The 55,956-nt window shown below is 61.2% G+C and carries 53 protein-coding genes and 5 pseudogenes (2 of these 58 cut by a window edge); 28 read left to right on the top strand and 30 right to left on the bottom strand.

What is annotated here, in order from left to right:
- The 7 genes from BLQ92_RS32790 to BLQ92_RS32760 all read left to right on the top strand — a co-directional run.
- Positions 1-1,504, top strand: the 3' portion of a protein-coding gene (locus BLQ92_RS32790) for a sugar ABC transporter ATP-binding protein (protein ID WP_244896706.1). The gene continues 5 nt to the left of window position 1, outside the view; the window shows 1,504 of its 1,509 coding nt (coding positions 6-1,509); the start codon falls outside the window, past its left edge; its stop codon occupies positions 1,502-1,504.
- Positions 1,501-2,517: an ABC transporter permease gene (locus tag BLQ92_RS32785; RefSeq protein WP_090692548.1), complete on the top strand. Its 1,017-nt coding sequence runs from the start codon at positions 1,501-1,503 to the stop codon at positions 2,515-2,517. Before BLQ92_RS32790 ends, BLQ92_RS32785 begins: the two co-directional genes overlap by 4 nt.
- Positions 2,518-2,598: 81 nt before the next feature.
- Positions 2,599-3,543, top strand: a complete 945-nt coding sequence (locus BLQ92_RS32780) for an ABC transporter substrate-binding protein (RefSeq protein ID WP_090692543.1) — start codon at positions 2,599-2,601, stop codon at positions 3,541-3,543.
- A 110-nt stretch (positions 3,544-3,653) separates the two neighbouring features.
- The gene (locus BLQ92_RS32775; protein ID WP_090692539.1) at positions 3,654-4,664 is read left to right on the top strand and encodes a zinc-binding alcohol dehydrogenase family protein; all 1,011 of its coding nucleotides are present in this window, start codon (positions 3,654-3,656) and stop codon (positions 4,662-4,664) included.
- Between the two features lie 2 nt (positions 4,665-4,666).
- Complete coding sequence (locus tag BLQ92_RS32770; protein WP_090692534.1) at positions 4,667-5,857, top strand: mannitol dehydrogenase family protein; 1,191 nt, start codon at positions 4,667-4,669, stop codon at positions 5,855-5,857.
- A 113-nt stretch (positions 5,858-5,970) separates the two neighbouring features.
- On the top strand, positions 5,971-6,210 hold the full coding sequence (locus BLQ92_RS32765; protein WP_090692531.1) for a hypothetical protein: 240 nt from the start codon (positions 5,971-5,973) through the stop codon (positions 6,208-6,210).
- A gap of 146 nt (positions 6,211-6,356) precedes the next feature.
- On the top strand, positions 6,357-6,695 hold the full coding sequence (locus tag BLQ92_RS32760; RefSeq protein WP_090692526.1) for an L-rhamnose mutarotase: 339 nt from the start codon (positions 6,357-6,359) through the stop codon (positions 6,693-6,695).
- A 112-nt stretch (positions 6,696-6,807) separates the two neighbouring features.
- Here the strand turns inward: BLQ92_RS32760 and BLQ92_RS32755 are convergent, their stop codons facing one another.
- The 10 genes from BLQ92_RS32755 to BLQ92_RS32710 all read right to left on the bottom strand — a co-directional run bounded on the left by BLQ92_RS32755 (position 6,808) and on the right by BLQ92_RS32710 (position 16,080).
- The gene (locus BLQ92_RS32755; protein WP_090692521.1) at positions 6,808-7,758 is read right to left on the bottom strand and encodes an NAD-dependent epimerase/dehydratase family protein; all 951 of its coding nucleotides are present in this window, start codon (positions 7,756-7,758) and stop codon (positions 6,808-6,810) included.
- The gene (locus BLQ92_RS32750) at positions 7,755-8,759 is read right to left on the bottom strand and encodes a fumarylacetoacetate hydrolase family protein (protein WP_090692518.1); all 1,005 of its coding nucleotides are present in this window, start codon (positions 8,757-8,759) and stop codon (positions 7,755-7,757) included. The genes BLQ92_RS32755 and BLQ92_RS32750 overlap by 4 nt, the downstream gene beginning before the upstream one ends.
- Positions 8,756-9,352, bottom strand: a complete 597-nt coding sequence (locus tag BLQ92_RS32745; protein WP_090692515.1) for a cupin domain-containing protein — start codon at positions 9,350-9,352, stop codon at positions 8,756-8,758. The genes BLQ92_RS32750 and BLQ92_RS32745 overlap by 4 nt, the downstream gene beginning before the upstream one ends.
- On the bottom strand, positions 9,349-10,152 hold the full coding sequence (locus tag BLQ92_RS32740; protein ID WP_090692510.1) for a cyclase family protein: 804 nt from the start codon (positions 10,150-10,152) through the stop codon (positions 9,349-9,351). Before BLQ92_RS32740 ends, BLQ92_RS32745 begins: the two co-directional genes overlap by 4 nt.
- Entirely contained in the window at positions 10,149-11,339 is a 1,191-nt protein-coding gene (locus BLQ92_RS32735; RefSeq protein WP_090692506.1) for an MFS transporter, read from the bottom strand. The genes BLQ92_RS32740 and BLQ92_RS32735 overlap by 4 nt, the downstream gene beginning before the upstream one ends.
- 15 nt (positions 11,340-11,354) lie before the next feature.
- Entirely contained in the window at positions 11,355-12,482 is a 1,128-nt protein-coding gene (locus tag BLQ92_RS32730) for an FAD-dependent oxidoreductase (RefSeq protein WP_090692502.1), read from the bottom strand.
- Positions 12,483-12,610: 128 nt separating this feature from the next.
- Positions 12,611-13,012 (bottom strand): Rieske (2Fe-2S) protein, encoded by a 402-nt coding sequence (locus BLQ92_RS32725; RefSeq protein ID WP_090692498.1) that lies wholly within the window; start codon positions 13,010-13,012, stop codon positions 12,611-12,613.
- A gap of 14 nt (positions 13,013-13,026) precedes the next feature.
- Positions 13,027-13,980 carry a VOC family protein gene (locus BLQ92_RS32720; RefSeq protein ID WP_090692495.1) on the bottom strand — a complete coding sequence of 318 codons (954 nt, stop codon included), beginning with the start codon at positions 13,978-13,980 and terminating at the stop codon, positions 13,027-13,029.
- Between the two features lie 28 nt (positions 13,981-14,008).
- Entirely contained in the window at positions 14,009-15,169 is a 1,161-nt protein-coding gene (locus BLQ92_RS32715) for an alpha/beta hydrolase family protein (RefSeq protein ID WP_090692492.1), read from the bottom strand.
- Between the two features lie 20 nt (positions 15,170-15,189).
- Complete coding sequence (locus tag BLQ92_RS32710) at positions 15,190-16,080, bottom strand: SphA family protein (RefSeq protein WP_090692487.1); 891 nt, start codon at positions 16,078-16,080, stop codon at positions 15,190-15,192.
- Between the two features lie 347 nt (positions 16,081-16,427).
- Here BLQ92_RS32710 and BLQ92_RS32705 point away from each other — a divergent pair, with 347 nt between their 5' ends.
- Positions 16,428-17,351 carry a LysR family transcriptional regulator gene (locus tag BLQ92_RS32705; RefSeq protein WP_090692484.1) on the top strand — a complete coding sequence of 308 codons (924 nt, stop codon included), beginning with the start codon at positions 16,428-16,430 and terminating at the stop codon, positions 17,349-17,351.
- Complete coding sequence (locus BLQ92_RS32700) at positions 17,348-18,313, top strand: LysR family transcriptional regulator (RefSeq protein ID WP_090692479.1); 966 nt, start codon at positions 17,348-17,350, stop codon at positions 18,311-18,313. Before BLQ92_RS32705 ends, BLQ92_RS32700 begins: the two co-directional genes overlap by 4 nt.
- A gap of 86 nt (positions 18,314-18,399) precedes the next feature.
- On the opposite strand, the gene BLQ92_RS32695 is transcribed toward BLQ92_RS32700, so the two are convergent.
- A complete protein-coding gene (locus BLQ92_RS32695) occupies positions 18,400-19,131 on the bottom strand; it encodes an IS6 family transposase (protein WP_090692475.1) in 732 nt (243 codons plus the stop codon).
- Positions 19,132-19,245: 114 nt separating this feature from the next.
- On the opposite strand from BLQ92_RS32695, the gene BLQ92_RS32690 reads away from it, so the two are divergent.
- Entirely contained in the window at positions 19,246-19,572 is a 327-nt protein-coding gene (locus tag BLQ92_RS32690) for a Rieske (2Fe-2S) protein (protein ID WP_090692472.1), read from the top strand.
- A 98-nt stretch (positions 19,573-19,670) separates the two neighbouring features.
- Here BLQ92_RS32690 and BLQ92_RS32685 read toward each other — a convergent pair whose 3' ends face one another.
- The 4 genes from BLQ92_RS32685 to BLQ92_RS32670 form a co-directional block, all read right to left on the bottom strand.
- Positions 19,671-20,390, bottom strand: coding sequence for an IS6 family transposase (locus BLQ92_RS32685; RefSeq protein WP_090692468.1), 720 nt, complete (start codon positions 20,388-20,390; stop codon positions 19,671-19,673).
- 117 nt (positions 20,391-20,507) lie between these two features.
- Positions 20,508-21,413 carry a tyrosine-type recombinase/integrase gene (locus tag BLQ92_RS40935; protein ID WP_244896704.1) on the bottom strand — a complete coding sequence of 302 codons (906 nt, stop codon included), beginning with the start codon at positions 21,411-21,413 and terminating at the stop codon, positions 20,508-20,510.
- A 1,381-nt stretch (positions 21,414-22,794) separates the two neighbouring features.
- Positions 22,795-23,862 carry a tyrosine-type recombinase/integrase gene (locus tag BLQ92_RS32675; RefSeq protein ID WP_090692458.1) on the bottom strand — a complete coding sequence of 356 codons (1,068 nt, stop codon included), beginning with the start codon at positions 23,860-23,862 and terminating at the stop codon, positions 22,795-22,797.
- Between the two features lie 441 nt (positions 23,863-24,303).
- A complete protein-coding gene (locus BLQ92_RS32670) occupies positions 24,304-25,338 on the bottom strand; it encodes a DNA-binding protein (protein ID WP_176860793.1) in 1,035 nt (344 codons plus the stop codon).
- A 169-nt stretch (positions 25,339-25,507) separates the two neighbouring features.
- On the opposite strand from BLQ92_RS32670, the gene BLQ92_RS32665 reads away from it, so the two are divergent.
- Together BLQ92_RS32665 and BLQ92_RS32655 are read left to right on the top strand one after the other, a co-directional pair.
- The gene (locus BLQ92_RS32665) at positions 25,508-26,683 is read left to right on the top strand and encodes a tyrosine-type recombinase/integrase (RefSeq protein ID WP_090692455.1); all 1,176 of its coding nucleotides are present in this window, start codon (positions 25,508-25,510) and stop codon (positions 26,681-26,683) included.
- Between the two features lie 423 nt (positions 26,684-27,106).
- Positions 27,107-27,826: an IS6 family transposase gene (locus tag BLQ92_RS32655; protein ID WP_090692673.1), complete on the top strand. Its 720-nt coding sequence runs from the start codon at positions 27,107-27,109 to the stop codon at positions 27,824-27,826.
- Positions 27,827-27,882: 56 nt separating this feature from the next.
- On the opposite strand, the gene BLQ92_RS32650 is transcribed toward BLQ92_RS32655, so the two are convergent.
- A complete protein-coding gene (locus BLQ92_RS32650) occupies positions 27,883-28,074 on the bottom strand; it encodes a DUF2964 family protein (RefSeq protein WP_090692670.1) in 192 nt (63 codons plus the stop codon).
- A gap of 290 nt (positions 28,075-28,364) precedes the next feature.
- Here BLQ92_RS32650 and acs point away from each other — a divergent pair, with 290 nt between their 5' ends.
- The 3 genes from acs (at position 28,365) to BLQ92_RS32635 (ending at position 31,839) form a co-directional block, all read left to right on the top strand.
- A complete protein-coding gene (gene acs, locus BLQ92_RS32645; RefSeq protein ID WP_090692446.1) occupies positions 28,365-30,341 on the top strand; it encodes an acetate--CoA ligase in 1,977 nt (658 codons plus the stop codon).
- A 99-nt stretch (positions 30,342-30,440) separates the two neighbouring features.
- Positions 30,441-31,046 carry an acetate uptake transporter gene (locus BLQ92_RS32640; RefSeq protein WP_090692442.1) on the top strand — a complete coding sequence of 202 codons (606 nt, stop codon included), beginning with the start codon at positions 30,441-30,443 and terminating at the stop codon, positions 31,044-31,046.
- A 49-nt stretch (positions 31,047-31,095) separates the two neighbouring features.
- Positions 31,096-31,839 carry a YoaK family protein gene (locus tag BLQ92_RS32635; protein WP_090692438.1) on the top strand — a complete coding sequence of 248 codons (744 nt, stop codon included), beginning with the start codon at positions 31,096-31,098 and terminating at the stop codon, positions 31,837-31,839.
- A 278-nt stretch (positions 31,840-32,117) separates the two neighbouring features.
- Here BLQ92_RS32635 and BLQ92_RS41510 read toward each other — a convergent pair.
- Positions 32,118-32,258: pseudogene (locus BLQ92_RS41510) on the bottom strand (IS6 family transposase); the annotation flags it as partial.
- 2 nt (positions 32,259-32,260) lie between these two features.
- Between BLQ92_RS41510 and BLQ92_RS40930 the strand changes: the two are divergent.
- Positions 32,261-32,386 (top strand): annotated as a pseudogene (locus BLQ92_RS40930) (YeeE/YedE family protein); the annotation flags it as partial.
- Positions 32,383-32,823, top strand: coding sequence for a YeeE/YedE family protein (locus BLQ92_RS32625; RefSeq protein WP_090692435.1), 441 nt, complete (start codon positions 32,383-32,385; stop codon positions 32,821-32,823). The pseudogene BLQ92_RS40930 and the gene BLQ92_RS32625, both read left to right, overlap by 4 nt.
- A 29-nt stretch (positions 32,824-32,852) precedes the next feature.
- Here BLQ92_RS32625 and BLQ92_RS40275 read toward each other — a convergent pair whose 3' ends face one another.
- Positions 32,853-33,158: a hypothetical protein gene (locus BLQ92_RS40275; RefSeq protein WP_090692432.1), complete on the bottom strand. Its 306-nt coding sequence runs from the start codon at positions 33,156-33,158 to the stop codon at positions 32,853-32,855.
- Between the two features lie 86 nt (positions 33,159-33,244).
- On the opposite strand from BLQ92_RS40275, the gene BLQ92_RS32615 reads away from it, so the two are divergent.
- The gene (locus BLQ92_RS32615) at positions 33,245-33,976 is read left to right on the top strand and encodes an IS6 family transposase (RefSeq protein ID WP_090692429.1); all 732 of its coding nucleotides are present in this window, start codon (positions 33,245-33,247) and stop codon (positions 33,974-33,976) included.
- A 199-nt stretch (positions 33,977-34,175) separates the two neighbouring features.
- Here the strand turns inward: BLQ92_RS32615 and BLQ92_RS32610 are convergent, their stop codons facing one another.
- The 6 genes from BLQ92_RS32610 to BLQ92_RS32585 form a co-directional block, all read right to left on the bottom strand.
- Complete coding sequence (locus BLQ92_RS32610; protein ID WP_090692426.1) at positions 34,176-34,676, bottom strand: hydrogenase maturation protease; 501 nt, start codon at positions 34,674-34,676, stop codon at positions 34,176-34,178.
- Complete coding sequence (locus tag BLQ92_RS32605) at positions 34,673-35,962, bottom strand: Ni/Fe hydrogenase subunit alpha (RefSeq protein ID WP_090692421.1); 1,290 nt, start codon at positions 35,960-35,962, stop codon at positions 34,673-34,675. The genes BLQ92_RS32610 and BLQ92_RS32605 overlap by 4 nt, the downstream gene beginning before the upstream one ends.
- Entirely contained in the window at positions 35,952-36,770 is an 819-nt protein-coding gene (locus BLQ92_RS32600; RefSeq protein WP_244106514.1) for an NADH-quinone oxidoreductase subunit B family protein, read from the bottom strand. The genes BLQ92_RS32605 and BLQ92_RS32600 overlap by 11 nt, the downstream gene beginning before the upstream one ends.
- Before the next feature lies 1 nt (position 36,771).
- Positions 36,772-37,611 carry an FAD/NAD(P)-binding protein gene (locus BLQ92_RS32595; RefSeq protein ID WP_090692417.1) on the bottom strand — a complete coding sequence of 280 codons (840 nt, stop codon included), beginning with the start codon at positions 37,609-37,611 and terminating at the stop codon, positions 36,772-36,774.
- Position 37,612: 1 nt separating this feature from the next.
- Positions 37,613-37,987 (bottom strand): cyclic nucleotide-binding domain-containing protein, encoded by a 375-nt coding sequence (locus tag BLQ92_RS32590; RefSeq protein ID WP_244896702.1) that lies wholly within the window; start codon positions 37,985-37,987, stop codon positions 37,613-37,615.
- Positions 37,988-38,057: 70 nt separating this feature from the next.
- A complete protein-coding gene (locus tag BLQ92_RS32585; RefSeq protein WP_090692410.1) occupies positions 38,058-39,221 on the bottom strand; it encodes a 4Fe-4S dicluster domain-containing protein in 1,164 nt (387 codons plus the stop codon).
- Between the two features lie 390 nt (positions 39,222-39,611).
- Here BLQ92_RS32585 and BLQ92_RS40475 point away from each other — a divergent pair, with 390 nt between their 5' ends.
- The 5 genes and pseudogenes from BLQ92_RS40475 to BLQ92_RS41505 all read left to right on the top strand — a co-directional run bounded on the left by BLQ92_RS40475 (position 39,612) and on the right by BLQ92_RS41505 (position 44,583).
- Entirely contained in the window at positions 39,612-40,514 is a 903-nt protein-coding gene (locus BLQ92_RS40475) for an efflux RND transporter periplasmic adaptor subunit (RefSeq protein WP_208449418.1), read from the top strand.
- The gene (locus BLQ92_RS40470) at positions 40,465-40,890 is read left to right on the top strand and encodes an efflux RND transporter periplasmic adaptor subunit (protein ID WP_208449420.1); all 426 of its coding nucleotides are present in this window, start codon (positions 40,465-40,467) and stop codon (positions 40,888-40,890) included. Before BLQ92_RS40475 ends, BLQ92_RS40470 begins: the two co-directional genes overlap by 50 nt.
- Positions 40,891-40,906: 16 nt before the next feature.
- Positions 40,907-41,500, top strand: a complete 594-nt coding sequence (locus BLQ92_RS40270) for an ABC transporter ATP-binding protein (protein ID WP_244106515.1) — start codon at positions 40,907-40,909, stop codon at positions 41,498-41,500.
- 218 nt (positions 41,501-41,718) lie between these two features.
- On the top strand, positions 41,719-43,011 hold the full coding sequence (locus BLQ92_RS40265; protein ID WP_175773071.1) for an ABC transporter permease: 1,293 nt from the start codon (positions 41,719-41,721) through the stop codon (positions 43,009-43,011).
- Positions 43,004-44,583, top strand: a pseudogene (locus BLQ92_RS41505) (efflux transporter outer membrane subunit). The gene BLQ92_RS40265 and the pseudogene BLQ92_RS41505 overlap by 8 nt, the downstream one beginning before the upstream one ends.
- Before the next feature lie 21 nt (positions 44,584-44,604).
- Here the strand turns inward: BLQ92_RS41505 and BLQ92_RS41495 are convergent.
- The gene (locus tag BLQ92_RS41495) at positions 44,605-45,111 is read right to left on the bottom strand and encodes a flavodoxin family protein (RefSeq protein WP_090692401.1); all 507 of its coding nucleotides are present in this window, start codon (positions 45,109-45,111) and stop codon (positions 44,605-44,607) included.
- Positions 45,112-45,461: 350 nt separating this feature from the next.
- Between BLQ92_RS41495 and BLQ92_RS32560 the strand changes: the two genes are divergently transcribed.
- Together BLQ92_RS32560 and BLQ92_RS32555 are read left to right on the top strand one after the other, a co-directional pair.
- Entirely contained in the window at positions 45,462-46,043 is a 582-nt protein-coding gene (locus BLQ92_RS32560; RefSeq protein WP_090692395.1) for a lipocalin family protein, read from the top strand.
- A 221-nt stretch (positions 46,044-46,264) separates the two neighbouring features.
- The gene (locus BLQ92_RS32555; protein ID WP_244896701.1) at positions 46,265-46,867 is read left to right on the top strand and encodes a hypothetical protein; all 603 of its coding nucleotides are present in this window, start codon (positions 46,265-46,267) and stop codon (positions 46,865-46,867) included.
- Between the two features lie 56 nt (positions 46,868-46,923).
- On the opposite strand, the gene BLQ92_RS40920 is transcribed toward BLQ92_RS32555, so the two are convergent.
- The gene (locus tag BLQ92_RS40920) at positions 46,924-47,211 is read right to left on the bottom strand and encodes a hypothetical protein (protein WP_244106518.1); all 288 of its coding nucleotides are present in this window, start codon (positions 47,209-47,211) and stop codon (positions 46,924-46,926) included.
- Positions 47,212-47,301: 90 nt separating this feature from the next.
- Between BLQ92_RS40920 and BLQ92_RS40915 the strand changes: the two are divergent.
- Positions 47,302-47,640: pseudogene (locus BLQ92_RS40915) on the top strand (polyhydroxyalkanoate depolymerase); the annotation flags it as partial.
- Positions 47,641-47,676: 36 nt separating this feature from the next.
- Here BLQ92_RS40915 and BLQ92_RS41280 read toward each other — a convergent pair.
- The 4 genes and pseudogenes from BLQ92_RS41280 to BLQ92_RS32530 form a co-directional block, all read right to left on the bottom strand.
- Positions 47,677-49,863: pseudogene (locus BLQ92_RS41280) on the bottom strand (FAD-dependent oxidoreductase); the annotation flags it as partial.
- A 36-nt stretch (positions 49,864-49,899) separates the two neighbouring features.
- Positions 49,900-50,892 carry an acetyltransferase gene (locus BLQ92_RS32540; RefSeq protein ID WP_090692387.1) on the bottom strand — a complete coding sequence of 331 codons (993 nt, stop codon included), beginning with the start codon at positions 50,890-50,892 and terminating at the stop codon, positions 49,900-49,902.
- Positions 50,893-50,939: 47 nt separating this feature from the next.
- Positions 50,940-52,682 carry a DNA polymerase/3'-5' exonuclease PolX gene (gene polX / locus BLQ92_RS32535; RefSeq protein WP_090692659.1) on the bottom strand — a complete coding sequence of 581 codons (1,743 nt, stop codon included), beginning with the start codon at positions 52,680-52,682 and terminating at the stop codon, positions 50,940-50,942.
- A gap of 64 nt (positions 52,683-52,746) precedes the next feature.
- Positions 52,747-53,229: a glycine zipper family protein gene (locus tag BLQ92_RS32530; RefSeq protein ID WP_090692383.1), complete on the bottom strand. Its 483-nt coding sequence runs from the start codon at positions 53,227-53,229 to the stop codon at positions 52,747-52,749.
- A gap of 792 nt (positions 53,230-54,021) precedes the next feature.
- On the opposite strand from BLQ92_RS32530, the gene BLQ92_RS32520 reads away from it, so the two are divergent.
- Positions 54,022-54,495 (top strand): hypothetical protein, encoded by a 474-nt coding sequence (locus BLQ92_RS32520; protein WP_090692375.1) that lies wholly within the window; start codon positions 54,022-54,024, stop codon positions 54,493-54,495.
- Between the two features lie 209 nt (positions 54,496-54,704).
- Positions 54,705-55,956, top strand: the 5' portion of a protein-coding gene (ppsA, locus tag BLQ92_RS32515; protein ID WP_090692370.1) for a phosphoenolpyruvate synthase. Its footprint extends 1,154 nt past the window's final position; the window shows 1,252 of its 2,406 coding nt (coding positions 1-1,252); it begins with the start codon at positions 54,705-54,707; its stop codon lies off the right edge, out of view.

The raw sequence follows: 55,956 nt of genomic DNA, 5'->3' as shown, positions 1-55,956 counted from the left end.
GCTCACGGGCGTGACCAAGCGCTTCCCGGGCGTCGTCGCACTGGACAGCGTCAGTTTCGACTTGCGGCGTGCCGAAGTCCATGCCGTTTGCGGAGAGAATGGCGCTGGCAAATCGACGCTGATGAAAATCATCAGCGGCCAGTACCCGCCCGACGATGGCTCCATCATTTATAAGGGCAGCGAATGCCGCTTCGCTTCGTCGCTCGACGCTCAAGCGGCAGGCATCGCCATCATTCACCAGGAGCTGAACCTGGTGCCGCACCTGTCGGTGGCTGAGAACATCTTTCTCGCCCGTGAACCGCGCCGTGGGGTATTCGTCGACCGGGCGCGCCTGCGTGCCGATGCGCAGCGCTGCCTCGACCGGCTCGGTGTCGACATCGCACCGGGAACACTCGTGCGCACGCTCCCGGTCGCGCAACGGCAAATGGTGGAAATCGCCAAGGCGCTCTCGCTGGACGCCGAGGTGCTGATCATGGATGAGCCGACGTCGTCCCTCACGGAGACGGAAACCCGCCAGCTCTTCAGGATCATTCACGAGCTGAAGCGCGCCGGCGTCGGAATCATTTATATCTCGCACCGGCTCGATGAAATGACCGAGATCGTCGACCGCGTCACCGTCATGCGCGACGGACGTTATGTGTCGACAGACGTGTTCCGCGAAACCACCATCGATAAGGTCGTCGCACGCATGGTCGGCCGTTCGCTCGAAGATAAATTTCCGCCGCGCACGTCCGTTCCGACCGGGGAGGTCTTGCTGTCGGTCGATCAATTGACGCGCGCGAATGTCTTCGGACCCGTCAGCTTTGAATTGCGGCGCGGCGAAATCCTGGGTTTCGCCGGCTTGATGGGTGCGGGCCGAACGGAAGTGGCGCGCGCGATCTTTGGCGCCGATCTACCCGACAGCGGCACGATCAGGCTAGGTCACGAGACCCTCGCGATCCGCTCGCCGATCGACGCGATCCGGCGCGGCATTGCGTACCTGTCGGAAGACCGCAAGGCCAACGGCCTGTCGCTCAACATGCCCGTCGCCAGCAATATCACGCTGGCCAACATGGATGCGGTCTCGAACCGCCTGGGTTTTATACGCTTCGCAACCGAGGCCGCCGTTGCCAAACGCTACGTGGACGCGCTGGGCATACGCACGCCGAGCGTCAGGCAGATCGCACGCAACCTGTCAGGCGGCAATCAGCAGAAGGTTGTCATCAGCAAGTGGCTGTTTCGCGACTCACGGGTGCTGTTCTTCGACGAGCCCACCCGCGGCATCGACGTCGGCGCCAAATTCGCGATCTATGAACTGCTCGACAAGCTCGCAGCGCAAGGCATCGGCGTGGTCATGATCAGCTCCGAGCTGCCCGAGATTCTCGGCATGACGGATCGCGTGGCCGTTTTTCATGAGGGCGACCTCGTGACGATCCTCGAGACCCGTCAAACGAGTCAGGAAGAAATCATGCATTACGCCTCGGGACGCGGAGGCGCTTCGGACACCTCGGGAGCTTCGCAATGAGCACGCTTACACGTCCCAGCCCTTCGCTTGCCAGCGAACGGCGCAAGGATCTGATTCAGAAATTTGCCGCCTTCGCCAGCCTGATTGTGATGATCCTGGTGTTCTCGTCCACAAGCGAGGCCTTCCATACCGTCGACAACGCGATGACCGTCGCGCTGCAGGTGACCTCGATTGCCTACCTTGGCGTCGCCGCGACCTGCGTCATCATCACGGGCGGCATCGACCTCTCGGTCGGCTCGGTCCTCGCGCTGTCCGGTGTCGTGGCGGCCCTCGCGGTGAAGGCCGGCATGCCGGTCACCGTCGGCATGCTGCTTGGCATCGCGATCGGCGCGCTGTGCGGCGCGGTGAACGGTCTGTGCGTGACGCGCATGCGCCTGCCACCGTTTATCGCCACGCTCGGCATGATGCTCGTGGCGCGTGGCCTGGCACTGCAAATCACCGGCGCACGCCCCGTGTCGGGGCTGGGTGAAGCCTTCGGCGTGCTCGGCAACGGCGCGCTGTTCAGGATCGAGACAATTGGGGCGGACGGCTTTCCGGACGTGAAGTTTCCAGGCATCCCCTACCCCGTGCTGCTGATGATTGTCATCGCGATCGCCGTGTCAATCATGCTAAGCCGCACCACGCTCGGCAGGCATATTTACGCGGTCGGCTCGAACGCCGAAGCGGCCCGGCTGTCCGGTGTCAATGTCGCGCGCGTGACGATGTTCACGTATGTGCTCTCCGGTGCGCTCGCAGGCGTCACCGGCTGCGTGCTGATGTCGCGACTGCTCACCGCGCAGCCGAATGAAGGCGTGATGTACGAACTCGACGCGATTGCCAGCGCGGTGATCGGCGGCACCTCGCTGATGGGCGGCGTCGGCACGATCTCCGGCACGGCGATCGGCGCTTTCGTGATCGGCATTCTGCGTAATGGGTTGAACATGAATGGAGTGTCCAGCTTCATTCAGCAAATCATCATCGGCCTGGTGATTCTGGGCACTGTCTGGATCGACCAGCTCCGCAATCGCCGGTGAAATCCATCGGCGGTTCGGACCGGCTGGTCTGCAGCGCCGAGAAGTCCATGTACGACAACAAATCCTCACAGGAGTAGAGACATGCGCACATTCCAACTAAGCCTGCTGGCCGCCACCCTGATGCTGGCCACCGGACTTGCTCGCGCCGCCGGCGGCGAGATCGCGGTTATCGTGAAGACATCGAGTTCCAACTACTGGCAGAACGTCCAGAAGGGCGCGAATGCGGCAATGGGTCAACTCAAGGGCTACACGATGACTTTCCAGGGCCCGGCGGCGGAAACCGCCATTGCCGACGAGGTCAACATGGTGGCGAACGCGGTGAATCGCAAGGTAGCCGGTATCGTGCTTGCTCCGTCCGATCCCGACGCGCTCGTGCCGGCCGTCAAGAAGGCGTGGGAAGCCCATATCCCGGTCGTTATCATCGATTCCGCGCTCTCCGATTCCGGCAAGCAGTACTACCAGTCATTCCTCTCGACCGACAACAGGAAGGCGGGCGAACTGTGCGCCAAAGCGCTGATCGGTCGCGTGGGCCAAACCGGCAAGGTCGCGGTCATGTCCTACGTGGCCGGTGCGGGCTCGGAAATCGGCCGGGTCGGCGGGTTCCGCGACTATCTGAAGGCACATTCGCAATTGCAGGTGGTGGGACCTTTCTATTCCAACTCGCAGATGGCGACTGCGCTCAATCAGACCACCGACACATTGACCGCCAATCCCGACCTCAAAGGCATTTTCGGCGCGAATGAGCCAACCGCGGTCGGCATGGGCCGCGCGCTAGAACAGTCCGGCAAAGCCGGCAAAGTGGTGGCGATCGGCTTCGACGGCAATCAGGATCTCCAGGGGTTCGTCAAGGACGGCACGCTTGCCGCCACCGCCGTGCAGGGGTCGTACCAGATGGGAGAGCTAGGCGTGAAGACGGTGGTCAATCTGATCGAAAAGAAGCCAGTGTCGAAGAACCTCGATACCGGCGTGGTAATGGTGACCAAATACAATATCGACAAGCCTGAAGCGAAGAACGTGCTGTATTGATCGTCCTGGCGGATCCGGGCGGCTCGATCGAAATCGCGCCCGGCTGCCGCCGCAAGACGTACTCGAACTAACGCTGCGCCGGTCGAAACGGCGACGAAATAAGGATTGCTATGCTTACGGTGATATGCGAGACGCCAGGAACGCTGAGCGCACAGGAAAGGCCTAAACCCGAAACGGGAGAAAACGACGTGCTGTTGCGCGTCAAGCGTGTTGGCGTATGCGGTACGGACTTGCATATTTTCACGGGAAATCAGCCTTATCTGGCCTATCCGCGCGTGATGGGCCATGAGTTGTCGGGCATCGTCGAACAGGCGCCGCCCCACAGCGGACTGGCGGCCGGCGACCAGGTCTTCGTGATGCCGTATCTGTCGTGCGGCCAATGCATTGCGTGCCGCCGCGGCAAGACCAATTGCTGCGTGAATATCCAGGTGTTGGGCGTGCATCGAGACGGCGCGTTCACCGAGTACCTGAGCGTTCCCGCGCAGTTCGTCCACAAAGCCGAAGGCATCACGCTCGATCAGGCGGCCATGGTCGAATTCCTTGCGATCGGCGCGCATGCAGTCAGGCGCGGCGACGTGAAGCAGGGTGAACGCGTGCTCGTAGTCGGTGCGGGGCCGATCGGCATGGCGGTCCTGACCTTCTGCAGACTGCGCGGCGCGACGGTGACCGCCCTCGACACGCGTGCGGACCGGCTCGATTTCTGCGTCAAACATCTAGGCGCCGCCGCAGCGGTGCAGATTGGCGACGGCGATCACGCGCAATTGTCGGAACTGACGGACGGTGACTTCTTCGATGTGGTGTTCGACGCAACCGGCAACCCCAAAGCAATGGAACGCGGTTTCCAGTTCATCGCCCATGGCGGCCGGTATGTACTCGTTTCCATCGTGGCTGACACAATCACTTTTTCAGACCCCGAGTTCCACAAGCGCGAAGCCACATTGATCGGCAGCCGCAATGCGACGCTCGAGGATTTCGATACGGTCATCAAGGCCATGCGGGCCGGCCAAATCCCGGACCGCGCGCTGAATACGCATCGACTGGCGTTGGCCGATGTCCCTGCTCACTTTGCGACACTGCTCGATCCCGCCGGCGGTGTCGTCAAAGCTATCGTGGAATGTTAGCGATGCGCCCTTCGCATGAGGAAGTACAGGCACAGGCCGCACCTCTCACACAACCCATTCTGCAATTCGGCACGAGCCGTTTCCTGCAGGCGCATGTCGATTTATTCGTCTCAGAGGCGCTCGAGTCCGGCCAACAAGGCGCGGCGCCAGGCGGCATTGCCGTGGTTCAGACCACAGAAAGCGCCGACAGCGCCGCGCGCATCGCCGCGCTCGCGAACGGCAGCGGGTATCCGGTGCAGATACGGGGACTGCATTCGGGCCAATTGATTGATGTAACACTGACCGGACGGGCCATCCGCCAGGCTGTGCACGTGCGCAGGGATTGGGCTCTCGTCCGCGAGGCGATGTCCGGTCCCGTGCGGATCATTGTTTCGAACACAGGGGACCAGGGTTATCAACTCGATGAACGCGATAACGCTCGCGCTTTCGCCGACCCGAGTCGCGTACCGCACAGCTTCCCCGCCAGACTGCTGTCCCTCTTGCACACACGATGGCAAAACCAGCCCGACGCACCGCTATCGCTGTTTCCTTGCGAGCTGATCGAGAAAAACGGTGAAGTTTTAAGAGGCATCGCCGTGGAATTGGCGTTGCAATGGCACATGCCCGATGAGTTTATCCGCTATCTGACTGACCATTGCGCGTGGGCCAATTCGCTGGTCGATCGAATCGTCTCAGAGCCGATCCGCCCTGTGGGCGCGATTGCGGAACCTTACGCACTGTGGGCGATAGAACAGCAGCCACGGCTGCAGGTACCGTGCGTACATCCTTCGATCGTGCTCACTGATAATCTCCACTATTTTGAGCGGCGCAAGCTGTTCCTGCTGAATCTCGGGCATTCCTTTCTCGCCGAGCGCTGGTTACGCGACGCGCGCACATCCGGCGAGACGGTCTACGGCGCGATGAACGACCCTATCCTGCGGGCAGAACTTGAGGCGGTTTGGCACGAGGAAGTTTTACCCGTATTCGAGGCCACAGGTCAGCGGGATGATGCGCTGGCCTATGTGGCACAACTCCGAGAGCGGTTGCTCAATCCCTTTCTCGCGCACCGTCTCGCCGATATCGCACAGAATCACGCGCAGAAGAAGCAACGCCGGATAGTCCCATTGCTGGCGTTGGCGGCCTCCCTGACACAAACCAACGGCACGCGGATCGAGCAACCACGTCTGACAGAAATGATTGGTACCGGAATCTGACGTGGTGTTTGCCGTGGCTGCGAGGCGCCCCAGTCACGTGACGGTAAGCGCCAGGAGGTAAGGATGAGCGTCGCACTCAAGGAGTGAATGTGAACGGTCGGGGACAATTGCCAATGGATACTGAAGCGTTCGAACTTACAGTTGTGGAGGCCGAGCAAGTTTTTCGGCTATCCGCGCTACAGAAGGACCTATTGTGGGAGGCGCTATCCCTGTTGATCATCACGCGTGCCCGGGCGCTGGAACTCGCGGTGGAAGTCTGCCGCCGGCAAGGCAACGCGGCTCCCGATGTTCTCGATTTTCACCTTCCCGCCATCATCGAGCTGCAAAGGCAGTTCAGCAGCCAGCATGATTGATTTGACAATGCCGGACGGCTCTGGAAATTCGACGGTATGACGGTGGGCAACTCGCCGGGCTCGCATCAGGGAATGTTTGGTAAATGACGCGCTTAGCCCCCAATCCGTTCGTTGTCGGTTCGAATGTATCGTAAAAGGAAACGGCCATGCGCCACTGTTTTGCCCTGGATTTGAAAGATGATCCGAATCTGATTGCGCGTTACGAGGCGCTTCACCGTCAGGTCTGGCCGGATGTCGTCAGGCACATACGCGAGCATGGAGTCTTGAGTATGAAGATCTATCGCTTGGGGACGCGACTACTCATGATCATGGAAACGGACGACGCCATATTCGATGCCGACAGAATGGCCCGTGCCGCAGAGACCGATGCGGCAGTTCGACAGTGGGAGGATCTCATGTGGAGGTTCCAGGCTCCCACGCCGTGGACCCCAACCGGACAGAAGTGGATGCCGATGCAGCGAATATTCGACCTGCGGGAGTTCTAACGGGTGGTTTAACAAAGACTGCTCTGTATGCGGAAGTTGCAGCCCTGCGATGGACAACGTCAGGTGCCTTGCGTATCACCTTGCCGTCACGGTTGTCGAGCCCACCTTCATTTCATTCATCGGCCAGCGCGTTCTCAACGAGCGCATCCACGGTACCGTCGTGCTGAAATCCAGCAGCACTCGCACGCTCATCAATCAGTGGCGGTTGACATCCAAACAGTCTTTCGATCGCCTGCACGGGCGCGTACTCGATCTGCGCTGATCCGAAACGGCGCACCAGCGCATCGACCACCGCATCAACCTTCAAATGCAGCATTGGGGGCACCCAGACACGTTCGGCATGCAGGCCCTCCGCGGCAAGGCGAGCGGCGTGCAGAAGGTTATCCACACAGCGGACGCAGGACATCCACCATGCACTGGCCGATGGCGACACCGGACAGGTGTAGGCTTGACCAAGTTGTGCCGCGCGGAAGATGGCACTCATGAAAGCCGAACCGTGCCCGGTGGACAGACCCGGGCGCGCCACAATGCCAGGCAGACGCAACGAACGCCCATCCAGCTTTCGGTGACGCGTCCAGTCCGCCAGAATCAGTTCGCCGATCAGCTTGTGCACGCCGTAGCTGATCGTCGGCCGGACCATCGTGTGCTCGTCCATTTGTGGAGGCAACTGCGTGCCATAGACAGCCACGCTGCTGGCAAAAACGACCCGCGCCAGGCGTCCATGCCGCGTTGTCTGTTGCGCGAGGTTCTCGAACAGTGCAACCGTCCCCTGCAAATTGATACGATTGCCCAAGGCAGGGTCCGCTTCCGCCTGTGCACCCGGTACACTGGCCAGATGAAACACGAGATCGACCGGCTTCGACAACAACGCCTCGAGAGTCTCGTGGCATCCAAAATCGCCGTTGATTGCCGTCACGCGCGTATCGGCAAACACCGTATCGAATTGCTTGTCGACTAACAGCAGTTCCGAAATATCGCCAGCTTGGACGACACCTTCGCGCAGCAGTCGCCGAACCAAGGCCGTACCAACAAATCCATTGGCGCCAGTCACCATTATTCTCATGGGCGAACCTCTTCGGCATCCGCCGGGCGTGCCTGTACGACACGCTGATCGATCGCGCCGAATGGCGTTTCACCTTCTGCGTTACGAGCCGTCATGCTGACCCGGTCGCCGAAATGCATGAAGCCGGTTTTTACCTGCCCTTCGTCCAGAATCTCAATGACCCGCCGCTCGGCGATACAGGCCGATCCTGCCGTGCGAGCCACATTCGACACGGTGCCAGACCCGATGATGGTTCCGGCGGCCAGCCGCCGAGTGCGCGCAGCGTGCGCAATGAGATCGCCAAAACTGAAATTCATCTCACTGCCGCATGGGTGGCCGAACCAGCGGCCGTTCCAGTCCACGTGCAGGCGTAAATGCACGCGGGCGTCGCGCCACGCGGTTCCCAATCCGTCTGGCGTGAGCGCCACAGGTGCGAAGCTGGTAGACGGTTTGGCTTGCAGAAACCCAAAGCCGCTCTTCATTTCCCGCGGTCCAAACCCGCGCAGGCTCCAGTCGTTGATCTGCACGACGAGGCGAATATGCTTGATTGCGTCGGTCGCCGATACACCCATCGGCACAGCGTCGACTATCACGCCGAACTCGCCTTCGAAGTCGATGCCGTCGCGCTCGTCCGGCAGTGGGACGTCGTCGGTCGGACCGAGGAAGTCGTCGCTCGCGCCCTGGTACATGACCGGCACGGTGTCGAATTCGGGAATAGGCGGCGTGCTGAATGCACGCTCCATCAAGCGGCCGTGACTCAGGAATGCAGAGCCATCGCACCATTGGGGACCGCGCGGCAACGGCGCGGCGCACATTCTTGAGTCGAACGCGAATGCGTCAGCCGCACGCCCGGCGTTCAGCTCTTCATAGCGTGCCTGCAATTGCCGCGCGACCTGCGGCCACCGTTCGATCGCTTCGAGCAAGGTTCCAGCAATGCCCGTTGCTTCCACGGCATGACGAAGATCACGCGAGACGACGAGCAAAGCGCCGTCGCGCTGACCACGCAAAGTGGCGAATTTCATCGTGTTTGCGCCTCCACCGGCAGGTTGAGCGCAGCGGCAATCGCGCTGTCATAAGTACCGCCGACCAGCACGAACAACATGCGGCACACGCGGTTCGAGCGGTTGGCCCACGCGTGATTGGTGCCGCGCTGGATCACGATGCTCCCCGGCGCGAGCGCCACTTCCCCATCGTCGAGAATCAACGTCATTTCGCCGTCGATCACGACGCCATAATCAATCGACTCCGTGCGATGCATCAACGGATGCGGCGAGTCCCCCTGCACTGTCGATACATTCGCATTGCCTGTCTCGCTGAACGCAGCGTGCATCCTGGAGGCGCCGTCAGTGAGAAACTCCTGGGTGTCCGGAGGAATATCGACAAAGCGCAAACGCGTCCCCTGTTTCGGCGGCGGCAGCATCAAGGGCCCGGCAGTCGGGTCCGGCCCGTTGTCCACATGAGCCGGGCTGCCTGCCGTCGACCACACCTCATGAAAGATCGTGCCGGGAATAGCCTGGATTTCGACTACGGTCTGCAACGGACCGTCCGACGTGACGAGCGCGCGTCCGCGCGAGTCGTGGCCCGTGACGACACGGCGAATTGGCGGCAAGCTCATGCGTGCACCTCATCGAAAATTGCAACAGCGCGAGTCCAGCCGGCCGACGCGCCCCGAATCTTGTGGGGAAAGCAGCTAATGGTGAAGCCGTGCGGCGGCAGCGCTTCGAGGTTGTGCAGCTTCTCGAGATGGCAATAGCCGATGTCGCGGCCCGCCTTGTGGCCTTCCCAGATCAGCGAGATGTCACCGGTCTCGGCGATCTTCTTCGCCGTGTACGAAAAAGGCGCGTCCCAGCTCCATGCGTCGGTGCCGGTCAGTCGCACACCGCGCTCAAGCAGGTACATGGTGGCCTCGTAGCCCATTCCGCAACCCGCATTGACATAGTCACCCTGTCCGTAGCGTGAGCCGGCGCGCGTGTTCACGACGACGATGTCGAGCGGTTCGAGTCGATGGCCGATCCTTGCGAGTTCGGTTTCAACATCGGCAGCGGTCGCAACGTAGCCGTCCGGGAAATGTCGAAAATCGAGTTTGACACCCGGTTGAAAACACCATTCGAGCGGTACCTCGTCAATGGTTGTCGACGCTTTCGGGTCACCGAGACTCGCATCCATCGTCGAATGGAAATGCCAGGGCGCGTCGAGGTGCGTGCCGCTGTGCGTCGTCAACGTGACCCATTCGGCCGCGGCCGCTTCACCGTCGGGGAAGTCTTCCACCTTCGTTCCCGGCAGCATCGCCATGAATTCGCGCACGGTGTCGGCGTGTTTCTGATAGGTGATCTTCGGCGCGAGCGGCGGAGGATCGGAGAGCACATCGTTCTCGAGGTAAATGGAAAGATCGATAAAACTGCGATTCGGCTTCATTCGGAAACTCCTGCGAGGCGTGCACCTGGGGCAAGCCGTGAAAAACAGACGATTGCGACCGCCGCGATTGCCACGGCTGCCGCGCCGAGGCTGCCGTAACCAAACTGCTTGACGAGCGTGCCGCCAAGAATCGGGCCGATGGCGGCGCCCGTCATGAGCATGGCGGGTGTCGCCGCGACCGCACGCCCGGTCCTGTCGAGGCGCGCGAGGATGCCGAACGCAAAAGTGTGCGTGAAGATCATCACCGCCGCAAAGACCGCGGTAGCAGCCGCATAGGGCGCGAAGGTGCCGCTCTGCGTGAGCGTCAGCGCGATGACGGCCTGCGCCAGTGCCCCGCCCTGCACCACTCGCACGCCCGGCAAGCGCGCTTCGAGCAAGCCAGCGAGCGGCGCGGGGATCAGGTTGACCAGACCAAGAGCAATGAGCACACCCGTCACAGCGGAGAAGCCAAAGCCTCGATCGAGCCCGATGCGCTGCACGAAAGCGAACACCATGGCTTGCGTGAGTCCCATGCAGGCGACGCCGAGCATGCCGAACCAGACCGCGCGATCGAGCGGCGACTCGGCTCTCGTTGCGCCTGCATCACGCGAGCCGGTCGTCGGGAAAGCTACCGCTGACATCAGCGCGGCGACGGCCATCACGCTGGCGAACACGTCGAAAAGCGCCTTGCCGCCCTTGGCCGCGATCAACACCGGCGTGGCGCCGAGGAAAGCGACTGCAAAACATCCCAACGACAAGCCGGCGATTGCGAACAGGCGATGCGGGTTCAGACTGCGCCCAATCGCTCCGTGCGTGACGCTCAGGCTGCTGCCGACGGCGAGCCCGGCGGCAAGATGCAGACCGGCCGTCAACTCATAGCGATCGATTGCCGCGGTGACGGCAAACGCAACGGCTGCGACAGCGAAGCCCGCCGGAGCGATAAGACGGGCCTGCAAACGGTTCAGGCGGGGCGACAGAAAAACGCTGCTCGCGACCGCGCCGGCCAGAAATAGCGTGGCCAGCAAACCGGCCTGCTGCGGATCGAGATGATAGTCGCCGATCAGTGTGCCGACCCAGACAGGCAGCGCGACGAGGTCCACCATGCCGGCGCAGTGCGCAACGAGCAGCGCCAGCACGCCAAATCCTCCATATCGCGTACCCGCGTGAGCGCCGGCTTGCGCGGCATCCGCTGTGATGTTCTGTGCCATTGTTCGTTCTCCGTCTCAGATCGGCTGGGCCAGACTCATCAGCGTCTCGCGCATGATCTGCGCGTGTTCTGCCTTGTCGCCGCCGCAAATCTCGATTTCACCGAGCCGGCCGGAGTTCTCTACGACGATGCGGCAGCGTTCCCAACGCCGCGCCTGGTAGGCAAGCAAGGCCGCTTCGAGTGTCGCGCCCCGGCCGAGTTCTTCGGCGAGCACGATGCCGTCCTCGACGCCAATGCCCGCTCCCGCAGCCATATGAGGTGTCGTCGCATGTACCGCATCGCCGACGAGCACCACGCGCCCCGCAAACCACGGCTGCGGCACGAGCAGCCGTTCCAGGGGCCGGTAGATGACCGTCGAATGCGAGCCGATCTGATCGCGCACTGCCTGCACCAGCGGCGCGCTGAAAGACGCCAGCAGCTCGCGCAACATCTCCGGCCAGCGCTCAGGATCGACGCGCTCGTTGGTCGGACGATCCTCGGTAACGAAGACGTACATCTCGTCGTGTGAAACCGGATTCACGCCGGCCTTGACCTTGTGTCCCATCCACATCGTCGCGCAGGTGATCTCAGCCGGGCGCGGCACGACGGCCCGCCATATCCCTTGCCCCGTATACCGCGGCTGGGGCGAGTCGGGCAGCACCGCCTGGCGTACTTTCGAGTACAGGCCATCGGCGCCGACCACGAGGTCATACGTGGCCCGCGTGCCGTCTGTCAGTGTGACCTCGACGCCATCGTCCCGCTGCACGATTTGAGAGAACGTGCAGCCCAGGCGCACGTGCACACCCGACGCTCTTGTCGCCTCGGCAAGAATGTCGGCCAGTATCGGCCGCATGATCGCGCCACCGCCCGGAACGTCCGGTCCCGCCACCCGAGGTGTCGGCAGTTGTCCCAGCGGTGTGCCAGTCGATGTGAAGAGATTCACGCCGTCGCCACAGTAGCCGCGCTCCATCACCGCATCGACCACGCCGATCGTCTGCAACGCGCGCAGCGTCGGGCCGCCGATGCTGATGCCGGCGCCATAGGCGCGCCACTCGCGGTCGATCTCCGCGAGATCGACCTTCAGCCCCTGCTTTGCGCATTGAATCGCGGTGGCCATACCGGAAAAGCCGCCTCCGACTATGAGGACATGCCGAACGGAAGTCATGCTGAAGTCTCCTGATTTCATCTGGCACCCGCGATCTTGATACGCAGGAGCGTTGTCTGTTTTTAAGCGGTGCGCGCAAGGATGCCGATCCTCATTGGCCCGCGCACTTTTTGCCCAAGCGATGTGCGCTATGTTTCGCCCGCGTTTTCGTCTTCGCCGTGCTGCGGTGCTGAACCCAACGGCATCAAGACGCATACGTCCCCGTCTTCCGTCACTGCCGTATCGAGCCGCGTCAACCGTTGACCTAAGCACGGTCCCACCAGGCACTCACCGGTCGCAATGTCGAACTGCGCCCCGTGCGCGTGGCAGACGATGCGGGTGCCGTCGCCGTTCAGGTATTCGTCCTTGCGCCACGCCATCGGCGTGCTGCCGTAATGCGGACACGCGTTCAGATATGCAAAGACCTCATCGCCACGGCGAACGATCAGCAACGTATCGCCCCCCTGCCCAGCAGGATCACAACCACGCGACCCGGGGTCGTCGAGGTCATCGAGTCGGGCGACGCGAATCGCCTGCGCGGCCATTGACATGATGGCGCTTCGCGTTAACCAGCGGTTTTCGACGGGGCAGCTGGAGGTCCGCCAGGCGCCCATTTCTCGCGATGCTGGAACAGGAACAACTGCGAAGCGTCCGCACCCATCGGCGCCGCGCGCGCGGTCCAGTCATCGTCGTGAAGGTCCATGTCCGCGTCGTACTCGACGTGGCAACCCAACGGGCTATTGAAGTACCAGAACCAGTTCGATCCGAACCGGTGGCGCCCCGGCCCCCAGAATGACTGATAACCCTTCTCCACGAAGCGCGTGCCGGCTTGCATGACCTCGGTCGGTCCGCCCATATGGAAAGTGAAGTGCTCGCAGCCTTTCATGAACGGTGGCGTCTGGATCATGAACAGCGTGTGATGATCGAGCGTGCCGGCCGGCCGTAGAAACGGTCCAACACCGGTGAAACGGTCCGAGCAGCGAAAACCCAGGCGTTCGACGTAGAACGCCTCCGCCTTGCCGGCGTCGGGTACGAAATAAACGACATGCGAAAGCGAGCGAGGCGTGAGATCCGTGTCGTCGTTCACGGCGACCATGTTCGGTGCTCGCTGCGCCGCTGCGCCCGGTGCATTAACTGTCTCAGCGGGCAGAGCGAGCGAACGTCTAACGGTGATCTGGAAGCCGAGAACAAAACCCATGTCGTCGACCGATTCGATCGAGCCGTCCGCGAGTTGCCGTACTTCACGGTCGCGTTGCAGTTCGGCCGCGATGGCCTGCAGCGCTGCGGCGTCGGCCACGCCATACGTTGTCTTGCGCAGCATGCTCCCAGTGGCGAGCGCGGGAGGCAACTCCGGGTCATCGGCGCGCCGGATTTCGATCGCGGTGCCGTCGAGCGCTTCGAAGCGGCCGCCGGTCTCATCGGCATGGACTGGCGCGAGGCCGTAGTCGAGAAGGTACTGGTTGCAGCTTGCTACGTCGTCCACGCCGAAGACGAGCGTATCGGGTCCGATGATATTCATGAGCTCGATTTCAAGTTAAATGAAGTAGTCAGAAAGCGGTATGCCCGCCGAGGATTTCGGCCACCCAGTCGGCGATGTAGTGACCTGCGTTGATCGAGTTGTCGAAGCTGGAGTGCTGGACTCCGCCTTCCCGATCGGTAAAGATCTTCAGTTCGCGCTTCGGACTGTTCACGAGCTGTTCGTAGGTGCGATGCGCCCACGCCACGGGAATCTGCGAATCCTTCTCACCGTGCGTCACCAGAAATGGCACCTGGATGCGATCGAGCACGCCGTCGAGATGAACGTTTTCCGCGATCTGCATGAACTCGTCGACGTCCTTCGCGCCCCACACCCAGCAGACGTGTTTCCAGTAGTGCGGCACCGGGAAATTGCCTTCGCGCTGCAGGCGCTTTTTCTGCACGTCGCGCCAGTCGTGATTCGCACCCCACACGACACCGCATGCGAAACGCGGCTCGAAAGCCAGTGCACGCGGGCAGTAGTAGCCGCCCAGCGAGACGCCTTCCATGCCGATGCGCTTGTGATCGACGTCGTCGCGCGTCTCGAGCCAGTCCACGATCCTGCTTGCCCACGACTCGGAGTTGTACACCGCATGCAGGCCGTCCAGACGCAGCGCTTCGCCGGTGCCCGGTTGATCCACGATCAACGACGACACCCCGCGCGCCGCCAGCCATGCTGGCAACCCGACGAGGTATTTCATTTCCTTCGTCGAATCCAGGCCATTTACCTGCACGAGCAACGGGCTACGAGCGCCTGCCCCCTTCGCCTTCACGAGCAAGCCGGAAAGGTGGCTCTCGCCGTACGGAATCTTCACGCGCTCGCAGTCCTCGCCGAGCAGCCCGACGCCCTTTGTGAACGTATCGAGTGAGCGCCGATACAGATCGATGCGCCCCGGCGCGTCATGCGCCTGCAGCCGTTCGCAGGTGATCAGATAGATGGCCGCGCGCTTGAACTTTTCACCGGCCGACAACAGCCTGCCCTTCGCCTCGTCCTCGCTCGCGAGCTCGCAAAGACGATCGGCCATGCTCGACCATGCCTGCCTGAAGGCGCGGGTTCCTTCCGCATCGGGCTGCTTCGCGGCCTCCTGCAACGGCGCGCACATGACCTCGATTTCGCCGATGCGCGCGCCCATCTCGATCGCGAGATCGACGGAGAGGTTCCAGACGTAATTCGTGGGAAAGTAACGAAACATGCAAATCCTTCGGACTGTGATTAGTTGCCGGCAGCAGGTCCGGGCGGTTTCGCCCACAACGGGATCGCGATGTTCAGCCAGATCGCGTTGCTCTTCGACGTGTTTGCCGCATAGAGGCCCTGCTGATAGTTGAGGTTGATATTGAACGCCCCGCCGTCGTACGCGATTGACGGCCCGAGTGCGAGCGTCTTCGCCCGGTTGTTGGCGATCGCCGAACCGTTCTGGCGATCGTCGGAAAACTGGTTCAGGTACGCACCGACGAGGCCGAGCTTCCACTTGCCGACATTCCACCCGGCCTCGAATTCGCTCACACTCGCCGTGCCGGACCGGTAACCCGTGTCGCCGTTTTCGCGATTGATCAGCAAGCGGTTGGCGAGGCCCACGTCGATACCGTTCGGCGCGTTGTAGCGCAGCGAAAGCACCGGTTGCAGGGACGTATAGCCCACAGCAACGCTCGCCTTCGTCGGGCTATAGGAACCTGTCTCGAATGCAATATCGAAACCGCTGGTGAACGTCAAATTCTGCGCGAGCTTCCAGCTCAGAATGACAGGCGACAGCGTGATGTTCGAAAGACCGTTCTGCGTATCCTTCTGCCCGAACACATTCGTATGCAGCGAGACGAACGGCAGCACCAGCTGCGAATACACATTGGCGCCCAGCACGGTAAACGGGTATGAGGCGAGCAGACGCGTCGTCGCCGAGAATACGGAGGTACGGAACGGAATGGGCAGCTTCTCGCCGTTGTTGCCGTACAGCCCATTGGAGAAGCTGTAATTGAACTGCTCGAGGGCGAACAGTCCGGGTATCGGCGGCATCTCCGCGATGTTCGTGCCCACGGCGCCCGCCGGATAGGGGGAAACCCCGCCTTCGAATGCACAGGCGTTCTTCGATGCCAGCGCGACCAGCATCATGCAGCCTACGGAAGCGGCGGCAGCCGCAGCAAATCCTCTACGCAATTTCGTCTCCTCATCGCCGACGCCTCGTTGGGCATTTCGGACATGTCTCTTATCGTTTAATGAATGCAGCGAAACACCGATACGGCGGCGCCGGCGCTGCAAGCGGCCCCGATGCACGTAGTTGAATTCAATCGTCTCAGGATGGGCTTTAGATTAAGATGCGCTCGTGTAACACTCAAATGGATTTCATCCATTTGATGTATGGGCGGCCTGAATACTTTTGGGGGAAACCCTAATGCCGGCTCATGCTGCTGCGCACGGGTACCCGCATTGGGATGCGAAATTGAACGGAGACGGCGCGCATGCGCTTCAACAAGCTTGATCTGAATCTGCTCGTGGCGCTCGATGCTTTACTGACTGAAGAAAGTATCAGCCGGGCAGCCGAGAAAATTCACCTGAGCCAGTCCGCCATGAGCAACGCGCTTGCGCGGCTGCGCGAATACTTCGACGACGAGTTGCTTGTGCAGGTCGGACGCAAGATGGAGCCGACCTCACGCGCCGAAGCGCTGAAAGACGCCGTGCGTGACATCCTCGTTCGGGTCGACGCGACAGTGGCGGCTCAGCCCGAGTACGTTCCCTCGCAATCGAACCGGCTTTTCCGGATGCTGGTATCCGACTACACGATGATGACGCTCATGCCCCACGTGCTGGAGCTCGCCTATCGGCAGGCGCCGGATGTGCGCTTCGATTTACGGCCTCAGGTCTCCAACCCGCAACGCGTACTCGAGCGCGGCGACGCGGACCTGCTGATCATTCCCAAGGACTTTTGCTCGACGGAACATCCGTCGGAAATGTTGCTTGAAGAATCGTTCTGTTGCGTATTGTGGGAGCAAAGCAAACTCGCACACGGCGACATGACTGCTGAACGCTACATTGCAGCCGGCCACGTGGTCGTGCATCCCGGCGACGGCATTGCGCTCGAAGACTCGTTCATGCAACGACTTGGCATCATTCGGCGCGTCGAGGCGAGCACATTCAGTTTTCTGTCTCCTGCGCAACTCGTTGTGGGGACACACCGTATCGCGACGATGCATGTCCGGCTCGCAAGACAAGCCGCGCGCGCCTTGCCGATCACCATCCGAGATATACCGGTGGCGATGCCAAAGATGGAGCAGTGCGTTCAATGGCACAAACATCGCACGTCCGACCAGGGCATCGCGTGGATGCGCACACTTCTCAAAGAGGCGGCTCTCACGATGGACCGCGCGTCGGACGCAGCGAAATGAAAACTGTCACAAGCAGAAATTGCAGCGCGAGCACGAAAGTCGACGTCCGTCATGTCACCGATACGCTGTCCATTCTAGACCCGCGATGGCTGGTGTTCGTGCGCGTGGCGGACCTGGGCAGTCTCAGCAAAGCCGCCATCGCTCTCGACATGCCGCAGTCTCTAGTCAGCCGAAACATTGCGCTGCTGGAGCAGCAATGCGGTGAGCGGCTCTTTCGCCGCACCGGCCGTGGCGTCGTACTCACCGCGTTCGGCGAATACGTGCTGCCGCGCGTCTCCCATCTCGCTGAAGAGGCAGACGCGCTTGCCGACGACATTCGCAACTCGCGCGGACAACCGACTGGCGAGGTGCTGGTGGGATTGCTGCCGTCGGCTGTCGATCAACTCGCCGGGCCATTGTTCGCGTCAGTGAAAAAGGAACTGCCCGCTGTCAGGCTTCACCTTGTCGAAGGCGCGAGCGCCCAGCTCGAGGAGCAGCTCCACGAAGGCCGCCTCGACATGGCCGTGGTCCTGCGCGAGGACGAGGCGAGCATCAGGGACGCTTATGTGCTTGCCAGGGTTCCGCTCAATCTCGTAGGCCGTCGCGAAGCGCCCCTGGTCGGCGGGACGGACGTACCACTCGCTGGACTTTCCGGCATACCGCTCGTTGTGCCGGGCCGTCCTCATCCGTTACGCGGACGTCTCGATCGGCTGGCTATCGAGCACTCGCTGACGCTGCAAGTGGCCGTCGAAGTCGATTCGGTGCGTTTGCAGTACGAGATTGTCGCAGCAGGCGGCGGTTACACGATTGCCTCGGTGCTGCCGGGCCGGCTCGATCCACGCCTGGCCTCTTCGCGAATAGTCAGCCCCATGCTGGAACGCTTCGTGGTGCTCGTGGACACGCCACGCCGTCCGCACACGCGAGCCACTCGTGCGGTTCGACGTTTGATAGAGCGCCTCGATGCATTTGCGCAGGACATCTGATCCTGTTATCGACAGAATGGATAACGGCACTGTCAAGTTGACGACAAGAAGCCGACCAGATCGAGATCGCGGAGGAGTCCTGCTGATTATGAAACGAGATTGATCAAGCCGGTCGCGCTCCAACGATACCAACTGGCAATGCGCTCATTCAGAAGGGTTCGGTGAGCCGCAGCGTGCATGCGATGGCGGGGTAACGCGAAGTGTTGCCGGATCGGACCGAAGCGGGAAAGGAAAGCCTGGGTGCGCCGCGGATCACGAAAACCCTGCATCTGGCGCTCACGTCGGCGCGTGGGCTGGTGACTGTTTTCTGCACGGTTGTTGACCCGCGCACAGGCCTTCACGAACACATGCTTCACCCCGGCCAGTTCCGGCACCTCTGCTTTCGCGGCCGGGTAGCTGCGTAGCTGGTCGGTGACGATCTTCCGTGGTACCGGGTTTGAGCGCAGGATCCGCCTGAAGAAACGCTTCGCCGCAGTCTTGTCGCGGTGCTTCTGCAGAAGCACGTCGAGCTCCATGCCGTGCTCATCCACGGCGCGCCACAACACGTACGGCTTACCTCGCAGCTTCACGAACAGTTCATCAAGATGCCACGTTGTGCCCGGCCTGCGGCGCACGGCTTTCGCGCAATGGGCAAATCGCACACCGAAGCGGTCACACCAGTGACGCACCGATTCGTATGTCACGGTCACGCCGCGCTCAAGCAGCAGCTCCTCGATGTCGCGCAGGCTCAGGTTGAAGCGGTGATACCAGCGCACTGCACAGCTGATGATTGCCGCCGGGAAGCGGTAGCCGTGGAAAGGGGATCGGGTCGTTGTCATCTCCACATTCTATCCGCCGCACCTATCAATTTGACATTGCCTTTCGGGCGCCTATCCCGCCGACGTTCTTGTGGAAGTCATGCTCGAATCGATTGGGGATTGAACGGGAACGAAATGTCACACCCTATCCCGATTGATCCTGTCGATGAACTGCCGCCCGGGAAACGCAAAATTGTCTTCGTCAATGGTCGCAGCATTGTCATCTTCAATATCGAAGGTACCGTTTACGCCATCGATAATTCGTGCCCTCACAACGGCGCGTCGCTGGCGTCCGGTCACCTTGACGGCCACCTATTGCAGTGCCCGGCACACGGTTTACGTTTCGATCTGACGACAGGTTGCACGCATGGAGCCGGTAGCTTGTGTCTGACGACTTTCCCCGTGCGAGCGGCTGATAGCGGAGTCGTTGCTGAAGTCGATTTTCAGCTTCCGAAAATTTAGGGAGTACCGCGACGACGATTTCAGGCATCGGCTTGATACATCGACGGCTCTGGTGCAAATTTCAGCGGCGAGCGAAAACCGACGTATTCGCCGCTACCTCAGCGAGCGGAAAGGACTGCCCTCCAGACGGCGGGCGCCGTGGTATCTTTGAGGCGCAGGTTCGTGAGATCGAACTGAGCTTTGCGAATGCGATGCGTCAGTTCGATGCCCGAGATCGTGACGGCCGCGTTCCGGAAATTTTTGAAACAGAGCATCGCGTTGACCCCGGACTTGATGTTGCGATGATCCTGCTCGATCAAGTTGTTCAGGTACTTTGAGGATCGCAACGTCGTCTCCTTGGGCAGTAACTCATTGGTCTTCATTTCACGCACGGCGCGATGAGACGCCGCGTAGCCGTCCAGCGTGATCGACTTTGGACTGTGGTCCTGGTTCCTGATCGCCTTCGCGAAGAAGGCTTTGGCTGCAGCCACATCACGCCTGGCGCTGAGCCGGAAATCGACCGTCTTTCCTGCCCGGTCAACTGCGCGGTAAAGATAGGCCCATTTGCCGCGGATCTTCACATAGGTCTCGTCGACTCGCCACGACTGACCGGATGTCATGGCCAGGCGATTCCAGCGTTTGACGAACTCCGGCGTGAAGCGCTTGACCCAGCGCATGATCGTCGTGTGCGCCAGCGTCAGACCGCGCTCAGCCATCATTTCAGTGAGGTCTCGAAAGCTCAGCTTGTAACGGAGGTACCAACGCACGCACAGGACGATCACTTCGCGATCAAAGTGGCAACCGTTGAACAATCCGTCAATGTCTTTTAGCTTGCGCATTGGCTCGTGCTCGTCGAAAACTCGAGCGTAACAGACCGGCGTATCCGAATTGCACCACAACCCTGAAATGAAGGGGTAGATAGCTCGGATTATGTGGAATTAAACGATTTTGGCCACTCAGCGCTTTGGCCGAATCGAACCATCTGGTGCCGGTGTCGCATCCAGGCGTCGAAGAAGGCGTTCGACAGCCTCCTGGTCACCGTCCACCGCATCGCGTTCCTCGTCGGTGAGCGGGATTTCCTGCAGCATCCGAATCATCCCGGCCTTCGATGCAAGCAGCTCGGCACGGGTCGATTCCTTCGGAACGTAGAAGTCGCACCGTGCACAGGCCATGCGGTGCGGACATTGATCAAAGAATTCATACGAACACAATCCGTGGCCCAGGTCGTAGTAGCGCCACGGCTGATCGGTGCTCCGCTCATCTATAGCCTGCCGGTCGATCAGCACCTCCATCATCCTCAGGTTCCGCTGGAAGTACTGCGCTTCCGAGTAAGCTTTTGCCAGCTTCGTGGGCGTGAATGCCACGTAGTGCTGCGTGGTGACTGGGGAGCGATGACCAAGCCAGGCCTGCAGTTCGAACAGGGTCATCGGTTCCCTGGCATTGAAGAGCTGGCTCGCAATGGTCGAGCGTGCGCGGTGGCTGCTAATTTGTCCACGTGCGTCTGCGGCTGGGATGCCTGCCTTCCGGCACAGCGTGGGAATCAGATGCCGGTTCAAGTAGTTATGCGGGATCATTTTCGCTCGATACGAGAACAGGAATTCAACCTGCTCGCCAGTCTTATTGTCGACGGCGAGCGGCTGGACCGGGCGCACTCGTTCCCAAGTCAGGACTGCTTCCCCAACGACGGCGTCGATTGGCTTGGAAAACGCTGTTCCAGTCTTGTGTACCGGAACATCGAGCATCCAGCAGTGCTCACCCAGATTTCCTGCCAACGGTTCCTTCCGCGCGCAGCCAACTCGCAGTCGTACGATTTCGTCGCTACGCAATCCGGCGAAGAGCCATACGATGCTCAATGCCCGCATCATCTCGAGTGGATAGTAACCGCCAGTGCAGCGACGACTCCCATGCAGATTGTCGCTGCCAGAAGCTGCGCTGCCGTGCAGGGGAAGATCACTCAACGTCAGATTCAGCCCCGCCCAGAGAAGCTTGGCCCATAGATCATCGGCAATAGTGCGCGGCGAAGGCCCTATGAGTGATTTCACCGAACGGGGTGTCGCGAACGCGCGAGACGAATCAAAGCGACGCGGTATCCATTCCCACTCTTGAGCATCTGCGAAAAAGCACCGCATCGAATCGAGCAGCGCTTTTTTGGAGCGCGCTGCGATCGGTTTGCCAGATTTGCCGCTCAAAACGGCAGTGTTCCACACATAGTCTCCGACACGCATCCGGTCCACGGCGGCGACATATTCTGCTGCCGTTTCCCGCGTCCACTGATCGGCGCGGGTGATCTCGGGATGCCGGTCTTTCATCCAGCGACCAGCCTTCAGAATCCTGCTTCGAAACTGCCGGCGGCTGGGTGCTGTCAGTGTGCTGGTCGCCTCCCATTGCTCCACCATCGTGACCCAATCCGAGGCAATATTTGCGATCCCCGCCGCATGTATGAATTCCCTGTCAACGGTATCGCGCACCTTGGGCTCATCTAAAACTATCCCTAGCCCCGTCAGGGCGCGTGTCAACAGGAAGAACAGGCAGCTGCGAGGAATCGAGTCGCACCAACGGACACGAGCTTCCTCGATGCGCTCGGCGGTCAGGGATTCAAGGTCCGGCTGTCTGTTCATGAGCAGGAGTTCGGCAACCATGCTCATCAGCAGTTTGTTGGAACTTCGATAACCCCACTTCGCCGCGATATCTGTCACCCGCTTCAACGTCGCAGTAACATGGTCCTTGCCGAAAACCTTTTCTGCCAGGGCAGCCCGTTTCAACCCCTTGAAACAGGAGGTGTCGTTAAGACATTGGAGTAGATAGGCGACGGCGATCAACGCCTCTCGCTCACCACCAGCGCAAGTTATTACGTGGTTGGCCAAGGCAAGCGAACGTTGGCTCGTCCCTATCACCTCGCGCCAGACGGTGTTGTCCCATGCCCAGAATGTAGTCCTTTGCCGCGCACAGTGATGAAGAAGTATCACCTTGACGCGATCGCTACATCCGCCTTCGCTGTCAACCACGGCAAGAGCGTCGTTGATCGGCGTCAGCAACCGCCCGACCCCAGCCAACTCGTCGAGTATCACGCTTGCCTTGCGTTCGGTCCGCGTCGTCCCTGAAAGCCCGTATATCAGTATTCGTTGCTCTGCAGCTGTCAAAGCGCCGCCGCGGTCATAGGCCAGGATTCGCAATGGCCAGGTCCAAGCACGGCGCCGCAGGCTGGCGTCTGAGTGCGCCCGGTAAGAGTTTTGTTCATGACGGTTACTGCCCATCAGTAATAGCCGCCAGGGCTTCCACGCGCCACGCATGGATCTGCCGCATTGTCTTTGCGAACCGATCTGCCAGATCCTGTCCAGACAGATGAATATATTGGCGCGTCGTCTCCAGACTCTGATGGCCAGCAAATCGCGCGATTTCATGCAGTTGCCAGCCCGATCGAGCAAGATCGGTCAGACACAGATGTCGAAGCGTATGAGTAGAAAACGCCGGAACGTCGGCGCGGAGGGCTATGGATCGGACAACCTTGGACCACGTCCACAACGTGATTGGCGCTCCATGATTGCGAGGTGACTCAGACAGGAACAAGGCGTGCCGATCTCGCCCTGGCGGCCGGTGCCGAAGGTAGTCACGCAGCAGTTCTGCTGCCGTCTCCGAATACGGCACGACTCGCTCGCGTCGCCCCTTGGTTGTCTCGGCGCGGACGCGCAGCAATCGGTGCGCTGGATCGAGGTCGCTGCTGCGAAGCCGACACAACTCCTCCCTGCGAAGCGCTGCATCGTAAGCAAATGCCAGCATGCACCTGTTTCGCATCGGTTCTTCGCGAACCGCAGCGAGCAGGGTCGCCCACTGCTCTTCCGTTGGAATCCACGGTAGCTTATGAAATCTCTGGACGAGGCCTCGTTCGCTGCCCGCGCCAAAGCGACTGGATGATGTGTAGCGGCCGCGGCTGACAGGATTGGTCCTGAGTAGTCCTTCATCGATCAGAAACTCGAAGAGCAAACGGACCGCAGTAATACGCTGCTGCAATGTCGCATTCGATAAGAAACCGCCTGAGCCGGTCCGAGTCTCATTGGGCCGCGATCGCCTCGGCCGGGTGCGCATCTCTCCGATATATCGTGCGATGACTTCGTGCGATGTGCCACGCAGGTCAACGCCATGCTCCTGTCCAAACCGTAGGAAGCCTTCGACCGCGTACATGTATGCCGTTATCGTATTTCTTGCCAGGCCGAGCGATGAGCAACTATCTATCCACCGGCGTGCGTAACAGTTTGAAGCGATCAGCGGGTATCGCTCCCAATCCGGTTCGACCAAAGCGCTGTCTGCACCCATGAATCGTTCTCCCGGAAAGCGGGTTGACGGTCGTCCAGTAACGGACAACGTGCAAAAAGCCAAATCGCCTACGCCCCGGGTTATCCACCGGGCTGCTCGCCTCTCGCTATAGAAAAGCGGGCGGCAGCCCCGTGGATAACCCTACGCCAATTCGCGCTTCCATGCCCTACGCCTATGCATTGACCTACCGTAGCACGACTTCAATTCCAAATAACTAAAACTATCCGGGCCTTCATTTTTATCCGCGAAAACGCTATATCCCGCGAGCAGGGCGGCGGGATGCCCGCCCAGCAAGGCGTTGCAGCCAGCGCCGGTGATCCGCCCGCGGTCCGTGATCGCCACCGCGCGGCGCACGCAGGTGTTGTGTTCATGCATTGAAGGAAAAGTAGCAGCATTTCGGAAATAGAAGTCGCATCAGTACTCTGCAGCGCCCCTCCTGCCTCATCCCTTCGCCCCTTTCGATCCGCGTTTCCCGAGAACTGGCGCACCCGGCTTCTTCACGCTTGCGGCTCGGCGCAATGGGCGACCGCGGGGCACCGCTGCGGCGGCCGACCTGGACATCACCGAAAGCTGCTGCCGCAGGCTGCCGATCTCCTCGACGGATGCTCCGCTTGTTGCCTCGGCTGCGGCGAGCCGTCCCTGCAACAACCCGACCTGATGCCTCGCGTCGGCAAGCTGGCTGCGCAGGCGTTCTGCCTCCGCCCGATGGCGCTCGTCGTGCTGCTCGGCGCGACGGACTGCGGCGCCCAGATCCTTCTGCAGGCGGGTGGCCAACGCGCGCTCGTGCTCGATCTCCATCAGGGCACGTTTTTCGGCTGCGCGCAGCCGCTCCTCGGCCCGCTGTGCTTCCTCGCGTAGCTTCGCCAGCTCTCCGGCAAAGTCCGTTCGGGCTTGCGCCAGCGCCACGTCGCGATCATGAATTTCACCCTGCAAGCGCGCGACATCACTGTCCAGCGTGCGGCGCGAGGCGTCGGTGACCGCCAGTGCCTGCTCGAGTTCCGAAATCCTCTGCTGCGCTTGCGCCAGCGTCGCACTGCGCTCATCAAGCGCCGCTTCAGCACGCGCCGTCGCCTCGTTCGCCGCGGTGACCTGAGTCCGGGCTGCCTCCTTCTCCGCGTCCAGTTCGAACCGCAGCTCGGCTAGCGCCGCGTGCGCCGCCGCCGTCGAGCGGCCCCACAGGACGGCCACAAGGTCGCCGGCGGCCGCCTGAACGTCCGGCGGCAGGTCGGGCCGGTCGATCCGCACACGGCTCTTTTCACGGAGGGTCGCCCAGAACTCGGCCAGCACCTCGGTCGGCGTGCCCATGCTGCCTTTGCGCACGAGCTGGTACAGCCGGTTCGCGGTCGGCGTTACACCGAAACGGAAGAACATCAGCGCGCAGACCTCGCGATACAGCTCGCGCGTCTTCGGGAACGCCGCCTTCAGACGCTCGATCTCGGCGGCCAGCGCCGCGTCGGGGGACAGGATGTCACTCATGATTTTTCACCGGGGAAATTTTCTTGCATATTACTACGTAAACCATCACATTTCTAACGCACTCTCTCTTTAATTTTGACATTATCCGTATAATGTTGGAATCGAATAACCGCTATGCGACAATCACCGCGTGACACTGCGCATTCCTCCCGCACCGGTCCCCACGCCCATGAAAACCGCCCTGATCGCACCTCGCCCGCTTGATGCGCTTGAACTGCCCGCCGACCTCGACGGCCGCGATGGGAGCAACCGGGCGCACGGACACTCGCAGATCGCCGCCCGCGACGACCTCAATGCGGTGCGCGCGTGGCTCGCGCGGGTCGCCGACAAGAAGACGACCTTTGAAAACTACCGCAAGGAAGCTGAACGGCTGCTGCTGTGGGCGATCGTGCAACTGGGCAAACCGCTGTCATCGCTTACCCACGAAGACCTGCTCCTGTTCCGGGAATTCCTGAAGGACCCGCAGCCGCATGCCCGATGGGTCGCCGACGGCGGGCGCAAATACCCGCGCCACGACCCACGGTGGCGACCGTTCTACGGTGCCCTGGCTGCGAGCAGCCAGCGTCAGGCGATGATCATTCTCAACGCGCTGTTTGCGTGGCTCGTCCAGGCCGGTTATCTGGCCGGCAATCCGTTGTCGCTATCCCGCCAGCGCAGTCGCCGCGCGAAGCCGCGCATCACGCGCTATCTCGACCGCGAGCTTTGGAACGAAGTGAAGCTCCACATCGACAGCCTGCCGAAGGACACGCCGCGTGAACGGGAGCGCTACCTGCGCGCGCGGTGGCTGTTCACCCTGTTCTATCTTGGCGGCCTGCGCATCTCGGAGGTCAGCGGCAATACGATGGGACGCTTCTTCTGCCTGCGCGGCAGCGACGGCAAGGAGCGCTGGTGGCTCGAGGTGCTGGGCAAGGGCGACAAGGAGGGGCTCGTGCCGGCGTCCGCGGAGATGATGGTGGAACTGGGGCGCTACCGGCGCGAGCGCGGCCTGTCCGCCCTGCCAGCAAGGCATGAGGACACTCCCCTTGTCCTGCCGCTAGGCAAATCCATGAAGCCGCTCACCCGCTCGGCGCTGCACACGATCGTCAAGGCCATCTTTGCGGGCGCGGCCGAACGGCACCGCCTGCGCGGCGACGACTTCGCGGGACAGGCGAATCTGCTCGAGCAGGCCTCCGCTCACTGGATGCGCCACACGGCCGGATCGCACATGGCCGATGTCACGGGCGATCTGCGTATCGTTCGCGACAACCTGCGCCATGCCGATCTGTCGAGCAGCAACCCCTACCTGCACACGCAGGACGAGCAGCGTCACCGCGAAACCGAGGAAAAGCATCGCATCGACTGGTAGGTCTCGCCCGATCGGTGAGTGGCGGGTCCCAGCGATCGGGAAAACCAGTTCGAGCATGAAACGGACAGAGCCGTAGGCAAACAGCAGCGCAAGGGGCAACGCGGCGATGATGAAAACCGGTTTCCACTGGCGCTGGCGTTGCCCGGAGCGCTCAGCGTGCGCGTCATGCGGACGTTGCTCAACCATCCACCGCAGATCACCGCTCGCCATGCTGCCCGTTACCGGCCGCCGCGTCCTCTTCGTTTCCAGTGATTTCATATCCTGTCTCCGGCGCGCCTTACGGTACTGCAGCCTTGGCCGACACCATGATGGGGGTGACGGTATAGTCAGCCGATTGCAGACGGTTGACGTAGAACGGGCTCTGGTGCAAATGGGCTCGAGGAATCGGTTAGAGTTGTCAGCCTGAAGAACGGGTAGCCGATGATGAGCAAGCGAAAAGGTATGGAAGGGTTGTTCGACGGGCGGCATTTTGATCGGGAAATCATTGTTCTGTGCGTGCGCTGGTACCTTCGCTACAAACTCAGCCTGCGTGATCTGGTCGAGATGATGGCCGAGCGGGGACTTTCGCTGGCGCACACGACGATCATGCGCTGGGTGAGACGTTTTACACCGGAGTTCGTCAAGCGCTGGAATCAGTTTGCCGTACCGACAGCCCGGTCATGGCGCGTTGACGAGACCTATCTGAAGATTCGAGGCAAATGGGTTTATCTCTACCGGGCGGTAGATCGGGCCGGCCAGACGGTGGACTTCGTGCTCAGAGCCAGGCGAGATGTGGCGGCGGCCAAGGCCTTTTTCAGCAAGGCCATCAAACATCAGGGCCAGCCGCCGAAGACGATCACGCTCGATGGATATACCGCCTCACACCGGGCGGTGCGTGAGATGAAGGCCGATGGCCTGTTGCCTGAGGACACGGAGGTCCGGACCTCGAAGTACCTGAACAACCTGATCGAACAGGATCATCGAAACATCAAGTCCAGAACGAAGGTGATGCTCGGTTTCAAACGATTCAGGAGTGCCGCGACCACGATTTCAGGCATCGAGTTGATGCATCGCATTCGCAAGGGTCAGTTTGACGTCTGGGCTCTCGGGCACAAGGATACCGCTGCATTGTATGTCTGGAACGCGGTCCTGTTTTCCAAATAAGGCATCCTTAATTATTCAAAAAAAATCTCTGCCCCGCGGGCTATTTGCACCAGACCTCAAGTGTCGTCACCGGTCGCTGGCACCAGCAGGACGACGAAACTGGCAACGCCGGCGACGAGTGCGAGCGCACCATAGTGGATAAAGGCTGGACTGTCGAACAGCAAACCACGGATGGCTGCACCCATACCCGCCAATGCCGTAAAAACGGCCACCGCCGCCAGGATGATTCTGGGTTCTGCCTGGACCATCATGTCCCCCTATGCTCAGAGCACGCGATTCCGTACCGGCGTGACGATCGCCAACAGTCAATGACGAACTCATCATCGCCCCGCCGGAAGTATTGCGATTGATTTGCATCAAGCACCGGCCGCTCTCCCCTCAGTCCTTCCCTTGATGTGTATCAACCGCCCGATCGGCCGTGTGGTTATAGTTGACCTACACGCACCCACTCGCACCACGGCCATCAAGAGCCTTCTTTCAGGCGACTCGCCGTTTCAGGCTTCGTCTTATCCCTGACTTTCATGTGAGGAGACACTGGATGCCCACTATCGAGCTCAATCAACTCAACACCGCGGCGCAGCGGATCCCAGCGCTCAAGCACGCCACCATCGACGGCATGGAGGCTTACCATGCGCTCGTGGCCGAGGCTGAACGCGATCACGAAGCGTTCTGGGCGCGGCTTGCCAGAGAGCATCTCGAGTGGCGTCGGCCATTCACAAAAGTGCTGAACGATACTAACGCGCCCTTCTATCAATGGTTCGAAGACGGCGAACTCAACGCGTCATACAACTGCCTGGATCGCAACCTCGCCAACGGACTCGCCGGCAAAACGGCCATCGTGTTCGAGGCCGACGACGGCAAGGTCACGCGCATCACATACCAGGCGCTCTATCACCGCGTGTGCAGACTCGCCAACGCGCTGCGCGCGCGCGGCGTGAAGAAAGGCGACCGGGTGGTGATTTACATGCCGATGTCAGTGGAGGGTGCCGCTGCCATGCTGGCGTGTGCGCGCATCGGCGCGCCGCACTCCGTCGTGTTCGGCGGCTTTTCCGCCAAATCGCTACATGAACGGATGGTCGATGTCGGCGCGGTGGCCGTGATGACGGCCGACGAACAGGTGCGCGGCGGCAAGACACTGCCGCTCAAGACGATCGTCGATGAAGCCCTTGCGATGGGCGGCGCCGAAGCCGTCAAAACGGTCGCCATCTATCGGCGTACCGGCGGCCGGATCCCCTGGGTCGCCGGACGCGACACGTGGCTGCACGAGCTCGAACGAAACCAGCCTGATACCTGCGAGCCGGAATGGGTCGGCGCCGAACATCCGCTATTCGTGCTGTACACATCAGGGTCGACTGGCGCGCCTAAAGGCGTTCAGCACAGCACCGCTGGTTATCTGCTGTGGGCCGCCGTGACGATGAAATGGACCTTCGACATCAAGCCGGCCGATGTCTTCTGGTGTACCGCCGATATCGGCTGGATCACCGGTCACACGTATATCTGCTATGGCCCGACCGCAGTGGGCGCAACCCAGGTCATCTTTGAAGGCGTGCCCACCTATCCGAATGCAGGCCGCTTCTGGGACATGATCCAGCGCCATCAGGTCAGCATCTTCTACACCGCACCGACCGCCATCCGGTCTCTCATCAAGAGCGCCGACGCTGACACCGCCGTGCATCCTCGCAGTTTCGACCTGAGCAGCTTGCGCATTCTCGGCACGGTCGGCGAGCCGATCAACCCGAGTGCATGGAACTGGTACGCCGAACATGTTGGCGGTGGCCGCTGTCCGGTGCTCGATACGTTCTGGCAAACCGAGACAGGCGGCCACATGATCTCGCCGTTGCCAGGCGCTACCCCGCTCGTCCCGGGATCGTGCACGCTGCCGATGCCTGGCATCAATGCGGCGATCGTCGACGAAACCGGCCATGAAGTGGCCAACGGACAAGGCGGCGTGCTCGTCATCCGCAAGCCGTGGCCGTCGATGATCCGCACGATCTGGGGCAATCCTGAACGCTTTCGCAACGGCTATTATCCCGACGAACTTGGCGGCAAGCTGTACCTCGCCGGCGACGGCGCGATTCGCGACCGGGACACAGGCTATTTCACGATCACCGGTCGTATCGACGACGTGCTGAACGTGTCCGGACACCGTATGGGCACGATGGAAATCGAGTCGGCGCTGGCGGCCAATCCGCTTGTCGCCGAGGCCGCGGTCGTCGGGCGTCCGGATGAAACGTTCGGCGAAGCCATCGTCGCCTTCATTGTGCTGAAAACGACGCGGCCCACCGGCGCAGAGGCTAAGCGCATAGCGGACGAGTTGCGCGCCTGGGTCGCCAAGGAAATCGGTCCGATCGCGAAACCGAAAGACATACGTTTCGGCGACGCCATGCCCAAGACGCGCTCCGGCAAAGTCGTGCGCCGCTTGTTGCGCTCAGTCGCGAAAGGCGAAGCGATTTCGCAGGATACGTCGACCGTAGAGAATCCCGCCGTGATTTCCCAGTTCGCCGATTCGATCTGAGCGCTCCGGCGTTCGATTGCGATGTGACCCTTGCGCGGCGCCAGTCTTCACGACAGTCGCGCAAGCTATGTCTACTTCTGTTTGCATGAGGAGTTCATCATGAATATCAAAGCCCCTAATCCCGCTGCACTGGGCCTCGCCAGTTTTGCCTTGACGACCTGGCTGCTCAGCATGATCAACGCCGGCTGGTTCAGCGGCGATTCGATGGGCATGGTGCTCGCCGTCGCTTTCGCTTATGGCGGCACCGCGCAGATGCTCGCCGGACTCATGGAAATACCGCGCGGCAATGGTTTCGGCGCGACGGCCTTTCTGAGCTATGGCGCCTTCTGGTGGTCGTTCGCCCTCTTCGTGCTGTTCCTGCACGGCACCGTGCCCGCGGCGTTCATCGGCTGGTATCTGTTCCTGTGGGGCGTGTTCACGCTCTACATGTGGGTCGCGACATGGCGTGCGCCGCGCGCATTGCAACTGGTGTTTCTGTCTTTGTGGATCACTTTCTTCGTGCTGGCAGCGAGCGAATGGACCGGCCTCGTGTGGTTGCACCACGCCGGCGGTTACCTCGGTCTGCTGACGGCGCTGCTGGCTTTCTACCTGTCGGCGGCTGAGATCATCAACGAAACGCATGGGCACACGGTGCTGCCGGTGGGAACCGTCGTTCAGAAGATCGACGTGACCATCACGGTCACCGAGGGACTCCGCGGCGCCTGAAAGCAGGCGGCGGCCATCGCACCGCCGCTCACTCGGATAAAATGTCGGCATGCCGATCAACTATCTTCGAGGATTCACGAAACCTGAGCGCAGCGACGCGGCGAATCTGCGCCTCGGACGATCGCTAGCTTTCGTCGCCGGTGCGGCCAACGCCGGCGGCTTCCTCGCTGTGGGGCAGTACACATCACACATGTCGGGCATTGTGTCGTCGCTCGCCGACAACCTCGCGCTCGGCGAAATCAATGCGATCGTTACGGGATTGAGTTCCTTGTTGTCGTTCCTTTTCGGGGCCGCCACGTCCGCAATCATGATCAGCTGGGGGCGGCGCCAGCAATTGCACAGTCTGTATGCAATGCCGTTGATGCTCGAGGCTACGCTGCTCCTCTGCTTTGGCCTGCTTGGCACAAATCTCGAGACCCATCGCGTCCTTTTCGTACCAGCGACCGTCTGTCTTCTGTGCTATGTGATGGGGCTGCAGAACGCCATGATCACAAAGATCTCAAAGGCGGAGATCCGCACGACGCACGTCACCGGTCTTGTGACTGATATCGGCATCGAACTCGGCAAGTTCTTCTACTGGAACGTTGGCGCAACGAGCGGGAGCGCAGTCCGTGCAGATCGCGAGAAACTGCGCATCCTCGGATCGCTCCTATTGTCGTTCCTCGCAGGTGGCCTGACAGGCGCCATAGGCTTCAAGCACTTTGGGTTCATCTCGACCATTCCCCTTGCTCTCGTACTTCTTACTCTCGCCGCTGTTCCGGTCTTCGACGATATGCTCGCGCAGCGCCGGTAGAGTATTTTTCGCAATGCCCCCTGTTTCGCGCTGCTCGACCGCTGGTCACGTCACGCCGCGGGATTGGGTGACGGGATACGTCGAACAGAAACGTTACCCCTTCCTTGATTGGAACTGAACGGCATCGAATTCATATTGCGCCTCATCGAAATGCAATTAACGTGGACTGGCTGCGTATCGAGCGCTGCGAACCGCTAGTTATTCGCTTCCGGAATGGCCTTGACGGTTCTGGTGCAAATAGGTAAGCCGGTCTAGAATTTTCCTATAGGTAGGATACCTTATCTATCGAACAGGACGGCATTCCATACAGCGGGCGCAGCGGTATCCTTGAGGCCGAGCTTCGCGAAATTGAACTGACCCTTGCGAATGCGATGCATCAACTCGATGCCTGAAATCGTGGTCGCGGCGCTCCTGAACCGGATCCGGCTGCACCTCAGGCCACGGCATTCTCGGCGTGGCACGTTTCTCGAAGCGCTCGCTGGCCGCGACCGCCACTTTTCTCACCACAGGCGTCGTCGCCGCGACCGTCATGGGCGCGGTGCGATGAACCGGCAGTCCTTCACACGTCTCCTCGTCGCCCTGCTGGCAGGCGCGATCTTCGGCTTCGGCCCGTCCTTGTCTGGCATGATCGATCCGGCACGCATCACCGGCTTCCTCGACATCGCCAGCGGCCGATGGGATCCGAGCCTGCTCTTCGTCCTTGGCGGCGCGGTCCTGGTCGCTGTGCCGGGGATCATGCTCCAGCGCCGGATGGCAAAGCCGGTCCTCGACGCGCGGTTTCATCTGCCTGAAAAAACCGCGATTGACGCGCGCCTGCTCGCCGGTTCGGCGATCTTCGGCATCGGATGGGGCCTTGCCGGCTTTTGCCCTGGGCCTGCGGTCTCGGCGCTTTCGACAGGCCTTGCCCCGGTCGCGCTATTCGTTTGCGCCATGGTGGCAGGCATGATCCTGCACGACCGGGTTCTCCCGCGTCTTTTGCCATGATCTCTGCGCCTGACCTGGCGGCCGTGGGCTCAGGCGGCCTTGTCGGCTTCGCGGTTGAGCGTTGATGCGATGACGCGCTCTGGCATCCTCTGCTCCAGAAACAGCGTGTAAATTCGATGAAATGTAGCAATTTCTTCGCCGTGTCCAGGGACAAGCACGACCCGATCGGTCTGGAGGCTTTTCTTCTCACCGCGCCGCAAAATCGCCTTGATCTGGTGGCCCTCGTCGAACAGTTGACGACGAAGACCTAGTCCAGGCGGGCCACCCTGTCGATAACCTCTCCTTCGTCGACCGTGATGCCGCCTTCTTCGACAGACACGCTGCGCTTCCCGCATTGCCGGTCCTCCCGCATCGACACGCGCAACCGAGCCCACAGCGCGGCTTTGTCACGTTACTGAGGCTGTCGCGTAGAATTCTTGAGATGAAAAATTCCAGATCGCTCTATCACGGGCATCGCTTTCCTGCGGTGGTCATCAACTGTGCCGTTCGGTGGTACTTTCGGTTTCAGTTGAGTTTGCGTGATATTGAAGAGTTGCTGTTCGAGCGCGGCATCGAGGTGAGTTATGAAACCGTGCGCCGCTGGTGCGATAAATTCGGTGCCGAGTTCGCGCATCGGGTAAAGGCTGTCCGGCGAAAACCGGGCAGCACATGGTATCTCGATGAGTTGTTCGTGACGTTACTTGGTGAACCTTATGTGCTGTGGCGAGCGGTCGACGAGCACGGCGCCGAACTCGATATCCTGCTGCAGAAGCGGCGCGACACGGCCGCAGCCGAACGATTCTTCAAACGCGTACTTCGTTCGTGCCCGGTGCCGCGCAAAATCGTCACCGATCAGCTGCGCAGCTATCCGGCCGCGAAGTCCAGGATCGCCGCGCTGGTAAATGTCAAACACGTGTTCGTCAAGGCTGCCGCCCGCGTGAACAATCGGGCCGAGAATAGCCATCAACCTACGCGCGAACGCGAGCGGCGCTTGCGCGGGTTTCGCGACCCAAAGCGTACCCGGGCGTTTCTCTCGAGCTTCGGACCGATCCGGCAGCACTTCGCGCTCAAGCGGCATTTGCTGCGCGCTTCTCTTTACCGCAAACAGCTCGCTCAGCGCTTTGACTCATGGCATCGTTTGACCGAGCTTACCCAGAATCCGTCAACCGTCTGAGCAAACACGCAACCCCCATCTGTTTGAGTCATCGACCAGTCAACGTGACAAAGCCCTTTTCACGATTTGCCTAGGCTTGAAACTAGTCACAAGATTCCCTCTTATTTTAAGGAGTGTCTCGTGTCCTGAGAATCAAGGGGCTACTCCAGGCTCATTGCACTGCTTTGCCCGGCTTGATGCATTGCGCGGGGCGTCTCGTCTATGTAACGATTTGCGTGAGTCGCGCCACCTCCACAATGACTCGCTGAGCCACCTCCTCCGCGACTGCCTCGACTTCTGCCGCCATGGAATCGCCACCGACAAAAGAGCCGCCTTCAACCCCATAGATGACAATATCCCGTGGCGCAAGCGCCAGCGTGCGGGCAAGTTCGACGGTTTCGGCGACGCCCAGAGCATGGCTCGAGGCGAAGGACATGCCGCGCCGCAGTTGCTCCGTAGCCAGATCGAGCCGGTGAATGCGCCCTCGCGCGGTCGCAGGCGCAACGGCGTCCACCAGCACGAGCGCATCGAATCCGGCCCAGTCCTCGATCAGCGACAGCACATCGCCGCTGCGCTCGACCACCGCCACATCGCCAGACAGCCGCCCCGCAAGGCGGCGTACCACGATCGTGCCGATACCATCATCGCCGCGATCGGGATTGCCCATGCCGACCACCAGCACCTTGCGCGGCGCGTTGGGTTGATCGCCGCTGTGCGTCATGTTCTGTGCAACGAAAGTTTAAGGGAGTGAGCGGCACACGAAATACAGGGGTCGTAGTTCCGGATGCTCTGTTCGCATCGATCCCGCAACACGTCTTCGGGTTGATCGAGCATGGCGGTCGCTACCACAGTCAGATCGGATTCGATGCTCGGTTGGTTCTGGGAGGTAGGTGGCACAATGCGCGCTTCGACGATTGCCCCGTCCGCATCGCAGCGATATCGATGCCAGCAGATGCCCCGCGGCGCCTCAGTACAGCCGAAGCCCACAGCCATGCGCGTTTCGACGGGTACCGAGGCAAACTCAGGAGGCTCATAAGCCGCGATCAGTCTCAGCGCCTCTTCGCAGGCGTAGACGATTTCGAGCGCTCGCACGACAATGCTCTGAAACGGATTCCGGCATTTCGGGCCGATTCCCGCTTCAAGGGCGAGCGTCTGAACCGACGCCGGCAGGCGATCGAAATTGAGTCCGTACCGTGCCAGCGGGCCCACCAGATAGGCCCCGCGCCGTTTTAGCAGCGAATGCAGCGCAGTGGAATGCGCGACGTGTCGCTCTTCAAACTCGGTTTCGTAATCGGCCACGTCGATATCCAGGCCGCGGCTCGACACGATCCGCCCTTCGTTGAACGGGTATTCGTCCGGGTGTCGCAGCGCCACGAACTCGTAGTCCCGCTCGAAATCCGGAAAATCAAAGCTCGCGACCCAGCGCACCAGTCCCACGGCAAGCCCGAGCGCCTCTTCGAGGTGTTCGGCGACTGGCGCAAGCTCGGCGCGGCCGGGCACACGGTGGAAGCCGCCCACCTTCACACTGACCGGGTGGATCTCGCGCCCCCCAAGCACCCTCATCAGCTCGTTTCCCGCCTTCTTCAGGACCAATGCCCCGCGGACGATGTCGCCGTGCTCACGGGCCATCTGGATGACATCCGGGAAGCCCAGAAAGTCCGGTGCGTGCAGCATCACCACATGCAGTGCATGACTACCGATCCACTCGCCGCAGTAGATCATCCGGCGCAGTGCGCGAAGCTGTCCGTCCACCTTGATCCCAAAGGCATTTTCAACTGCATGCACGGCACTCATCTGGTAGGCGATCGGGCAGATGCCGCAGATGCGCGCCACGATGTCGGGCAGCTCAACCACATTTCTGCCGCGCAAAAACGCCTCGAAGAAGCGCGGCGGTTCGAAGATATTGAGCTGCGCCGACGTGACGCGGCCGTCCTTGATATGCAGATCGAGCGCGCCCTCCCCCTCGACGCGGGTCAGATAGTCAACCCGGATCGTCTTAGTCGTCATGAGCCTCGCTCTCCTTCAGAAACGCGGGCGCCGCTACGTTGAACGTGCGCAAGGCATGCCGGACAATCTGTGGTGTGGCGCCAAGCACCTGCCATTCGCGCGCCAGCGCGGCCACGTTCGGCGTCTCCATCGGACCGTAGCAGCCGTAGCAGCCGCGCCGGAACGCGGGGCAGATTGCGCCGCACCCTGCATGGGTCACGGGTCCGAGGCAAGGCGTGCCCTGCACCATCACGCAGACTGTGCCGCGCTGCTTGCACTCCACACAGACGCTATGACTGGCGATGGCGGGTTTGCGGCCTGCAAGGAATGCCGAGATGACTTCGATAAGCTGCGTCTTGTCGATCGGGCAACCGCGCAGCTCGTAGTCGACCGGAACATGCGCGGAGATCGGCGTGGAGGTGGCCAGCGTCTTGATGTATTGCGGCGATGCGTACACCGCAGCCACGAACTCGCGGATATCGGCGAAGTTGCGTAGCGCCTGGACGCCGCCAGCGGTCGCACAGGCACCGATGGTCACCAGAAACTTCGATTGCTGGCGTACCGCAAGGATGCGCTCGGCATCGTGTCCGGTGGTAATCGATCCTTCGACCAGCGACAGATCGTACGGCCCCTCACCGATGGCGCTCGAGGCTTCCGGGAAATTGGCAATCTCGATGGCATCGGCAAGCGCGAGGAACTCGTCCTCGCAATCTAGCAACGAGAGCTGGCAGCCGTCGCAGGACGCGAATTTCCACACCGCGAGCCGGGGGCGCTTTCGTGCGTTTCCTGTGCTTCCCGCGTTTCCTGCATGCATGTCAGGCTGGTTCATGTCAGATCTCCCGGATCGCGAAGATGCCGGCGATCTTGTCGAAGCGCATCACGGGGCCGTCCTTGCATATGAAGGCCGGCCCGAACTGGCAGTGGCCACACAGCCCGATCGCGCACTTCATATTGCGTTCCATTGAAAGATAGATGGACTCGGGCGCGACGCCAGCGTCAAGCAGTGCATTGGCCGTAAAGCGCATCATCACCTCGGGGCCGCAGACGAGCGCCACGGTCTCTTGGGGGTCGAATTGCGCGCACGCGATCAGCGCTGGTACCACACCCACATGGCCATGCCAGCCTGGGTCCGCATGATCGACGGTGACCTCGACTTCAACATCGAAGCGCCTGCCCCACTGTGCCAGTTCCCGGCGATAGAGCAGTTCCTGCGGGCTGCGGCTGCCCACCAGAATGACGACACGGCCATAGCTGCGGCGGTTGGCCAGCACCTGATAAATCGCCGGGCGTAGCGGCGCGAGGCCAAGACCGCCCGCGACGATCACAAGATCCGCCCCTTCGGCCGCTGCGACGGGCCAGCCTGTCCCAAACGGGCCGCGCAGGCCGATGGTCGCACCGGTCTCGAGCTGGGCGAGCGCCGCGCTGACGGCGCCGACATGACGAACGGTATGAACCAATGCCCTTTGATTCGCCGGGCTGCCGCTCATACTGATCGCCGCCTCGCCGACACCGAAGACGTACAGCATGTTGAACTGCCCTGCCTCGAACGCGGGACATGAACCCGCCCGCGGGACAAGCTCCAGGGTGGTCGTGTCAGGGAGTTCGCGACACACCCGGTCGACCCGGTAGACCTGCGGGACGAACGGATTCGGCGACTCGGTGGCGGCCATCTCAACGTTTTCCGTAGACATCGAGCAGTTGGAGCCGCGTGGCATCCAGACGCTTCAGGAAGACCGGCAGGAACCGCTTCATCATCTCGTAGCCGAGATCGTGGTCCGCTTCGCATTTGCCGCGCAGACACTCGGCATCGATGCCGATCGCACGCGTCAGTTCGACGGCCCTTGCATCGAAGGTCCAGCGATACGGAGGCACCAGCCACGATGCTCCCACGATCTCGTCGCTGCCCAACGTCGTGACCACGATAGGCTGCTGACCGGGGGCCACGATTTCGAGGGCGACCTTGCCGTGGCGGATCAGGAAGAACTCGTTGGCAGGCTCCCCCTCGCGGAACAGATAATGCCCCGTCGCGAAGCGATGGTTTCTCACGCACCCGGCTATCATGCGGCTATGCCCTGCAGTGAAACCCGCAAAAAATGGCTGTTCGCCCAGAATCCGCTCAAGTCCCTCCATGTTTTTCCTCCTTGCCCGCGTGGCCGGTAGCGCGAATCGCTGCGGCCTCCTCGGTGAGGTCTATTCCGACCGGGCACCAGGTAATGCAACGACCGCATCCGACACAGCCGGATGTGCCAAACTGATCGATCCAGTTCGCGAGCTTGTGAGTCATCCATTGCCGGTAACGCGAGCGTGCCGTCATGCGTACACTGCCGCCATGGATGTACGAGAAGTCCATCGTGAAGCAGGAATCCCACTTGCGAACGCGTTCGGCCGATTGCCCGGCCAGATCGCTGTGGTCCTCGACCGTCGTACAGAAGCAGGTCGGGCATACCATTGTGCAGTTGCCGCAACTCAGGCAACGATCGGCAACCTCGTCCCAGCGCGGATGATTCGGGTTGCCTTGCAGCAATTGCCTGATGCCATCCGTGTCGAGACTGCGGCCCATCTGTGTGGCGGTATGGGCGACGACCGCCTCGGCGGCCGCACAATGGGTATGCGCTGCGGGTCGATGCGGAATCTGTCTGAGCACCTCGGCGCCAGCCGGGCTGCCGACCTCCACCAGAAACTCGTGGGTGCTTGCGTCCAGCAGCTCGGTTAGCGCCAGGTCGTAACCCGCCTGCGCCTTCGGCCCCGTCTGCATCGAAACGCAGAAGCAGGTTCCGCCAGCCTGCGCGCAATTCACGGCAACAATGAACGTTTCCCTCCGACGTGCGCCATAGACCGGATCGACGTACGGTCCGTCGCAAAACACCCTGTCTTGAATAGCAATGGCGTGAATCTCGCAGGCGCGCACGCCGATGAACGCGAATCTCGGGGGCGGCTCATTGGTGTCGGCAATCGCCAGCCCCTGCTCGGTATTTCGGACTTCCCAGAGCTTGTGGATCGGCGGATGCAAAAAGCGTTTCCACGATTGGGGACCCACGGCGAAGCCAAAGAGTGCCGCATCGTCGCGACGCTCGAGCCGATAGCGGCCCGCTTCCTGATGGTCGGTCCAGCCCGCCGGCAGATCGCTGACGCTGGCGATGCTGTCGTAGACGATCGCGCCGTCGCGCACGGTGGGTCCGCACACCTGATAGCGGCTGGCGACGAGAACATCGATCAGCGACTGGATGGCATCCAGGGAGACGAGCGCTGTTTCCCTGTCTGACAACGAGTTGTTCGCCATTGCCGTTGCTCCGAAAAGAATCGGATGTATGCCCCATGCCCTGCGACCTCAACCAGCCCAAATGCGAGGCGCTCGGCCGTTTCAAGGTCCGCACTTCTGTCGAACTCACGATGGACGTGATTCGGGCCTGTTACTTTGACCTGCATCAACTATTAGTCTGCCACGTTGCCCACGCTTCGTGCGCCCCTCACGCAAACAGAGGCGCGCACGCGGCCTTGCGTGCCGCGCCCTCGCTCTTGGCTGCAGCGCTCCGGCCACGAAGGCTGTCCGGTTGATATGGGTCAATGCCGTGTCGGTGAGTAGGAATGTTTATCTTCGCGAAGACAGCCAGCACGTGCCATGCCGCCGTCCGCTTCTAAACGCGCCCGAAGCTCCCTGGAGACGTCAGCCGTGCCCCAAACCTCAACGGAGGTCGCACCTCCAACGCACCCGCTGCGCGACCAGGCGGCGCCGGCGGGACGCGCGCCTGTTGCGGGACACAAATGGCGGCGAGCCGTCTGGCCGGCGGCCGTTGGTGTCTCGCTGGCAAGCCGCGTTGCGGCGTGGTGGTTGATGCGGGTGCCCGCGCCAGTTCGCTATGTAAGCGGTCCTCTCACGCGCGGCGAAGTGGCCCCCGCGGTCACAGCGAGCGGCACGGCGAACCCGGCTCTGACCATCATTGTTGGCAGTTATGTGTCGGGCGTCATCCAGAACCAGGACTGCGATTTCAACACCCAGGTGCGCAAGGGCCAACTTTGCGCGAAGATCGATCCGCGTCCCTATCAGACTGTCGTCGGTCAGGCCAAGGCCGATCTACTTAATGCGCGGGCGCAGCTCGTCAAGGATCAGGCCGCGCTTGGCTACGCCAAGGTCGCTTACGGGCGCGATGCGACCCTCTTGCCACGAGGCATCGTTTCGCAGGACACGGTGGACAACGCGAAAAGCGCCTATGGCCAGGCGGTGGCGCAGGTCGCGGTCGACCGTTCGATGATCGAACAGAAGGCCGCCGTGCTCGAATCCGCCCAGGTGAATCTCGATTACACCAACATCGTCTCGCCAGTCGACGGCACGGGCGTATCGCGCAACATCACGATCGGACAGACCGTTGCCGCGAGTTTTCAGACGCCGACGCTGTTCCTGATCGCGGCGGATCTCACCCAGATGGAAGTCGACACGAACGTCAGCGAAAGCGACGTGGGCGGCGTGCGGGAAGGCGACCTTCGTGGTCGAGGCGTATCCAAACCGGCCGTTCGACGGCAAGGTCGTGCAGGTACGGCAGGCACCGCAGACGGTCCAGAACGTCGTCACCTATGACGTCGTCATCGGTGTGGACAACCGGCCGCTATTGCTCAAACCCGGCATGACGGCCACTGCGCGTATCGTGATCGACCAGCGCGAAAACGTGCTGCGGGTCCCGGATCAAGCTCTGCGCTTCTCGCCGACGGGCCCCGGCAACGCACCCGCCAGCCAACCGGCGGCGCCGCCCGCGGGCACGGGTAGCGCACGCGTGTGGGTGCTTCGCGACGGACGCCCGGTCCTGGTCGCGATCAAGACCGGTCTCGACGACGACACCTACACGGAAGTGATTTCAGGCCAGTTGCAGCCGGGCGACCAGGTAATCGTCGCAGAACAGCACAACAACGCAACCGAAGCAGCCAGCGCGTCAGGTCCGCGGCTGTTCCACTTCTAGCGCGTCGCCGCCCGCCATGTCAGAGCCCGTCATCGAGGTCCGCAATGTCACGCGAATCTATGCGCTCGGCGACGTGCAGATGCGAGCCCTCGACGGCGCGAATCTGACCATCCAGCGCGGTGAGTTCGTGTCGATCATGGGTTCCTCGGGTTCGGGGAAGTCGACCTTGATGAATATTCTCGGCTGCCTCGACCGGCCGACCAGCGGCACTTATGTTTTCGAAGGCGTCGACACCGCGCAGCTCCCGGAGCCTGCGCTGGGGCGCATTCGCAGCGAACGGATCGGCTTCGTGTTTCAGAGCTTTAATCTGCTGGCGCGTACAAGCGCACTCGAGAACGTCGCCTTGCCGCTGTTCTACGCGTCCTCGGGCCCGGCGCGCCGCACGGAGCGTTTTGCGCGAGCCCGCGAGGCGCTGCGCTTCGTTGGGCTGGCGCAAAGGGAGCGCAATAGCCCCGGGCAACTATCAGGCGGCCAGCAGCAACGCGTGGCCATCGCCCGCGCGCTGATTAGCGGGCCGGCCATCCTGCTCGCCGACGAGCCGACCGGCAATCTCGATACGAGGACGTCGCATGAAATCATGGAAATGCTGCGGTCGCTCAACCGGGACTAGGGTGTCACGATCATCGTAGTCACCCATGAGCAGGACATCGCAGGGTATACCGACCGGGTTCTAACCATGCGCGACGGACGCATCATTTCCGACGAGCGGCGCGGTTCGACACCGCTGCCTGGACACCGGGCGTCCACCTCGGACCTGCAGTTCGGTGCGCACGAGGCCACGGCTTCCATTGCCACGGCGCAACCCACGCGGCCCTCGGCTTCGCCTTGATGATCTTGCTCGCGGCAGCGCAGGCGCTTGGGCGCAACAAGATGCGTGCAGCATTGACGATGCTCGGCGTTTTCATCGGCGTCGCCGCATTGATCGCGATGGTCGCCGTCGGGCAAGGCGCCAACGAGGCGGTCAGGCGGCAGATCGAGAGCCTCGGCACCAATCTTCTGGTGATTCTGCCAGGGGCCACCACGATGACCGGCGTGCGTTCCGGCAGTGGCAGCGCCTCCACGCTGACTGTCTCGGACGCCCAGGCGCTGCGCCGCGAAGATCCCGCTGTCGGTGCGGTCAGTTACCTGATCCGCCAGATCGGTCAGGTCGAATACGGCAACCAGAACTGGTCGACGAGTATCCAGGGCATCGCCCCCTCCTACCTCGGCACGGCGAGCTGGCGAGTCGCTGCAGGGCGGCCCATTAGCCCTGACGACGAGCGCAATGCAGCGATGGTCGCGCTGATCGGCCAGACCGTCTATCAGCAATTGTTCAGCCCCGGAGAAAACCCGGTGGGCGCGATGATCCTGGTCAAGGGTATGCCGGTGCGCGTAATCGGCCTGCTCGTCGGCAAGGGGCAAAGCACGTATGGTCAGGACCAGGACGATGTGCTGATGATTCCATTCACCGCCGCCGAGCAGAAAGTGCTGGGTGTGGCAGTGCCCAGCCAGGTGCAGGGTGCAGGCGACGCGTATTTCTCCCCGCCGCAGGATCCGTATGGTCTGACGCCCCGCCTGACCGGCTACGTGAACCAGATCTACGTGCAGGCGGTCAGCCCGCAGCAGGTCAATACAGCAATCGTGCAGGTAAGCGAGACGCTACGTCGCCGCCACCACCTCCGCGCGGAGGACGCCAGTGACTTCGCCGTGCGCAACCTGAGCCAGATTGCCGAAACCGCCGAGGGAAGCAGCCATATCATGGCTTTGCTGCTCGCGACGGTCGCATCGATCTCGCTGCTGGTTGGCGGCATCGGCATCATGAACATCCTGCTGGTATCGGTGACCGAGCGTACCCGCGAAATTGGCCTGTGCATGGCCATCGGCGCGCGCCGGCTGCATGTGCTGCTGGTGTTTCTCGTCGAAGCGGTATTTCTGAGCGTGACATGCGGAATTGCCGGAATCGTCTTTGGCATCGTCGCTTCCGAACTGATTACCGTTGTCGCCCACTGGCCGGTCCTGCTCTCACCCGCAGCGGTGTGCGGCGGCTTTCTTTTTTCCGCGGCGGTGGGCATCTTTTTCGGCTACTACCCGGCGCGCAAGGCTTCCCGGGTCGATCCGATCGAGGCGCTGCGCTATGAGTAACAGGTCAACCACCCGCGAGCCGCGCTTCTGGATGCTCTGCGTCGGGGGGCTATGTCTGTTGTCTGCGCTGCTGGCTGCTCTGTCGGGCTGCGTTGTCGGTCCGGACTTTACCCGCCCTGCATCATCGCCCTCGGCTGGCTACTCGCGCTCGCCGCTCACGCTTCCTTCCGCCGGCAGCACCGATGCCCAGCAACATCTGCAGTTCGGCGAACAGGTGGTGGCCCAGTGGTGGAGTCTGTTCCAGTCGCCGCAGTTGAACGACACGCTCACGACGGCGATCGCCGGCAGCCCCACCCTCGATACGGCACGCGCGACGCTGGCCGAAGCGCAACAGGCCATACTGGCGGTGCGCGGTGGGCTGTACCCGCAGGTCTCGCTGGGCGCGGGCGCCTCGCGCACGCGCACGAGCGCCGGCGGCAACACCGGTTCGGGCTATCTGGTCGGCACGCTGTTTAGCGTCGGGCCCACCGTGAGCTATGACGCCGATCTGTTCGGTGGCGTCCGGCGGCAAATAGAGGAGCAGACTGCGCTTGCCCAGTTCGAACGGTATGAGCTGGCGGCGGCGTGGCTCTCGCTCACGGGCAATGCCGTCGTGCAGGCGGTCAACATCGCGTCTGCCCGCGAGCAGATTAACGCGCTCAAGGACGTTATCTCGTCCGATCAGCACGACCTCGAGCTTGTGCGGCTCGAGCAGGAAGCGGGCAAAGCCGCCACCACCGACTTAATGAGCGCGCAGAGCCAGCTTGCCGCCGACGGCGCGCTCATGCCCCCGCTGGAACAACAGCTCAGTGCCGCCAACGATGCGACTACCGTGCTGGTCGGCAAAACGCCTGCAGAGTGGCGCTCACCAAAGTTCGAGCTGCCACTCGACTTGCCGGTCAGCGTTCCTTCGAACATGGTGCATGTGCGTCCCGACATCCTCGCGTCCGAGGCGCAGCTCCACGCCGCAAGCGCAGCGATAGGCGTCGCCACCGCGCAGCTTTACCCGGACATCACGCTGAGCCCGTCCCGGACTCAGGCAGCGGGCGGCCTGGGAGCCGTTCTGGATCGCTCGAGTGGATTGTGGGCGCTGGCCGGCGGTTTGAGCGGCCCACTCTTTCACGGCGGTACGCTCGAAGCGCAAAGGCAGCAAGCGGTCGATGCCTACGCGCCCAGCTCGGCACCTACCGGCAAACGGTGCTGGCCGCCTTCGGGCAGGTGGCCGACACACTGCGCGCGCTCAAACACGACGCGCAAGCGCTCGATGCGCAACGCAACGCACTGGATGCGTCTCAGGCTTCGCGTGAACTGTCGCAGGCTAGCCATCAGTTCGGACAGGCCCGCTTCCTGCAGGTCCTCGACGCCCAGCGGCTCTTCGACCAGGCGCGGCCTGGTTATGCCAAAGCCCGAGGGCAACGCTGCCTCGATAGCGCGCAGTTGTTCGTCGCGATGGGCGGAGGATGGCGCGCTTCGGGCGATTCGGAGCGAATCCCGCGCACCAGTGATCAGCGAACCGCAGCGATCGGAATTGGGCCTGCAGTTACACGCCGCGCCTGCGCCAAAGCACACGTTTTCGTTGCCTCCAGAAAATAGCACCCGCATGCATCAATACAGCTATTCCCGAGTACTGATTTCGGTGAGCTTGTGCATCACTTTGTCGACGAACCCGTGGATCAACCTGTTCTCCTCTCCGCGCTTTAAATCGCCGGCGCTGACCTTGAGTTCAGCTAGCGGCGGCATCGCGGCGAGTGCGCGCATCTGGCTGAACGCGGACTCACTTCCCCGCCCGCCGAGGCAGCAAAAGAACGCTACGTGGCGAAAGTACGGGCTGTTCTCAGCCAGATAGGCGCGTACCGGAGTCGAGACCGAGCCCGCCCAGACCGGAGTGCCGATGATGACAAGATCGTAGGACGCCACGTCAAGTTCGTGCGGAACGATTTCGGCTGGACGCTGCCTTATTGCTTGAATCAGCGAGCGCAGATAGCCCCCTGGACCTGACCGGTTGCGGTAGTCGCAAATCTCCTCGATGTCTGCGTTTAGCCGCTCGGCGAGTGACTTCGCAAGCCTCCGCGTCGTGCCGGACCTCGAAAAATAAACGACGAGAATTCTGGCGTCTGGCATAGACAGCCTCCATTTACACGCAAGGCGGCATCGCGTTTATCGACGTGGATGCACGCAACCAGCATACGACCATCAATCTGCTCTTTCATGATCCACATCAAGTGAATGACCTGGCGCCGTCCCCGCAGCCAACGCCTTTGCACTGCGGGAAAATCGCCTGTGGCTCGAGGCTATTTCCGTGCGATCAGGTTCGCTATGAAGGCCCTTTCGTAAGTCGAGCACAGTCTGGTGACGCGGCTTCCAATTGACCCAGGTCAACGACCTGTCGGTGAAATGCGGTCGAATGACCCATACGGCGTGCGTCCAATCCTCCGTTGCCGGGACGAACCGAAATTGACTGGGCGGTCACTATGCGCAGGCTAGCAGCGTGTCTCGCATCACTTGTTGTCTGTGTCGCTGGGTGTGCGTACGATCCGGCCACTACGGCGCGGGCCAAGATTGATCAATCCGCCTGCGTGGCGGGCGCGTCGATTGATCTGGAACGGTACATGGGCAGATGGTACGTGATCGCGGATACACCGTTTCTGAGCGAGTACGATTACGTGGGCAATTGCGATGAGTGGACACTGCGTCGCAATGGCCAGATCGACGACGAGTACCTTGGGCGCCGACATGATTTCGACCAACCGGTCAGCGGCAGCCACTTCGTTGCCAAGGTCATGCCTGGAACCGGCAACACCAAATGGCGAGTGAGCCTGATCTGGCCTTTCGAGCTGGTGATAGTTACTGCGTATGTGGACCCTGAATATCGTTACACGATCCGCTGCATGGCCGATGGCAACCTGGTGTGGATACTGTCACGCACGCCAGAGATGGATGAGGCAACTTATGCCGCGATGCTCGCCCGGCTTGGGCGTATGGGCGTCGACGTTGACCGGATACGACGGGTTCCGCAGCGTGTCGAACAGATCGGCTTGCCCGGTTACCAATGACAAGTCCGATCCAATCCCGGCAGTTGGTGTTTCGATTGAGCCATGTCAAGTCATGGTGAGCCGCTGTCGTTATAGTTTGCACAGGTGCTGTTCCACTAGCAGCACTTGCAGAGCCTCTTTATGACCGGGATAAAAGGTTGGCGAGCGCGTCGTGGCATCGTAAATATCTCATCGAAGACAGTATCAATCATCGAATCCGGGCCCAAATTCTGGAGATTCACGTGCAAACGATAATTCGACGCGCGCTCATGTTGGTAGCAATTGCGCTGTGCGGCTCCTTCGGTTTTGAAGCGCTCGCAGTGACAGCTAATGAGACGGTTCCAGCGAGCACCGCGGACATCTTTTCGGGAACGAGCGTGACCCATACGAGGGCAACTGTTGTTGGCGTCGAACCTGATACCAACAGTGTGATGCTGCGTGCGCGTCATGGGAATCTAGTGAGGGTCGAGGTCAACCCGCAAGCGGGTGATGTCAAAAAGCTAAAGATTGGCGACAAGATCCATATCACCTATACGCGTGCCTTGTTGCTTCACGCGGACAAGGTGGACTCGAAGGGAATACGTGAGCGCGTCGATACCGAAGTGACGACTCCGGTATCAGGAGGAATCGCGACGTCTGTACACCGGGTTAAAGTCGTAGCGACAGTAGAAAAGATCGACGCCGCGAACCGGATGGTGACGCTGCGTGGGCCAACCCGCATCGTGACCCTGGTTGCCTCGTCGGGTCTTCCGCTCGGCGACCTGAAGATCGGCGATAACATCAGGGCAGACTACACGGAGGCAACCGCAATTCGAGTGACCCGCGATGGACATCAGTTGCAATAGATTGGTCATCCTCTCCGCATACGATTGGTTCGGTCCCAGAAGCAGGCACTTTCCCCTCAGCGCTGCCAGGCGATCAATGCCGATTCTGCCGGCAGGAACGCGGCCGCATGCCACGCACGCACCCGCGGTGTGTAGTGATCCGCTGGCCGTAGCATCGATACCGATGTAGAAAAAATATAGCCGTTGACGGCACCGGAAACAGACCCGACGGAGTTCATCGGCACGCATTCGGACGGATGCTCCGCGTTGGAATCAGCATAAAGCTCCACCCTCACCCACGCTGGCGCGATCTCGCCCAGGTACACCGGTACGCTGATGCACCACTGGTCACCCTCGGCTTTCACTTCAACAGCTCCAAAATGCACTTCATGCCATTCGGCGCCGAGTGCCACCTGCCAGGCGCGCAACTCGCGCGCCTGGCAGGCATGGTCCCTGGCTCGGTACTCGACATGGCCGAAGACTACTTTCTCGACACGATTCGCGTATCGTTTCAAGAATACCGGCTTGCCCTGGGAACGTGGCAGGCCGGCACGCATCACGTCCGCCCGCAGGATATCTCCCGCACGGCGTTGTGCACCGTCGAGGGCGCTCACGACGACATCACCGGAGCGGGTCAAACCCATGCCGCGCAGGCACTCTGCAGCGCGATCCCGGCGAGCCGGCGGGAAAGGTGGACGATCCCAGATTGCGACCATTATGGCCTGTTCATCGGGCCGAGATGGAACGAGGTCATCCATCCCGCCCTCTCCGCCTTCTGGCGCATTACCGGTTAGCCGTGCAGGCGCGGAAATAGCGGCAGATCCGATATATCAACGTTGCGAACGCTCAAGCGCCGCTTGATAGCCGTGCTCCTGCAGTTGCTGCACGGTAGCCGCAAAAAAATCGTAATCCCGAACAAACGAGGTGGAAGCGCCCTCACGTAACTCGATTCGCGAGACGTGGATCGGCGCGCGGTTACCCATCAGGCGAATGTAGCGCGGGTTCTGGCGGATGCGTCTTGCCTCGAGCGGATCGACACGGCGCAAGATGTCCTGGAACAGTTCGCCGAAATCGTTCGCGTATTCTTCGAAACGCAGGTCATTACGCACTCGATCTGTGTAGACAATCTCGTCTCGCCTAAGCATTACTTCGAGGAGATTCGCTGGCAGCGCCTTCGTGCCCGAAAACAGATCGACGGCGAAAACACGTTTGCCGATCGAGCCGCATCTTTCGATCACGAGATCGAGCGGCGAATTGCTCACAATTCCACCACCCCAGTACTGCTTGCCGTTGACTGTAGTCCAGGGGAGGCCGGGCGGCAGACTTCCGCTGGCGAGCAGATGCTGCGGCGTCAGCCGGTCGACGTAGCTGTCGAAGATGCGCCGCTCTCCCGTCGCCACATCCACCGCGCTCAGCAGCAAGCGCACCGGGCTTTGGCCGAGCAATTCGAAATCGACGTAGCGCGTGATCAAGCGGGTAATCGGTGTCGCGTCATAGAGACTGGTCCACCATGGGACGAGCGTCTCGCAGCCAGACAGTGCGTTCCACCAGCGCGGTTGCAAAAAATTGGACACGCCAGCGTACAAAACGTACCACGACAGGAGCGCCTGATGAATGCAGGGATCGCCGACACCCGGCAACGTGATCGAGAGTTCGCGCCAGAACTCCGCGAGAGGCTTCGCCGCATCGCCCGGGTGGCTCGCGACGATCGCGCCGTTGAACGCGCCGATCGATACCGCCGCCACGACATCCGGATGCACCCCGCGCTCTTCGAGTCCGCGTACCGCGCCGCATTCAAACACCCCGAGCGCACCCCCGCCCTGCAGAATCAGCACAGTCTGCGCCGGCAGCGTATCGAGCAGGAAAGCCTCATCGCGTAGGCGCGCCTTCGAAGCATGCAGGTTGACTCGCCGCCGGATCAGTTCCTCGGCCGCCGCGGTCTCTTCGGCGGTGCGCCCCACCGAGAACATCGCCTGCAACACATCGTTCTTCAGATAGAGCAGTGAGTAGCAATGGGCGTCAAGCGTACCCCATTCGACAGTTTGAGTGACGTCGTCTATACGGCCGAGGAAATTGTATGAAATATCGAACACATTGCCATAGAACATCGATACGTCCTGATACGGAAAGCTGCCGCCCAGCATGTTGCGCGCGGCGAGCCGTCCCTGCCGGATCGCATTGTCCTAGTTCTCGATACGCCGGCGCACGCCAAAGACCGGGTCCGGAAAGCTCGCCACATCGCCGGCGGTGAACACGTCCGGGTCGCTCGAGCGCAGAAACTCGTCCACCACAATGCCATCTTCGAGCGCGAGGCCGCTTCCGCGCAGAAACTCGCAGTTAGGCATGACGCCGATTGCCACCACCACAAGGTCGCATTGCATCAATTCGCCCTGGTCGGTCACGACCGCTTCGATGGATTCCTTTCCCACGAACTCGCAAATACTGCGATTGAGCAAGACGTCGATGCCACGCTCCGAACATCGCCGCGTGAACTGGTCCGACAGGGTTTGCGAGCCTAACAGCGGTAAAACTCGCGGCCCACGTTCAAGCAACGTCACATTCAACCTGAGCGTGCGCAATGACGCTGCCACCTCAAGTCCGACAAAGCTCGCCCCGAGGACGACAGCATGTTCGGCATGGGCGGCAGCGTCGCGAATCACAGCGACATCGTCCGCGCTATGCAGGCTATAGACGCCCCGGATTGTCGCATTCGGCAAATCCGGCACGCGCGCAGATGCTCCGGTAGCGATCAGCAACTTGCTGTAGTGAAAGGTGTGCGCGTCCGACGTACGAACGGTGTGTGCAGCCAGACCGACGCCGACAGCACGTACACCGAGCAGCAGTTCGATATGGCGTTCGGTGTAGAACCTGGGGCTGTGAATAGCCATTTGCGGCACGTCGAGCTCGCTGCCGAGAAACCCCTTCGTCAATTGCGGGCGCTGATACGGCAGGTGCTTCTCACCGCACAAGATGATGATGCTGGCGGTCTGGTCTTCGCTGCGCAATGCTCGAGCGGCAGGTAGTCGATGTCGCGCGTTGTTATCACAAGCACCTCACTCTCCGGTCACGTGGTCAAAGCGGCAACGCATCGCCACCCCAAACGCTCTGTCGAATGCGAGCGTGAAATCACTCAGGCGATCATGCGAAAGACGACCGATGCCTGCCGCGGCGACTCTGCTGCCGCCTGCGAACCGTCTGCAAAGCTCATCCGCGCCGTAGGGATTGGCGAGCGGCGCACGCACGCTCGCCGTATAGTCGCCCTGAACTCCCATGGTGAGGACGGCGTGGGCACGATCAGGCGACATTGTGGCTAGAAAGTTGGAGAAAACGCTCTGCACCCTTCGAGCCCATGCCTCATTGGGCAAGACGTATATGGCCCCGCCAGAGAGCACCGCGCTGGGCGGCAGCCTCAGCGCCAGTTCCATGTCGCGCCGTCTAGCGTCGCGTAGCGTTTGCACAATCCGCTCGTTCGCTGCGAACAGGAATGGGTCGGCATAAGTGCGCAACAGTCCGTAAAGTCTCACGGGAGGAAGCAGAAGGTCCGCGTCACTCTCCCCACAGGCGTTGTAGTTGATAGACTCTCCCAGTTCACGCAGTTGTTCGACCTGGTCAGGTTGGAGCCCGCAGCTGTCAGCAAGCGTTCCGGCCGCATGCGCAAGGTTGTCGCCATAGGCGCCAACGATTGCCCAGAGCCGGTGTTGCCCTCCCAGATGGCGGTCAACGAGCAAGCTCGTGCAAATATCGGGCGTCGTCTCGATGTATGTGCTCAGGTTGGAATGTTCAGGAATCGTGCCGGCAAAGTGATGATCGAAGTATTCAACTTTGACTCCGTGCTCAAGCAATGCAAGCAACGCGGTCCGATTGGTGTCCAAGGAGATGTCCAGTACAGTCACCGATATGCCCCTCCGGACGGGGACACGCTCGAGCAGCGCGACATCGCGCTTGATACCCGTGATCAGCAAAGACCGCAGTGGCTTCGCGAGACGCAGTTGGTGCAGTGCGCAGATCCCGTCGGCGTCACCGTTAAATACATCGAAATACTTCATGCGCTTTCACCAGATTGCGAAGTGAGGGTCGTCACACCGCGGCGGTGTCAGATCGACTCCGGGACGCTCAGCGTGCGGGCAAGCAAGGGCCGCAGTTCGGCGAGCGTTCTTGAATTGAGCACGTCGCCCTTCTCTAGCCAGCCGCGCCGTGCCTGACCGATCCCGAAGCGCAGGTTTGCGAACTCCAGCCGGCTATGCGCATCCGAACTGATGGCAACCAGAACCCCTTGCGCCTTCGTCATCTGGCACCAGGTGTCAAGCAGGTCAAGCCGCTCCGGATGCGCGTTCAGCTCCAGATAGCAGCCGCGCGCACGGGCCTTACGAATCACGCTCAGCATGTCGATATCGCACGGCTCGCGCTCCTCGATCAAACGTCCACTGGGATGGGCGAGGATGCTGAAATAGGGGTGGTCCATGGCGCGCAGCACGCGTGCAGTCTGCTTTGCGCGCGGCAGGTCGAAATGGCTATGAATCGCGCCCACGACGATGTCGAGCCTCGCGAGGATCGAGTCGGGCAAGTCAAGGCTGCCGTCTTCGAGTATGTCGACTTCGATACCCTTGAGCAACGTGATGCCGACCAGCTCGACATTGAGCTGGTCGATTTCATCGATCTGCTTCGCGAGCCGTGCCGGATCGAGTCCATGGGCCATGGCGAGCCGCTGCGAGTGGTCGGTAATCGCCAGATAGCTCAACCCGTTATCACGCGCGGCAAGCGCCATGTCACGCAGGCTGTCGCGACCATCGGTGGCCTTGGTGTGCGCATGCAGATCGCCGCACAAGTCCGCTCGTTCGATCAAGACCGGTAGCCGGTTCGTGCGCGCAGCCTCTACTTCGCCGCGATCTTCGCGCAATTCGGGGGCGACCCATGCTAGCCCGATGGCAGCGTAGACCGATTCTTCTGTGTCTCCAGCGATGCGATCGCTCCCCCTGAATACGCCGTATTCGTTGATTTTGAGTCCACGCGTCTGCGCAATGCGGCGCAACGCAATGTTGTGCGCCTTTGAGCCCGTGAGGTAGACCAGCGCCGCACCCGCACTTTCGGGTTCAACCACACGTAGATCGACCTGTATCCCACTTCGTAGAACGATACTCGAACGCGTATCGCCGCTTGCGAGTACGGTATTCACTTCCTCGTACTGCGTAAAGCGTTGTATCACCGCAGCGCCGTCGCGCGCCGTCACAAGGATGTCGAGGTCACCCACTGTCTCGCGCATGCGGCGAAAGCTGCCCGCAGCGTACACTTTGTCCACGCCCGGAGTAGCCCGTAAATATGCAAGAAGAGGTCCAGCGTATTGTTCCGCCATGGCCAGTTTGAACCGGCGCGATTTGTCCAGCTTTGCTTCGATCGAATCAAGGATATGCGCCTCGGTCGCGGCGCCGAAACCGCGCAGCTTGCGAATCCGCCCATCCCTTGCCGCGCGCACTAGTTGCTCCTGCGTCTCCACAGCGAGCGCCTCGTGTAGTGCGCGAACCCGCTTCGGGCCTAACCCCGGGATCTGCAGCAACTCCACAATCGCCGGCGGTAGCGTGCGGCGCAAGCGCTGAAGCAAGGCGCACGTTCCTGTGGCGACGATTTCGCGAATTTTTGCATCAAGATCGGCGCCGATACCCGGGACGCATTTCAGATCCTCGCCCTTCGCGATCATCGTTTGCACGCTGCATCCAAGTTCATCGATGGAGCGCGCCGCATTGCGGTACGCCCGCACCCGGAATGGATTCCCGCCCTCTATTTCGAGGCGGTCGGCGATTTCCGTGAAAATAGCTGCAATGTCTGCATTGTGGACCGGCATGTTGACTCTGGCAGTTGTCACCCCGAAGGGCAATAGCATCCCCATCATCTTTCCTGCAGCCCGCTCAATACCCGGGAGGCGGTGGTGGTAAATTGCCGGCCGGATGGGGTGCGCTGATGAGATTGCCGGAGATCGGCACGCGCTCTCCGGCTGCGTACATACACTGTATATATGCATGGTCGTACTGGCGCTGGGCCTCATACCCCGAACTCTGCGCGGCACCAACCCCCATCACGCTGCCGGCCAGCAATCCGGCGCCCGCCCCCACCGCAGCACCCTGGCCGCCATTGAACGCGGCACCGGCAGCAGCGCCTACTGCAGTACCCACCGCTGCACTACCCTGCGCGCTTGCGGTTGCCGCCTGATTAGTGGAAACTCCGCCGACCTGCTGGAATGCATACTGGCGACATGAGGCATCGTCGCCGCGAAACTGATCAAAGGTCTTTGCGGAACCCGGTAATGCCATCACGGTCGGTCCAGCCGGAGTAACGGCGCAACCCCCAATACAGGCCAACGTTCCTAGCAGGGTGAGCGTGAGGCGATTCATAACGGTCTTTCCTTTCCCGGTTGTCACTGAGCGGCAGGTGTCTGTGCGGGCACGCTTCGCCACCCACCTGAACATTGCTTGACGTACGGGTAATAAGACCTCGATGCGTCGCAGTAGTACCAGGTGCCAACCGCGGCTCCCCCGTCAGTCGGGGATGCTTGCTCGATATAGTTTTCCGGCGCCGCCGGCATGACGACGGCGGGCGGATAGTAATAGGCGCCTGGATAACCTGGATAAGCTGGGTAGTAATACGGAACAGGCGCCACTGGGTAGTAATACGGGTACGCTGGACCCAGGTACACGCCTACTCCGACCCTCCCCGCATGAGCAGTTGTGCTTACGCACACGGCTAGTGCAACCATGCGCAACATAAAGTTCATCGAGGTTTTCAAGGTGGTCTCCTTAGACTACGCATCCTCTCATGCACGATAGTCCGCTGAACGTCCAGGCCGTTGACCCATGTCAAGCAGATACCGTACTAGCGACCTCAACTGGCTAATGCGCCATTTGTAGCTACCCGCTGCGATCGTTCAATCAGTTGAAACAGGCAGTCGGTGCGAAATTGATACATATCAATTGGCAACAGAAGCGACCACATATATTGAACCAACGCTAGATAAAACTACGCGCAGACGTCGAGAGGCGCAATGATCGTCCATCCCGCAGGCCCGCCAGTCCGGGTCCACCCGGAGAGTGGTCCGCCTTTCGAAAACGACATATGTGCACGGCTTCCGAACGTCGTGCCAGGATAGCGTGCGTGTTGCTGACACGACGCAGCACCAGGAGGTTGACATGAACTGGCTAGGAGAATACTTTGCGCAGCGCACCAGTCCGCTGACGCTGAGCTTGTGGGCACACCCACCCCTTGTTCTGGGACCCGATGGCCCCGTCGCACAACCGGCGTTCGCTCTCCCCTATCCAGGGGTGCCACTCGAGTTCACCCCCGCACGAACGGTCGAGCAAGGGAGTCAGCGCTACGAGCTGCCCGCTCGTTACGATGCTGTGCCGCCGCTCACGACATCTACAGCCGGACTCCCATCGGGAGAAGCGTCTTCACAGTTCTTTCGCGAAGTGACGATCTATGCGCCGTCTGCTTTTAACCCCGACTTTCTGATCACAATCAACCGGGTCTTTTCTTTTGTACCGGTGTTTTCGTCCGACGGCAGCCCGGGCTTTTTCGGATCGAGCATGGACATAGCCAAAGAAACCTACCTGCCCTCGCAAATGAGGCTTCCATGGACGTTCCACGGTTACATCAGCATCTGAGCATGCATGAGGCGAGCACACACGCCAGCGGGTACATTTTCAGCAACCCCAGGCCATTGCACTTCGTTTGACTCGCCGGCTGGCGTATACGGGCCGGTTCCGGCTGCAATTCGCTCATTACGGTTTCGTCCTGCATGCATCGTTTAAAGCGGCGCCGTCCCTTCGAATTGGGGAGGTTCCAACGCATTCCCACCCCAGAGGAGCATCAAATGGTCAACGACATTTCACAGGTTGTCTGGTTCGAGAACCTGAGGCGCGCCGATGTTCCTCTGGTCGGCGGCAAGAACGCGTCGCTCGGCGAGATGGTGGCCAAGCTTTCTAGCAAGGGCGTAAAGGTTCCTCCGGGGTTCGCTGTCACAGCCGATGCTTACCGGCAATTTATCGAGGCGAACGGATTGCAACAGACCGTTTCCTCCATGCTCGGCAAACTCGCCGACGGCAAGCTTTCTTTGGCGGAAGCGGGAGAATCGATCCGGCGCGCCATCGTCCACGGCGAATGGCCGGCAGACACTGCGCAGGCCATTCGCACCGCTTACGGTGAATTGAACCGCCGCACCGGACAGCATGACGCAGACGTCGCAGTGCGCTCGAGTGCGACAGCCGAGGATCTGCCGGATGCGAGCTTTGCCGGGCAACAGGAAACCTATCTCAACATCCGAGGTGAGCGAGCCTTGCTCGATGCGTGCCGCCGCTGCTATGCATCGCTTTTCACTGACCGCGCGATCAGTTACCGGCAGGCGAAGGGTTTCGATCACCTGAAGGTTGCCTTGTCGGTGGGTGTGCAACGCATGGTCCGCTCGGACCTCGGCGGCGCCGGTGTCATGTTCTCCATCGACACCGAAACAGGCTTCGACAAAGTGGTCCTGATCAACGCGGCCTGGGGCCTCGGAGAGAACGTCGTGCAGGGCGCGGTTGATCCTGACGAATATGAAGTATTCAAGCCGCTCCTGTCGGACCCGAAGCTGTCGCCGATCATCGGCAAGAAGCGCGGCGAGAAAGCTCTCAAGATGCTCTACACGAGCGATAGCAGCCAGCCGACGAAGAACGTTCCGACGTCGAAGGCGGAGCGTGCTGCCTTCGTTCTTAGCGATCAGGAAATTCTGACCTTGTCGCGCTGGGCTTGTGTGATCGAAAGCCATTACGGCCAGCCGATGGATATCGAGTGGGCAAAAGACGGCCAGAGCCATGAAATGTTCATTGTGCAGGCCCGCCCGGAAACCGTCCAGTCGCGACGTGAAGCCAGCGCGGTGAAGACTTATCGAATCAAAAAGGCGGGTCGCAAACTCCTGTCTGGAGTAAGCATCGGCGAAGCCGTGGCGACTGGCAAAGTCTGCGTGATCGAGAATCCGAGCGAAATGGCGCGCTTCGTCGACGGCGCCATTCTCGTCACTCGCACCACCGACCCTGACTGGGTTCCCATCATGAGGCGCGCCTCCGCTATCGTCACCGATCACGGCGGGC

Origin of the sequence: Paraburkholderia phenazinium (assembly GCF_900100735.1) — a bacterium.
Lineage (GTDB): Bacteria > Pseudomonadota > Gammaproteobacteria > Burkholderiales > Burkholderiaceae > Paraburkholderia > Paraburkholderia phenazinia.
The sequence above is the reverse complement of the archived record's forward strand: the minus strand, read 5'-3'. Positions and strand labels throughout refer to the sequence as shown.

Bases quoted from the DNA above. Each gene is read 5' to 3' on its own strand.
- BLQ92_RS32695 (WP_090692475.1), bottom strand. From the start codon at position 19,131: ATGACAACGACCCGATCCCCTTTCCACGGCTACCGCTTCCCGGCGGCA.
- BLQ92_RS32720 (WP_090692495.1), bottom strand. From the start codon at position 13,980: ATGAATATCATCGGACCCGATACGCTCGTCTTCGGCGTGGACGACGTA.
- BLQ92_RS41495 (WP_090692401.1), bottom strand. From the start codon at position 45,111: ATGCCAGACGCCAGAATTCTCGTCGTTTATTTTTCGAGGTCCGGCACG.
- BLQ92_RS32520 (WP_090692375.1), top strand. From the start codon at position 54,022: ATGAACTGGCTAGGAGAATACTTTGCGCAGCGCACCAGTCCGCTGACG.
- BLQ92_RS32635 (WP_090692438.1), top strand. From the start codon at position 31,096: ATGCCGATCAACTATCTTCGAGGATTCACGAAACCTGAGCGCAGCGAC.
- BLQ92_RS32700 (WP_090692479.1), top strand. From the start codon at position 17,348: ATGAAAACTGTCACAAGCAGAAATTGCAGCGCGAGCACGAAAGTCGAC.
- acs (WP_090692446.1), top strand. From the start codon at position 28,365: ATGCCCACTATCGAGCTCAATCAACTCAACACCGCGGCGCAGCGGATC.
- BLQ92_RS32605 (WP_090692421.1), bottom strand. From the start codon at position 35,962: ATGACGACTAAGACGATCCGGGTTGACTATCTGACCCGCGTCGAGGGG.
- BLQ92_RS32785 (WP_090692548.1), top strand. From the start codon at position 1,501: ATGAGCACGCTTACACGTCCCAGCCCTTCGCTTGCCAGCGAACGGCGC.
- BLQ92_RS32560 (WP_090692395.1), top strand. From the start codon at position 45,462: ATGCGCAGGCTAGCAGCGTGTCTCGCATCACTTGTTGTCTGTGTCGCT.
- BLQ92_RS32705 (WP_090692484.1), top strand. From the start codon at position 16,428: ATGCGCTTCAACAAGCTTGATCTGAATCTGCTCGTGGCGCTCGATGCT.
- BLQ92_RS40270 (WP_244106515.1), top strand. From the start codon at position 40,907: ATGTCAGAGCCCGTCATCGAGGTCCGCAATGTCACGCGAATCTATGCG.
- BLQ92_RS32710 (WP_090692487.1), bottom strand. From the start codon at position 16,080: ATGATGCTGGTCGCGCTGGCATCGAAGAACGCCTGTGCATTCGAAGGC.
- BLQ92_RS32670 (WP_176860793.1), bottom strand. From the start codon at position 25,338: ATGAGTGACATCCTGTCCCCCGACGCGGCGCTGGCCGCCGAGATCGAG.
- BLQ92_RS32600 (WP_244106514.1), bottom strand. From the start codon at position 36,770: ATGAACCAGCCTGACATGCATGCAGGAAACGCGGGAAGCACAGGAAAC.
- BLQ92_RS32770 (WP_090692534.1), top strand. From the start codon at position 4,667: ATGCGCCCTTCGCATGAGGAAGTACAGGCACAGGCCGCACCTCTCACA.
- BLQ92_RS32640 (WP_090692442.1), top strand. From the start codon at position 30,441: ATGAATATCAAAGCCCCTAATCCCGCTGCACTGGGCCTCGCCAGTTTT.
- BLQ92_RS40275 (WP_090692432.1), bottom strand. From the start codon at position 33,158: ATGCGGGAAGCGCAGCGTGTCTGTCGAAGAAGGCGGCATCACGGTCGA.
- BLQ92_RS32755 (WP_090692521.1), bottom strand. From the start codon at position 7,758: ATGAGAATAATGGTGACTGGCGCCAATGGATTTGTTGGTACGGCCTTG.
- BLQ92_RS32655 (WP_090692673.1), top strand. From the start codon at position 27,107: ATGAGCAAGCGAAAAGGTATGGAAGGGTTGTTCGACGGGCGGCATTTT.
- BLQ92_RS32730 (WP_090692502.1), bottom strand. From the start codon at position 12,482: ATGACTTCCGTTCGGCATGTCCTCATAGTCGGAGGCGGCTTTTCCGGT.
- BLQ92_RS32765 (WP_090692531.1), top strand. From the start codon at position 5,971: ATGGATACTGAAGCGTTCGAACTTACAGTTGTGGAGGCCGAGCAAGTT.
- BLQ92_RS32595 (WP_090692417.1), bottom strand. From the start codon at position 37,611: ATGGCCGCCACCGAGTCGCCGAATCCGTTCGTCCCGCAGGTCTACCGG.
- BLQ92_RS32745 (WP_090692515.1), bottom strand. From the start codon at position 9,352: ATGAGCTTGCCGCCAATTCGCCGTGTCGTCACGGGCCACGACTCGCGC.
- BLQ92_RS32650 (WP_090692670.1), bottom strand. From the start codon at position 28,074: ATGGTCCAGGCAGAACCCAGAATCATCCTGGCGGCGGTGGCCGTTTTT.
- BLQ92_RS32685 (WP_090692468.1), bottom strand. From the start codon at position 20,390: ATGCGCAAGCTAAAAGACATTGACGGATTGTTCAACGGTTGCCACTTT.
- BLQ92_RS32540 (WP_090692387.1), bottom strand. From the start codon at position 50,892: ATGAAGTATTTCGATGTATTTAACGGTGACGCCGACGGGATCTGCGCA.
- BLQ92_RS32725 (WP_090692498.1), bottom strand. From the start codon at position 13,012: ATGTCAATGGCCGCGCAGGCGATTCGCGTCGCCCGACTCGATGACCTC.
- BLQ92_RS32740 (WP_090692510.1), bottom strand. From the start codon at position 10,152: ATGAAGCCGAATCGCAGTTTTATCGATCTTTCCATTTACCTCGAGAAC.
- BLQ92_RS32750 (WP_090692518.1), bottom strand. From the start codon at position 8,759: ATGAAATTCGCCACTTTGCGTGGTCAGCGCGACGGCGCTTTGCTCGTC.
- BLQ92_RS32665 (WP_090692455.1), top strand. From the start codon at position 25,508: ATGAAAACCGCCCTGATCGCACCTCGCCCGCTTGATGCGCTTGAACTG.
- BLQ92_RS32615 (WP_090692429.1), top strand. From the start codon at position 33,245: ATGAAAAATTCCAGATCGCTCTATCACGGGCATCGCTTTCCTGCGGTG.
- BLQ92_RS32530 (WP_090692383.1), bottom strand. From the start codon at position 53,229: ATGAATCGCCTCACGCTCACCCTGCTAGGAACGTTGGCCTGTATTGGG.
- BLQ92_RS32625 (WP_090692435.1), top strand. From the start codon at position 32,383: ATGAACCGGCAGTCCTTCACACGTCTCCTCGTCGCCCTGCTGGCAGGC.
- BLQ92_RS32585 (WP_090692410.1), bottom strand. From the start codon at position 39,221: ATGGCGAACAACTCGTTGTCAGACAGGGAAACAGCGCTCGTCTCCCTG.
- BLQ92_RS32780 (WP_090692543.1), top strand. From the start codon at position 2,599: ATGCGCACATTCCAACTAAGCCTGCTGGCCGCCACCCTGATGCTGGCC.
- BLQ92_RS32760 (WP_090692526.1), top strand. From the start codon at position 6,357: ATGCGCCACTGTTTTGCCCTGGATTTGAAAGATGATCCGAATCTGATT.
- BLQ92_RS32675 (WP_090692458.1), bottom strand. From the start codon at position 23,862: ATGGGTGCAGACAGCGCTTTGGTCGAACCGGATTGGGAGCGATACCCG.
- BLQ92_RS40935 (WP_244896704.1), bottom strand. From the start codon at position 21,413: ATGCGGGCATTGAGCATCGTATGGCTCTTCGCCGGATTGCGTAGCGAC.
- BLQ92_RS32610 (WP_090692426.1), bottom strand. From the start codon at position 34,676: ATGACGCACAGCGGCGATCAACCCAACGCGCCGCGCAAGGTGCTGGTG.
- polX (WP_090692659.1), bottom strand. From the start codon at position 52,682: ATGCCGGTCCACAATGCAGACATTGCAGCTATTTTCACGGAAATCGCC.
- BLQ92_RS32690 (WP_090692472.1), top strand. From the start codon at position 19,246: ATGTCACACCCTATCCCGATTGATCCTGTCGATGAACTGCCGCCCGGG.
- BLQ92_RS32735 (WP_090692506.1), bottom strand. From the start codon at position 11,339: ATGGCACAGAACATCACAGCGGATGCCGCGCAAGCCGGCGCTCACGCG.
- BLQ92_RS32775 (WP_090692539.1), top strand. From the start codon at position 3,654: ATGCTTACGGTGATATGCGAGACGCCAGGAACGCTGAGCGCACAGGAA.
- BLQ92_RS40265 (WP_175773071.1), top strand. From the start codon at position 41,719: ATGATCTTGCTCGCGGCAGCGCAGGCGCTTGGGCGCAACAAGATGCGT.
- BLQ92_RS32715 (WP_090692492.1), bottom strand. From the start codon at position 15,169: ATGTTTCGTTACTTTCCCACGAATTACGTCTGGAACCTCTCCGTCGAT.